Below are 57,671 nucleotides of genomic sequence, written 5' to 3'. Positions count from 1 at the left end.
CGATGGTTGACTGTGTACTTCTTTTGGTAGACTCACAAGAAGGTCCAATGCCACAAACTCGTTTCGTAACGCAAAAAGCGTTCGCACGTGGTTTAAAACCAATCGTAATTATCAACAAAGTTGACAAGCCTAATGCGCGTCCTGACTGGGTAATCGATCAAGTATTCGATTTATTTGATAACCTTGGTGGTACTGACGAACAGTTAGACTTCCCTGTGGTTTATGCTTCTGGTCTTCGTGGTGTAGCAGGTCCTTCACCAGAAGAATTGGCTGAAGACATGACTCCGTTGTTCCAAACAATCGTAGACATCGTTGAGCCGCCAGCAGTGGATGTTGATGGTCCATTCCAAATGCAAGTGTCTTCACTTGACTATAACAGCTTCGTTGGCGTTATTGGTGTTGGTCGTATCCAACGTGGTTCAGTGAAATTGAACACACCTGTAACGGTAATCGACAAAGATGGTAAAACACGTAACGGTCGTATCTTAAAAATCATGGGTTACCATGGTTTAGAGCGTATCGACGTTGAATCTGCTTCTGCAGGTGACATCGTATGTGTAACAGGTATGGACGAACTTCATATCTCTGACACGATTTGTGATCCTAAACATGTTGAAGCATTGCCACCGCTTTCTGTAGATGAGCCTACAGTATCGATGACATTCCAAGTTAACAACTCACCATTCGCCGGTAAAGAAGGTAAGTTTGTGACCTCACGTAACATCCGTGAACGTCTTGACCGCGAATTGATTCACAACGTAGCACTTCGTGTAGAAGATACTGACAGTCCTGACCGTTTTAAAGTGTCGGGCCGCGGTGAACTTCACCTTTCGGTATTGATCGAAAACATGCGTCGTGAAGGCTTCGAGATGGGTGTATCTCGTCCGCAAGTAATCTTGAAAGAGATTGACGGCGAAATGCAAGAGCCATACGAAAACGTAACATTTGACGTAGAAGAACAGCATCAAGGTGCTGTGATGGAACAAATGGGTAACCGTAAAGGTGAAATGACCAATATGGAAGTCGACGGTAAAGGTCGTATTCGTATTGAAGCAACTGTACCTTCACGTGGCTTGATTGGTTTCCGTTCAGAATTCATGACCATGACTTCAGGTACTGGTATCATGACCTCAAGTTTCTCGCACTATGGACCAATGAAACAAGGTTCTGTTGCAAAACGTCAAAACGGTGTGTTGATTTCTATGGTTCAAGGTACATGCTTGGGCTATGCATTGTTCAGTTTACAAGACCGTGGTCGTCTATTTGCTAAACCTCAGTTAGAAGTTTACGAAGGTATGATTATTGGTATTAACTCTCGTTCTGACGATATGGTTGTAAACCCAACTAAAGCGAAACAATTAACAAACGTTCGTGCATCAGGTACTGATGATGCATTAACACTTGTTCCTGCGATTGAATATACGTTAGAACAAGCACTTGAATTTATTCAAGATGATGAGCTTGTTGAAGTTACACCTAAATCAATTCGTATTCGTAAGCGTTGGTTGACTGAAAACGAACGTAAACGTAATAAATCTTAATTGATTTAAATAAAAAAACCGCTCAAAAGAGCGGTTTTTTTTATATCTTGACTACATCATTTAAGATATGAAATAAAAGTTGTTGAATTGTTGTAGTTGATTTGGACAAGATCTTGTTTATTTAAACAGAGATACTTATGATTTTGGTGGAAAACCAACGAGTTTAGACGGAAATATCATTAAGAATAATGTATATTATGTCACATTAATGCATAGAAAAATTTTGGAGAAAAAATGAGCATTATTAAAGAGTTTAAAGAATTTGCCGTGAAAGGCAATGTAATGGATCTGGCGGTCGGTGTGATCATTGGTGGGGCGTTTGGTAAAATCATCGATTCAATGGTGAAAGATGTCATCATGCCAATTATCAGTTGGATCTTAGGCGGTGATGTTGATTATTCAAACTGGTTTGTTGTATTAGGAGATAATCCAAATAACCTTACAACGCTTGCTGCCGCTCAAGAAGCGGGTTTAAATGTTTTGGCTTACGGTAATTTCTTGACGATTCTCATCAACTTCATCCTGCTTGCATGGGTGGTATTCTGGTTAGTGAAATTGATGAATAAAATGCGTCGTAAGCAAGAGGAGGAAGCTCCAACACCTGAAGCTACTCCAGAAGATATCGAATTACTTCGTGAAATTCGTGACGAATTAAAACGTAAAGGTTAATGCTTTTACAACGAAAACGGCGCTAAATGCGCCGTTTTTTATATCTCATCGTTTTTTAAATCGCCCGAAATCCCCCTTTGTCAAAGGGAGGCTGGGAGGGATTGATTCTTAGCTCTTTCTTGCGAAGCGATGCTTCTCATCTCCTAAAAGGAGAGGGAAATCCAGGAAGTTTAAAAATCCATACGAAATTTAATTTCGAGTAAATGCCAGCCGAATTGACTCTTAATTGGTCCATGTAATTCACGTTCAGCCAAACTAAAAACTGCCTTATCGATAGGACCAACCAATTGTCCTTTCTTAACCTCACCTAATTCCCCTCCTTTTTTTCCTGAGGGACAAGTTGAGTGTTGCTTAGCAATTTTAGCAAAATCAGCACCGTCTTTAAGCTTTTGTTTAAGTTGGATACACAGGTCTTGATCTTTGACTAAAATATGCCGAACAATTGCTGATTTCATTTGGATTTTACCTTTGATACAGGATTCTTTGAGGCTTGAGGTCGCTTAAGCGGTTGACACTCAGGGCAAAAAACAGAAGCACGTTGCCCGAGCTTAATATTTTCTAAAGTTGTTTCACAGTTGATGCACATTTCACCAGCGCGCCCATAAGCCAATAGCGTTTGTTGAAAGTAGCCATTTTCGCCCATGGCATTGGTGTAATCACGTAAAGTAGATCCGCCTAAATCAATTGCTTGTTTAAGGATTCGTTTGATTTCAATGACAAATTTTTCAATTTGTGACCGTGTAAGACTAGAGGCGGGTTGTGCAGGATGAATGCCCAAATTAAACAGACTTTCAGTTGCGTAAATATTTCCAACACCCACAACAATGTGGTTATCCATAATTGCAACTTTGACTGCAACACTCTTATTTTTAAATTTCTGCTCTAGATAGTCAGCATTGAAAGATTCACTTAAAGGTTCAGGTCCAAGCGTATCTAAAAGTTTGGATTGAGCATGATCATCCAGCCATAAAATGCAACCAAAACGACGAGGATCGTGGTAGCGTAATTGGATATCATCGAATTGAATGATGAAATGATCATGCTTTCTCAACGCATCACGTGAATCACTCAAACGAAAGCTTCCAGACATTCCCAAGTGCCATAACATGGTCACATTTTCAAATTGTGCCAAAATATATTTGGATCGACGTGTTAGCCCTATCAGTCGTTGACCGACCAATTGATTTACATCATTTGGTATAGGCCATCTCAGACTTGAATTATTGACTTGAACAGAAAGTACTTTTTGATTCAGCAAAGGGAGCAAGCTGGTTTTAGTGGTTTCAACTTCAGGTAATTCAGGCATGGAAACTCTGTTAAATGGGCGAGTAGAAAAATATTGGGTTAAATGAGGATATTGCAAGCAGCATCGAGTGAACTACAAGATATTACGCTTGAACAGAATATGATACACAATCCATCTAGTGCCTTCATGGTTAAGTTTTAAAATGTTTTTTAAAGCATTCAATGATGAAATGAACTTAGATGATTTATCACGTAAATGCGTTGTACACTGCTACAAATAAATCAATTTAAAATCAGGGAGATTCAGTGTGGCAAAATTATTTGAGCCAATTCAATTCGGAAATTTATCACTCAAAAATAGAATTATTATTGCTCCCATGTGTCAGTATTCTGCGAATGAAGCAGGGGAGCATAGTTTTTGGCATGAACAACAATGGGCGAGTTATGCATTGTCGGGTGCTGGATTATATATTATTGAAGCAACTGCGGTACAAGCTGTAGGTCGTATCAGTTTTGCAGATTTAGGGTTGTGGAATGATTTACAACGTGCACAATTAAAAGCATTGATTGATAAGGTAAAATCGATTGCTCCAACGCCAATCGCCATTCAGTTAGCGCACGCGGGACGTAAAGCTTCAACTGATAAACCATGGTTGGGACGTGGTCAATTCTCATCGAATCATGAACATGGCTGGCAAACGGTATCTGCAAGTGATTTACCATTTAATCCAGATGATCAGGCTCCTCATGAATTAAGTATCGAGGAAATCGAAAAAATTATCGATGACTTTGCAACTGCAGCAGTCAGATCTGTAGATGCAGGTTTTGATCTCATCGAAGTCCACGCGGCTCATGGTTATCTATTACATCAATTTATGTCCCCTTTATCTAATCGAAGAACAGATGAATATGGTGGAAGTTTTGAGAATCGCATTCGTCTAACTTTAGAGGTTTTTCAGGCGATCAAAAATGCTGTTCCAGACAACTATCCAATCGGTGTTCGTTTGTCTGCAACAGACTGGATGGAGCAAGAAAAGGGATGGAATATTGATGACTCAATTGGGTTATCAAAGGCATTAGAAAAACTTGGTGCAGTTTATATCCATGCATCATCTGGTGGATTACATGTCGATCAAAATATTCAGATTGGTCCTAATTACCAAGTTCCATTTGCGGAAGCAATCAAGAAACACGTAGACATTCCAGTGATTGCTGTTGGGCTGATCACTGAACCTCAACAGGCGGAAGATGTCTTACAACAAGGCAAAGCTGATGCAATCGGGCTCGCAAGGGCAATACTATTTAATCCAAGATGGCCATGGCATGCTGCTGCTCAATTAAAAGCAGAGGTTGAAATTAGTCCGCAATATTTACGATGCCAACCGCATGATGTGAAATCATTATTTAAGCCATATGCTGATAGATAAAATAGGCATAAAGGTATACTTAAAAAGTCATCCTAGGTAATTACGGCTGTTGTATGATAATTTGACTAACTCATACAATAGCTAGGGATGCTAAGTCATGGTTTTATCGGTCATTATTCCGATTTTTTTACTGCTTTTTTCGGGATATGCCTCGGTTAAACTGAATTTACTTAGCAAGGAACAAGTCTCTATTGTTGGTACATTCGTCATTCGAGTCGCTTTACCTGCTCTATTTTTACAAGCGCTTTCATCAAAAGATCTTGATGCGATATGGCAACCTGAACTTTTTTACAGTTATATTGTGGTGACTGCCTTTGTATTTGCAATCGCTTTATGGATTTTGGTAAAGCATTTTAAAAACAATTTCAGTGATGCTGCCATTCTCTCAATTGGAGCGTCAATGTCTAATACTGGACTACTTGGTACGGCCATTTTAAGTCTATTGATTGGTCATATCGCGCTTGCCTTTACTTCTTTAATCGTAATTATCGAAAGTGTTTTTCTTGTTCCAGCAGCTTTATTTATTGCGGGATTGCAAGCTCAAAATCAGCAAGCACTACTCAATACATTAAAAAATAACTTTATAATCCTATGTAAAAATCCATTGTTTATTGGTGTGGTAATCGGAATTGTGTGCGCTATTTTTCAGGTTAAACTGCCGCATTATATAGATCAAGTTTTCTTAATGATTGGTCAGACGGCATCTCCTTTGGCGTTATTTGTGATTGGCGGAAGCATCGCAGGTTTAACCCTAAAATATGTCAATCAGCAGAGTCTTTATATTGTTCTATCGTCCAACTTTATTTTTCCAATACTCATGTATTTGACTCTACGATTTATTGCTCAAGCACCGATGGATATCGTGTATGTAGGGACATTGATTGCAGCTTTACCTACACCTGCATTATTTGGAATGTTGGGACAAGCGTATGGGCTCAATGATCGTGCAATTACACCTTTATTGATGAGTACGGTGATTGGATTTATTGTGACTGCTGGATTAATTATTTTGTGGTGGTAATTGAATAAAACTTAGAATGTAATCATAAATCTCCTTTTCATATAAGAAAACCCTATCTTGCGATAGGGTTTTTGTATTTGAGCATCGGTTTAAAATTTAAATTAATGCTTAAGATTTAGCTTTCGTATTTGCTGCAGGTTTTTTTGCATTCTCAGCAATCAGTTTGTTCACGATCGCTAGATTTTCCTTGGCTTGAGGAATATTTTCATCTGCTAAAGCACTAAATATTTTTTTTGCCTCAGGTAAGTTTTGCGGAACGATATTTCCGTTTACGAACATGTTACCAATGGCCATAAGCGCAGGGATGTATCCTTTTTTACCTAAATCTTGAATGCTCGCTAAACCTTTTTTCACAGGCGCTTCAGTTTTGGTCTTAAAGCCTAATGAAATATCGTATAAAGCACGAGCATGAATGGCTGGATAACTTCCTTTCTTAATTAAAGGATCAAGTTTTTGTAACGCGAGCTTATCAGATTGTTCTTTGCCTTCAGAGAACAGTAGAACAGCAGATTCAACAATCGCATCTTCAAAACCTTGAGCTGCAGCTTTATCTAAGTATTCACGAGATTTTTTTTCATTTTTGGTCAGACCCAAGCCGCCAGTGGCATAGTTTTGCGCCAATACATAATTGGCTAAAGGATAGCCTGCAGTGCCAGCTTGTTCATAAAGTTGTACTGCTTTTTTGTTGTCTTGTTTGGTTCCTTGACCAGCTTGAGTGAGATATGCCAAGTTATAAGTCGCTTGAGGATTCCCTGCTTTTGATAAGCGTTCAAGTTCTTGGTAGGCCGCATTGTAATTCTTTGCTTGAATCAGTTCCTGTACTTTGCTGAATGCAGGATCGACTGGTGCGGCAGCGAAGCTAAATGAGGTGGCAACAGCGAGTAAAGCACCACATAATATTTTTTTCATAATTGTTTTATACCTATCTTAAAAGCAACCCTATTTATTTGATGTAAATAGAGTTTTACACCATTTCATCATAGTCCGAATTATGTGAATGTAAATATAGAATATGTATACATCCTTCAAATTTAGCTTCGCTTTGTGAATAAAGTATGTGTATTGCAGTATAAGCATATAAACGACACTGGATTTATGTTGTTCAGCCTTGAATATATGGATTTAACCAAAATTTTAATCCACTAGTAGTTCTTCGATGGTTTTGCTTAAATACGCATTGTGCAATGAGGTGGTCAACGATGTTTATAAAAGGCATTAAACGTAATTACGATAAAGTTTTTCAAGATGATTCAATCCCAGATGAACAAAAGATAGATGCGCTCTTATTAAAACTTGGCGAGCAGTATTTGGTGAGTCAGGAGAATCGAGTGTATGTATTCCAAAAAGGTGATTTAACCGTAAAGTTTGATGCTAAACACGCGAGAGCATTTCATTTTAAAGATTATGTGGTGAAGGATATGAATAAATTATTTCATGGCTTTTAGAATAAAACCTCCTAGCGATATAGGAGGTTTTTTTATGAGTCATCTCTCAATCGATTGAGAGTTAAAATCTATTCCATCTAACGCCTTGGTCTTATTTTCATATCTTTATCAATAAAAAAACTCTATTATAAAACGATACGAAACGTATCGTTTTATTTGTGAGAATTTCATGACAAGCGAAGACAAAAGTGCACGACGCCGATCATGTATTTTAGCTTCAGTCAAACAGGCTTTGAATGAAGTGGAATATCACCAACTGACAGTAGAAGACATTGCTTCACGTGCTGGGGTGGGAAAGTCGACTATTTATCGATGGTGGTCACATAAATCTGAATTGGTTCTAGACACGTTTAAGGAGCTCACACTCTCAATTTTTGAGTTTGAGCCAGAATTCGATCTTGAACAAAATCTTAATCAACAATTGCTTCGTTTGGCTAAGGCTTTAGATCATCCAGTGGGACGAGCGATGTTGGTGGTTATGGCGAATCATCGTGAATTGGCTGCAACATTCTTCAAGCAATATTTATTACCTAAACGAGTTCAACTGCACCAACTGATCCAACAGGCGATTGAGGCGGGGGAGCTGATTGAACATGATCACTATGATTTGGTACTTGATCGACTGTATGGTCCTATTCATTACCAAATTATTTTTTTTAATCATTTGCCTGATGAGCACTATATCCGTCAATTGGTCAAACTGAGTTTAGATCCATTACGTCCTCACGCCTAAACATTAATGCGACAAGAGTAGATTTTCATGAGTGTAACCACCGAACGACTTTGGAATCGTTCATTTATCTTGTGTGTATTAAATAATTTATTTGTTTTTATTTACTACTTTGCCATGTTGGCTGTCCTTCCGATTTACATTGTGAAGGATTTAGCGGGATCAGTTGAAGAAGCAGGATTAGCGTTAACGCTTTTTCTCGCCTCATCAATAGCAGTACGACCATTTTCAGGCATGATCATTCAAAAAATGGGTAAGCGACTCACTATGCGTGGATCGAGCACGTTTTTTGCGGTCTTTGCATTTGCTTATTTATTCATTGATAACATGTGGTCATTGTTGCTTATACGATTTTTACATGGGATATGGTTTAGTGTGTTGACCACTGTGGCTGTTCCAGTCGCGAATGACTTTATTCCTGAGCATCGTAAAGGTGAAGGCATGGGTTATTATGTGATGTCCACTAACCTAGGTGTGGTATTTGGACCATTAATTGCGCTTACCATGATTCAATTTTATAGCTTCCAAATTTTATTCGGTGCTCTCGCGGTGCTCATCAGTTTAGGTCTAATTTTTAGCTGGCTATTAAATATTCCAGCGAATCAGATACCTCAGCAAAATAAAATGAATAAAAAAGGTTTTAAGCTAGATGATTTTCTTGAGCCTAAAGTTTTTGCTGTAAGTGGTGTTGCTTTACTTACAGCTTTTGCTTACTCGAGTATTACCAGTTTTATTACGGTTTACAGTGAGAGCAAACAGCTGCTGACGTATACCAGTGTATTTTTTATATTGTTTGCGGTTTCGATGTTAATTGTAAGACCTTGGGTTGGTAAAATTTATGATCGTCAAGGTCCGCGTGCTGTTATCGTTCCTTCTTTTATATTTTTTGCGATTGGACTTGTGGTCGTAACACTAGTCAATAATCAGTGGATGTTGTGGTTATCTGCAATTTTTATTGGAATTGGATATGGTTCAGTATTTCCTTGTTTGCAAACGCTCACCATTCAAACCGTAGATAAACATCGGATGGGGCATGCAATATCAACATTCTTTATTTGTTTTGATATTGGTCTGGCAGTTGGTTCAGTTGTAATGGGATTGGTTATTGCACAATGGAGCTTTGAATTTATGTACTGGTGTTGTGCGGTATTGGTCATATTAAACCTGATCATTTACCGGAAATATGTTCCAAATCCTCAGCCTAATGGTTAATAAAAAACCTCCTAAATGGAGGTTTTTTTAGATTATTTTACTGTGGTCTAGCCACATCACCATTTAAATACTCAGGCAAATCTAAAACAGTCACGTCTAACTCTGCTAATGCTTCAGGGCGTGCCACCACCAAAGCGATATAACCATTTTCAAATGCAGCACTATTGACCACTTGTACGCTTTTATCGAGTTGTTCCGCTTCTGCAGGCACAGCACCTGTACCTTGAATCAGATGTAACCACGCTTTCGGTTTGGCTTTAAACCATAAGCGTGCAATGACTTCCTGACCCAAGTAACAACCTTTGTCATAGTGAACGCCTTCACGTTGATGCAAACGAAGTTCTTGGGGTTGGAACACATGTTCAATGGCTTGATCAATATACGCTTGACCTTGTTGAATGGCTTGAACTCGCCAAGCGGCAATGTCTGTTAGTGCTGCTGAGAATGTAGTGGTGTCACCTTGAAGCGTAGGATAGACCTGACCTGCTTCTTCAAGTTTCATTTTGGAAAAAGCACCAAATTTTTTAATGTGTTTAGAAAATTCTTCAGCCTGATCTTGAGTGGTGACAATGACAAAGCTTTCAGGATTTAGTTTTGTTAGCCATAGACCAAAGTGAATTCGACCTTTTAAATCACAAATTGCTGTGTAGCGCGTGATTTTTTCTTCAAGGCGTTCAACATGCAACGTCACTTGACCTTGTAAAAATTTTTGAGCATCCACGCCATTAAGCGTAAATGAGGAGAAAGATAAATTGTTCATTTTCTATGCTCGAATCTGAATCTAATACTAAAGAATTATCCCAATTTTCCACTATTTTTCAAAAAAAAGCACATAACTGCTAATTTAACTGCGTTATTTGAAACAAAATATTTCAAAAACCCTGTTTTTTATACCTAAGTACATGAAATATATAAGATTTGGGAAATGGACTTTCAGCAGTGTACTATGCCAACACAAATGATGAAGTCTCATCAACAACAAAATGTTTAGAAAGTTTAGAAAAAAGATGCTCAAGGCAAGGCAGGAACGCGATGAATAACAACTACCGTAAACCACTGCAAGGTACCCAGCTCGAATATTATGATGTGCGTCAAGCCGTTGAAGATATTCAGCCAGGCGCATACGCAAAACTCCCATATACTTCTAAAGTGCTTGCAGAGCAATTGGTACGCCGTTGCGATCCTGCAATTTTAGAGCAGTCTCTTAAAGAGTTAATCTTTAACAAACAAGACCATGATTTCCCTTGGTATCCAGCACGTGTGGTCTGCCACGATATTTTAGGTCAAACAGCATTGGTGGACCTTGCAGGTTTGCGTGATGCGATTGCCGATCAAGGTGGAGACCCATCTAAAGTCAATCCCGTGGTACCAACTCAGCTGATTGTCGATCACTCACTCGCAGTCGAGTACGGTGGTTTTGATCCTGATGCATTTGAGAAAAACCGTGCGGTGGAAGATCGTCGTAATGAAGACCGTTTCCATTTTATTGAGTGGACCAAAACTGCCTTTGAAAATGTTGATGTGATTCCTGCGGGTAATGGCATCATGCATCAAATCAACTTGGAGAAAATGTCTCCAGTGATTCAAAACCGTGGTGGCGTGGCTTTCCCTGACACGTGTGTGGGCACAGATTCACATACACCGCATACGGATGCTTTAGGTGTCATTTCAATTGGTGTCGGTGGCTTAGAAGCTGAAAACGTGATGCTTGGTCGTGCATCTTGGATGCGTTTACCTGACATTATTGGTGTAGAGCTTGTTGGTCAGCGTAAGCCGGGCATTACGGCAACTGATATCGTATTGGCTTTAACAGAGTTCTTGCGTAAAGAGCGTGTAGTCGGTGCTTATTTAGAGTTCTTTGGTGAAGGTGCAGACACCATGTCGATTGGTGACCGTGCGACCATCTCGAATATGACACCTGAATATGGTGCAACGGCTGCGATGTTCTATATTGACCAAAACACCATTGATTATTTAACGCTTACAGGTCGTGAGCCTGAGCAAGTGAAACTTGTAGAAAACTATGCCAAAGAAATTGGTCTTTGGGCAAGTGATATGACCAAAGCTGAGTACCCACGTGTACTTCGTTTTGATTTATCAACCGTAACTCGTAACATTGCAGGGCCATCAAACCCACATGCACGTGTATCTACAAGTGATTTAAAAGCGAAAGGCATTGCAGGCAATTTAGAAGCAGCACGTGCTCAAGAAGCAGAAGGCTTAATGCCTGATGGTGCAATCATCATCGCGGCAATTACATCATGTACCAATACATCAAACCCACGTAATACAGTGGCAGCAGGCTTGCTTGCTCGTAAAGCTAATGAGTTAGGCTTAGTGCGTAAGCCGTGGGTGAAATCATCTTTTGCACCGGGTTCTAAAGCCGCAGCATTGTATTTAGAAGAAGCAGGTGTACTCGGTGATTTAGAAAAACTCGGTTTTGGTATCGTGGCGTATGCATGTACCACATGTAACGGGATGTCAGGTGCGTTAGATCCAAAAATCCAGCAAGAAATTATCGACCGTGACCTCTACGCAACGGCTGTTTTATCAGGTAACCGTAACTTCGATGGTCGTATCCACCCGTATGCAAAACAAGCATTCTTGGCATCGCCTCCGCTCGTAGTTGCATATGCGATTGCAGGTACGATTCGTTTTGACATTGAAACGGATGCTTTAGGTCATGATAAAGATGGCAACCCAATTTACCTCAAAGACATTTGGCCATCTGATGAAGAAATTGATGCATTGGTGAAAGTTGCGGTAAAACCTGAGCAATTCAAAAAAGTGTATATCCCAATGTTTGATTTGGGTGAGAAGCTTCAAGCCGCAAGCCCACTGTATGACTGGCGTCCGCAAAGTACCTATATCCGCCGTCCGCCATATTGGGAAGGCGCACTTGCTGCACCACGTACTTTAGCCAATATGCGTCCGCTTGCGATTTTAGGCGATAACATCACCACAGACCATTTATCACCATCGAATGCGATTATGATGGATTCGGCAGCAGGTGAATATTTACATAAAATGGGCGTGCCTGAGGAAGACTTTAACTCATACGCAACGCACCGTGGTGACCATTTAACGGCACAACGTGCGACCTTTGCCAATCCGAAATTGTATAACGAAATGGTGGTACGTTCGGACGGTACGATTAAGCAAGGTTCAAAAGCGCGTGTAGAGCCTGAAGGCGAAGTGATGCGTATGTGGGAAGCCATTGAAACCTACATGAACCGTAAACAGCCTTTGATCATTGTGGCAGGTAAAGACTACGGTCAAGGTTCTAGCCGTGACTGGGCTGCGAAAGGTGTTCGCCTTGCAGGGGTTGAAGCGATTGTGGCAGAAGGTTTCGAGCGTATTCACCGTACCAACTTGGTCGGTATGGGTGTGTTACCGCTTGAGTTTAAGGCAGGAACTGACCGTAAAACTTTAGGTTTGGATGGTACTGAGCTGTATAGCGTGATTGGGAATATTGCGCCTCGTTCGACTTTGACGCTTGTGATTGAGCGTGCAACGGCTGATGGCAAAAATCAAACCATTGAAGTGCCTGTGACATGCCGTTTAGATACCGAAGAAGAAGTGTCTGTGTATGAAGCGGGTGGTGTATTACAACGCTTTGCACAGGATTTCTTGGAAGGTCAAGTAGCTTAATGCTTTAGCTAAAAGTAATTGATATTGTTTAAAAAAGAACCTATCTTGATGATGGGTTTTTTTTATAGAGAATAATAATGGAAAGATATTTAGATTTAGATGGTGATTCTGGAATCCTTGCATATGAAATTGGTGAAACTTATATAAGGGTAAAGTTTGATAGAACATTTAAAATTTATACTTATAGTTATCAAAGTGCTGGAGTTAATAATGTCGAAGAGATGAAAAGATTAGCTAGACATGGCGATGGTTTGAACTCTTATATTAAGTTAAGTGCAAATAACCTTTATGAAAAATAAAAAATTATGAAATTCAAAAGTAAAAATTTAAGAGAAATTGCTGAATGTATTATTGGTGATAAAAATTACTTTGATTATAAAAGTAGTCGATATATTTCAGAGTTTTTTGAAGATTGTGGCTTACCCTTTAAGCATGATGGTTCAACACGTTGGGCTTGGACATCAGACAGATTAGCAGAGCTGTTGGAAGAGTCTTGTCCTCCAAATGCATTGCCACCAACGTTTGTACATGTATTAAGAGCTTTAATGCAAAAATCTGATGCGACAGAAGATGATCCTGAACGTATAAATGCCTTAATTGAATTAAATAAGCCTTTAAGTAGAGAAGGGTATGAGGCTTTTTACGGTACAGACAATAATTTATATATTAAAAATTTACATAATAATCAGACTATAAAACCTGTTGAAAATCCACATAGAATATTTTCTGAAATTGAGATTAAAAAAAGAGAGCGATTAATAAGTTATTTGGACATGTGCTCTGAGGATCAACTTATAGAAAATGTGCTTCTTCCTTTGTTTCGTATTCTAGGATTTCAGCGAATAACGTTTGCAGGTCATAAAGATAAGGCATTGGAGTATGGCAAAGATATTTGGATGAAGTTTATTTTGCCAACACAGCATGTTCTTTATTTTGGTATTCAAGTAAAAAAAGGAAAGTTAGATTCATCAGGGGTATCTAAAGCAAGTAATCACAACATTGCTGAAATCTATAATCAAACAACGATGATGCTAGGACATGAAATTTTTGATCCTGAAACGAATAAAAGAGTATTAGTTGACCATGCATTTATTATTGCAGGGGGTGAAATAACAAAAGCTGCCAGAAATTGGCTAGGAAATAAGTTGGATGCGAATCGTAGAAGTCAAATAATTTTTATGGATAGAGATGATATCTTAAATTTATTTACGGTTAATTCTATTGACGTTCCAAATTTAGAAAATATAAGTTTAGATAGTTTTTAAATATTAGGCTTCGCCCAATCGCCACCATCATCCGTCGAAATGGACAATAAAAAGCCATTCATTCTCCGTTATAGTGATTCCACCATTTCTAAAATTATACGGAGAACAAAAATGGTTACAGCTGGCTCTAAACCAGGAACAGGTTTCTATTTTTGCGTTCAATGTGGGCATCGTGCTTACTTAGAAATTGGTACTGATCGATTACCACCGTGTACCAAATGCTTAAGCAATCAATTTAAAAAATAATTCGCTCAAGCAAACACACTAAAACAGACACCACTGTTTTAAACAAAAGCCCTATTACACCATAGGGCTTTTTTGTTACCTTAATAAAATTAAAAACATATTAATAAAAAGGTTCACTATGGAAACAATACTCGGTTTATGTCTTGGTATAGGATTGAGTGCTGCATGTGGCTTCCGCGTATTTGTTCCCTTATTGGTGATGAGTATTGCCGCTATTATGGGCATTTTTGAACCCATAAAAGGTTTTGAATGGTTGGCTATGCCATCAGTCTGTATTGCATTAGGCTTTGCCACACTGTGTGAAATAGGCGCTTATTACATCCCATGGGTAGACAACTTACTCGACACCATTGCAACACCTGCCGCGATGGTGGCTGGAACATTGACGACCATGGCGGTAAGCTCTGGTGAAATGTCGCAATTTGCAAGTTGGGCTGCCGCAATCATCGTCGGTGGTGGAACAGCAGGAGCAGTGCAACTTGGGACAGTGGCAGCACGGGGCGTATCGACCGCAACCACGGGTGGCGTAGCAAATCCTGTGGTATCGACAGGTGAGTGGGTCAGCGCATTAGTGATTTCCGTATTGTCATTCTTTATACCCGTATTGGTGGTGATCGTTTTACTAATTGGTGTGGTTTGGGCAGTACGCTGGATTCGTCAGAAAAGACGCATGGTAAAGAATGCCGAAAGTCCCCTGTAAAATCTCAATGGAACATCATAAAAATATGTTGAATCACGATTACCATTCCAATTCATCTAAAAATTATACTGGCTAAAAACATTATAAAAATCATAAAGGAGCTCAGCTGATGCCTGTGCTAAAAATATTAAAGCGTCATGGTATATCAGTCGCGATACTTATGGCATGTTCGATTGCCTCAGTACCGTTATGGGCGAACACTCCACAGCAGAAAACACTAAGCCCAAAAGAAATCAAACTTCAACAGCAGGCAAAAAAATTTAAGGCCTTTATTCCAGATAAATACTTTCTGTTCGATGCTGTAGAAGGTGATTTGAATCAGGATGGTCAAAAGGATGCCGTACTGATTGTAAAAAAAATTGATCCCAAAGGGTGGGTGAGCCATCTTGATCAGGGCAAGCTGGATCGTAACCGACGTGGCATTCTGGTGCTATTACAGAATCAATTCAAATATCAAAAACTGATGCAGAATCTGACTGCATTTTCATCGGAAAATGAAGAGGGTGGAGTTTATTTTCCGCCAGAACTCAGTGTAGATATCCGCAAGAATATTCTGGGGATCCATTATGGACACGGTCGTTATGGCTATTGGAGTTATAAGTTTCGTTTAGAGCAGCAGGATATGCGTTTGATTGGTTATGATCTTTCTAGTAATCATGGCCCATATACTGATTATAGAGTAAGTATTAATTTTCTCAGTCATCAAAAAAAGCATTCACAAAATATCAATTTGGCAGATCGGGATCTTCAGGAAAAATTTAAGCATACCTGGTCCAAAGTGAATTATTCACCAATCTATCTGTCCAAAATCAAGGACTTTGATGAGCTAAATTTTGAATAGTCTTTTTAATGAGGTTGGTGCGAACTTTGCATGATCATTTGCAGTTAAAATGATTGATAGAGGAGGAAACAGATGGAAATGAGCAGCATAACTGAAAATGAAAAAACGTCTTTAGGTGTTAAAGTTCATTTGATGGCATGCTGGCCAATTTTACTGTTACTCATTGGTGGCGCAGTAGGAGCGGTACTGGGCATCGTTGCATATGTGATTAACCTCAAAATTTACAAATCTGAATTATCTCAACTACAGAAAGTACTCGCTAATCTTATGTGTGGCATGTTTGCCATGATGTTGTGGTGGAGCATTGCATCTTGGATTCAAGCAACTCTCTAAAATGGAAGGTCAGCTTGAATTTTAATTGCAATATTTAGCTCAAAAACGCTAAAAAAAGTGTATCAATGAGCCTATTTGGGAAAAAATATTATATTTATAAGTTGACATGAAATATTTTTTTATTTGATGCTGAAATTCGTTAATCTTAGGAAATTAATCCCGACGCAGTCTCGCTATTATATCTCTCAAGGGTGTGACGGGATCGAAAAGAGTAGATTGCTACCAGTTGCGTACAACGTGCGTGTAGTACTTACCCAAAAGGTCTTGATTCGGCTTAGGACGCTATAAATCAGAAGTTTATAGGCAATAGGGTTATAACTTACAAAGTTATAATAGTTGAAGTAAACAACATGTTTTCCCTGACACCCTCAAAATTCTCTTAAAAAATTATAATTCTCAATTCTCAATTCTCAATTCTCAATTCTCAATTCTCAATTCTCAAATCGCTCATCTTATAAATTGACACTGTGTTGATCAGTTGCTATTTTTCCGCATCCCAAAGAAATGCTTTGTTCACATGCCTTTAGACGATAATTTTGTATATATGCCACCTCAAGGTCCGCTTAACATCGTCTATGAAGATGATGATTTGGTGGTCATTGATAAACCAGCAGGATTATTGTCTGTGCCAGGACGCTTGCCTGAACATCATGACAGTGCCTATTTAAGAGTGATAGCTCAATATCCAAATGCAAAAATTACCCATCGTTTAGATATGGCAACCTCTGGAATTTTGATGTTTGCAAAACATCGTGATGCTGAAGTGGCTGTGAGCAAAATGTTCCAAGCGCGCACCGTGAAAAAAAATTATGTGGCACTGGTGCAAGGTAAAATTCCACAACAGGGACAAGTAGACTTGCCTTTAATTACGGACTGGGAAAACAGACCGAGACAAATCGTTCATTTTGAACTTGGAAAATCAGCCTTAACACTGTTTGAATTGGTCGCTTATGATGCGCATTTAGATGCTAGTCGTGTCTTGTTGACGCCAATTACGGGGCGTTCACATCAATTACGCGTACATATGCAAGCCATAGGTCATCCGATCACAGGTGATAAACTCTATCATCCAAACCCTAAACTTAGTAATTTAGGGCGTATGGCTTTGCATGCAAGTTATTTAGAGTTTCAACAACCGTTGAGTGGTATTGAAATTAAAATTGTGAGTGAAGTTCCATTTTGAATGAAACGCTTCAAGCAGAATATGTAATGTGAGTGCCTAACTAAAATTTAACAATTACGATCATATAAGTTTAAGAACAATTTCTAATGAATTCTTCTCCAAAATGGAATAAATATAGGCTACTCTAGGATATTGTATACGCAATAACCACAATAAGGATGAACGTATGAGCCGTGATTTAGAACAATTTCCAAATGATGATAATGGCGATGTACTGTGGCAAATGTTCCAGGATGGAGATGATTTAAGCGAGCCGCATGAGATTGAGTACTCAATTGCTTTTAGCTCTAAAGAAAAAGCTGAAAAATGTGCCTTGTTCTTGCTTCAGGAAGAACAAAAGATCAGTTTATTTATTGATGAAGAGTCTGAATCCGCAGAATGGATTATCACGATTTACGTGTACATGGAGCCAGAATACTCAGATATTGTGGATTTAGAAGAGTGGTTTACCAAAATAGCCAATGACTATGACGGTGAGTATGATGGATGGGGATGTATGGCATATGTATATGATGATGAAGATATAGAAGATGAGTTTCAAAGCTAAACAAGGCCAGAGCCAATAAAAGAACCTAAGTGATTGAACTTAGGTTTTTTTTATTTAAACCTTATAAAATTTAAGGTTTTTTTCTATTCGCTAGATGAAAGTGGTATATTGAGCAAAATTTTTTTAATTTTTTGGATTTTTTTATGTCTTTGCCAAATTGCCCAAAATGTTCCTCTGAATATACTTATGAAGATGGGGACCTCTTGATCTGCCCAGAATGTTCACATGAATGGAAAGAAGGAGAGACACTCGAAGAAGTGGTTCAGATCAAAGATGCAAATGGCAATCTTCTTGCAGATGGTGATACCGTAACGGTTATCAAAGATTTAAAAATTAAAGGTTCATCATCCGTAATCAAAGTCGGTACTAAAGCAAAAAGTATTCGTTTGTTGCCAGATGCAACGGATGGTCATGATATTGATTGTAAAGTAGATGGTTTTGGCGCAATGAAACTTAAGTCCGAATATGTAAAGAAAGCATAAGCTTTTATAATGGCTTCAGTGAAACTGGGGCCAATTTTTTATGCGAAAATAACTCGTCATTGGTTTTCTGATCATAATGATAAGTTTTAATAAATAATGGTTGTTTTTTATCAATTTAAATTGAATTTTAGATACAAATTAGAATAAAAATTTCTTTGCTTGGCACAAAATAACATTACACTTTTTCTTTAAAAGTGTTAACTTCATCACACTAATAACAATAAGGTCACATCATGTCTATTCAGATTGAGGGTAATGTTGTTGCTGCTCATGAAGTATTAGCGCAATTAAAAGAATGGGATTCAGCATTAGTGGGTAATAATGTTGATGCGTTAATCGAAAAATGTGCACAAAATGTAAGTATGTTTGATGTCAGCACTCAACTTGAAGGGGCTGAAGCTTATCGAAAAGAATGGCAAAAATTTAGCCCATATTTCTTTGATGGGATGCAAATCACTCGCCGTGATGTAAAAGTACATGCGAGTGATCATTTGGTTGTATTACACTGTCACTCTAAAGTGGAACATAAAGCCTTAAAAGGTCAGCTGCAAATGCCTTGGTGTCGTACAACATTATGTCTACAAAAAACCAATGAACAATGGGTGATGGTACACCAACATATTTCTATGCCTGTAGACTTAGCAACGGGAAAGGCTATCATCTTGAAGGATAAATCAAAATTAAGGCTTGTGGTTTAGCTTATCTTGAGCATTTAGATGGGCTTAAACAGTGTTATCTTTCATGAATGAGTTAAATTCTGGAGACGTGTCATGGGATTTTATGATTTTTATCGTTTGAGTTCTCATGCGGTGATCACCAACCCAGAGGGACAAGTCTTATTACTGAAAGCAAACTATTCCAATTACAGTTGGGGGTTGCCAGGTGGTGGTTTAGATCAAGGTGAAACCATACATCAAGCTTTGCTCAGAGAGTGTAAAGAAGAAATAGGTTGTGATGTAAGCATCCAATATTTATCCGGGGTCTACTATCACGCACAGGTAAACTCACATACCTTTATCTTTAGATGCGTGATTGAAAATAATGCCCAAATTCAACTCTCTGAGGAACATACGGAATATGCATGGTTTAGTCCAGAGCAACTGTCTGAAGTTCAACGCACTCGCGTTCAAGACTGTCTGAATTTTCAAGGTGAAGTTCGGAGTTATTCATTCTAGAATTTAGAAATTAGACAGTTTGCATAATGTTTTGAAAATGATTGAGCTTAGCAATGATTTCATCTACTTGTTTCAGACGTTTCACCTCATCCCATAACAGTTTTGCTTCAGGATAATGTTTAGACATCATACCTAGCCATTGCTTATAACGTCCGACCATATTCATTTCTTTTTTATAAGAACCATTTAAGAAGCGAATTTGGAGTGTAATTAAATCGCTCCATTGTAATATCGCTTCGTCTTTATTTTGTCGGATGCATTGTGTGACATCGGGTGTTGTCACTGCTGCACGACCAATCATTAGATCTTCACAACCTGATTCTAGTAAACACTGGCGCGCATCTTGGTTATTCCAGATTTCACCATTGGCTATCACATTAATGCTAAGCGCATGACGAATGGGTTGAAGTTGATCCCAAAAGGCGGGTGGGGTGTAGCCATCTGCTTTTGTTCGTGCATGAACGGTAACCCAAGCGGCACCAGCATCTTCTATCGCATGTGCATTTTCTAGGGTGAAATTACGATCCATATAACCTAAACGCATTTTTGCTGAAACTGGTATTTCAGCAGGCACTGCATCACGTACAGCTTTAACCAGTTGATACACTGTTTCAGGTTCATCCAATAATACAGAACCACCTCGATGCCTGTTTACTGTTTTAGCTGGACAGCCAAAATTCATATCAATTGCAGGTGCACCTAACTCCACCGCTCGAACGGCATTTGCAGCCAACATGGTTGGATTATTCCCTAAAAATTGAACATGAACGGGTGTTCCTGCTGCTGTTTTGCCATCGTTCAATAATTCGGGACAGTAAGAATGATAGATGTGATCTGGAAGGACAGAATCAGTGACACGGATAAACTCAGTTACACACCAGTCGAAGCTGCCGACATGTGTGAGAACATCACGCATGATGGGATCAGTTAAACCTTCCATGGGTGCTAAAACGAGTTTCACTTGGTCACCTGAATATGGGAAAAACGGTGTTATACGGTGTTTTGTATAGCTTGTCTAGTCAGAAATTTCACACAAAAAAAAGCCCAAACTTATGTTTGGGCTTTTCGCTTCCAATTATTGATATTTAGCCCATTGTAGGTCTGCATTTTTAATGGCGATGAAATCATTGGCATTCACATCATCAACTTTATTTAAATTTTTATATTCATTTTTGGGAATATAAATATTTGTACCAGCACCCATTGTATTGTGTTGTTGAACACTAGTATACGGTGGGACACCTTGAGAGCTGATATTACCAAAGATTCCATTTTTTTCACCGATACCACATGCTGCACTACCTTCAACATTACTTCTTGCTAATACGTCACCATAAATTTGTGCACATGCACCAATACGCACAACTTGATTAGACATCAAGGCAACTAAACCAAGTTCTAACTTTGTTATTTCTTTATTATCAATAGTCACTGTATCAAGCGTACCGTTAGGTAATCTATTGGTATTTTTATACATCGTATTCGCATCTTGGCACAAATTCACTGGCGTCAAGAATTTGTTCGATAAAGTTGCAGGTGTTGTTGCAGGTGGACTAACACTAAACTTAGTATTAGACGTAGTGCCTAAGTTACGTGAACAAATTAAGGCATCTGTTGCATTTGGATTTCGCGTAATATTACGAGGCGAATAAATGCGAGGAGACATCGCAATCGCATCAATATCACCTTCAGCAAGGAAAGTATTGGTGAATACAGAATCAGTACTATCCGCCGCAAGATTCGCTTTACCAGAAATAATTAATTTACCTTCGAAATACAGAATACCTGGAGCAAAACTTGCGTTATCGAATGTAGATGTATCCATTGAACGAATATACCAAGTGTCTGGTAATGTATAGTCATAATCTTTAGGCCAGCCAAATATATAACGATCTTTACCATCAAGACCATTGAAGTCTAAGCTGACCCGTGGAAGATATCCAATAATTTGGCTCGTGCAATAACCGCTCTTATGCTCAGTACGTAGCCCTAAACTATTGGTCATGACCTGTTCTTCATGAATAGTTTCACAAATAGCACCGACATAATCTTTGCTATTCAAGGTGTATTTCCCTAAATAGAAACCTCGTGAGCCTGAGTTTGAGTTCTCAGGGTCAATTTTCATGATTTGAGTTTTATTTCCTGAAGTATCTACAGCAAACTGTTTGTGAATATTATTAGTAGCGTCATACTCATACATGTAAGTGATTTTAGAGCTCTCATTGCGAAGATGATTTAAATATACGCGAGCAGCGCCATATTCACGTACGAAAATATAGTTTGCATCATTTCGATATTGACGAACATCGACTCTGGTTTCAAACGTCATATTTTGAATTGCTTCTTGAATACTGGCTATGGTTTCAGAAATATCGTATTTAGGAATATCTGGAAAAGTACTGAGCTGAGGGATGCTTGTGAGTTTTTCATAAATTTTTCCACTAATTGCATTCTTAAATCCTTCAACTACACCATTCTGATTTGAAGTACTAAAGTTGGCAAGATAGACATCACCTTTTACGTCTTCAGCAATAAGACCATCTAATAAGCGTAATGGACCGTTAGAATACACATTTCCACCAATCCAACTTGTACTTAAGCGGACTCCAGCCTTGTACACGCCAATCCCTTGTTTCGACTGATTGTGAGCATAGGCCGATTGTTCAATTTTGGAGAAGGTATCAAGGTCAATAAATTCTTTGGCTCTTACACTGCCCTTAACGTCACTACTAGAAATATTAACTTTCCCGCCTGATGTAATATCACCCGTAACAACACTAGTTCCGATCATTGTTACGTTGCCACCTGCCATGACATTTCCGTTGACTTTACTAGAAACGGAAATATTGACATTCCCTTGGTGTGTGGTGATAGAAGACACTTCAACATTCGTGCGTAGTGTTACATCTTTATTGGTATGTAAGTTTGCAGCATAGCCACCTTCTGTAAGGCTAATATTTCCGTCAGTGGAAATATTTTGAGCTTTAGAACCAAGAGAAAGTGTGACATCACCAATTGCTTTAATATTTTCTGCTTTGACATTAGTTAACAGTTTAACCCACTCACCAGATGAAATATTGCCAAAATTTCCGCCGTTAATAATGTGAACATAGCCCTCAGCATTGATGTTAATTACAGCCCCATTTCTTGTACCACAGGCATCAATTAAACAATCAATATAGACATTTCCACCTTTACCATCTTTGTCTTTCTTAACGTTAATAGTTAAGTTTTTGATATTTTTGATTTTGAAACCAGCTTGTAAGGACAGGCTGCCACCATCGACATTCAGTTCGACATATTCATCTGGTTTAGTTGGATCTTCGCCGGAAATAGTAGTGCCAGACATAAATGTTTGACCAGTGAAATTAATAACACTCTTGTACTTAATCAGGTCTGCTGCAAGATCATAGATTGCTTGTATCGTAGTAGCTGATTGAGCTGACCCACTTTTCGACAGAATATTTGCGATGACAATACATTTGGTTCCAGTAGAACCATCTGGGTTATTGGTTAAACCATTGCAACCTTTTACATCTTTTACTTCAACCGTGACATAACGTTGGTTGGTATCATCATTTAAAAGCTGAATTTCACCTGTATTTAATAAGCTTTGGCGAAAGTCATTAATATCGGTATCCTTATATTTTTTTAATAAATATTCACGAAAGGCGCTAACACCTGACCATCCCATGAGTTGTACGTTGGTTTGTGCATGCGCAGCAACATTTGCTTCTTTGTTGGAGATCAGTGATTTTGCAACAGTCGATGTTATGATCATCACTGTAAGCCCGATGAGCAAGACCAAAAGAATAGTGGCCATGCCTTGCTGCTTTCTTAAACTATTCATCTTTAATCTCGCTCTTAAAGGTTAACAATGTTATTAAGACAAACGGTATTACTCACTGTTTGACCAATGTTTGAATTTTGCATTTCATCTGCGTATTGACGATTAGCAGTAATCGTCAGTTGGCGCGTACCTTTGGAGTTGTTTTTATCAATTCCAAAAGGTGTACAATTTCCCGGTGTTAATACAAAGTTAAAAACGGTGCCTGTTTCTAAGGTCTTAAAGGAAACAATATGCTGTTTTTCATCAGGTTGGCTAAAAGTTTCTATATTTAATACTGCTTCAGACCCACAGTTATTCTTTTTAAGAAAGATTAAGCGATATGTATCACCTTCTTTTTCTTGAGTTAATGCTTCACAGTTGTAATTAATCGTTGTATTTGCAGACATTAAGCTTGTTACAGGATCTGGATTCATTCGCCAGAAAACAGCAGGTAAATTTTGAGTGTCCACTCCTACAGCAATATCTGATGTTTTTCCTGAACCATAGCCTGCATTTTGAACGAGCTTCTGTGCAACTGATAATGCTGTTCGTATTTGAGCATCGTATTCCGAATCACGAGAAGAACTAATACCAATTTGAGTCGTCTGTTTAAAAAGCATGAGCATCATTAGCATGCATAACATTGCAATGACTAATCCAACCATCAACTCAACGAGCGTAAATCCTTTTTGACTCATGATTTATCTCCCGACTCGATAACAATCTAAGCCTTCCATACTGTCTTCAGCGCAGGTTTTGGCATTAGATTGATTTGTACTCGCAGCTAACACAGGCCATGTAATTTTTGTACCTGCGACACCGCTCGTTTCACTAATATTTTCAGAATTCAAATTGCAATAAATGTAGTAGGTATTACCATTTAATGTGAACGATTTACTTTCGGTAGATTGGTTATTGAATGAAGCACAAACATCAGTTGAGTCAGTTGATATAGTGATGGTTTGTAAGCGATTTTGCAGTTCGTTTATCACTATATTGTCAATGTTCATATATCGTTGCGTGTTCAACATTTTGCTGATTGCTAAACCGCTACCAAAAACAATAATCGAGAATATAAGTAAACCAACAAGAGACTCCAACAATGTGAAACCACGTTGATTAGTTGATTTGAATGTTTGCTGATTCATTATTCTTCTCAACTGTAACGGTTAAATTTAAATTTGAATTGCACGTTGCTGATGCTGAACTTGCAGCAACCAACATCCCATTCGAGTTAAAAGATAGACAATAAAACTCTGTATTGTTTACTTTGAAAAATACATTCGATGCATAGGGGATTTTTTGAAGGATATAGTTTTGGTCAGACGAGTTGCCGTCACTTGTTGAACACGCATCAGTATTGTCCTTAGCAACACGAATGACTCTAATTTCTTGATGGGTTTTATCTATACAAACAGATGCTGCTGCAAGTGAAGACTCTTGATTATTCGTGTTTCGAATTGCTGCAGAACGGGCTTGATAAGTCGCATTTTTAATACCTGCTAGCGCTCCATCAACATGACTTTGATCTACCCAAGCTCTGGTTAAAGAAGTACCTACAAATAACAAAATAGCCAGTACAACGATCGTAATCATTAGTTCGATCAGCGTGAAACCAAGTTGTTTTCTATAACCAGTATTTTGCATATTATTTCACCCAGTCAGTATATGAACCACAACCGGCCACGGTACGAGTTCCATCATTTTTGAGTGTTAATGTACAACCTAAAACTCTTGCTTCAGTTCCTATTGCCTGAACCGCATAATTCACACCATCTGATGAAGTGTACGTAAAATTAAATGAATCAGAACTTGGATTCCAAGTTGTAAATTTAGTTTTTACTGCGTTGGTATTTGATAAGGTTTCTTTAGGGTAGTTTAGTGTTCTTTGATATGCATTTTCAGCACCTAATGAAAGTGCGATTAAATTCGATTGAGCTTCTTTGATTTTTGCTTTGGTGACGTAGTTTTGATAACTAGGTACTGCAATTGCGGCCAAGATTGCAACAATAATGATGACGATCATTAATTCGATTAAGGTAAAACCTTTTTGCAATTTCATACATACCCCAAAATAATCATCAAAAATATCCATTTACTAACTGTAACATTAGTTACTAACCTAAATAATAACAACTTATAGGAGACTAATGGGGGGTATTAAGCGATGAACAGATTATTAATATTAATTAATTAAATAATTCAAATAATATTAACTATTATTTATTAAATCATCATAAAGGTTTAATGCGGTTTTTATTATAAGTAATTGATTTTAATTGTTATTTTTAATATAAAAAATTATTTATACTTAAAATTTATTTACCTATATTTTAAATGTATTTAAAGTATATAAAATTTAATAATGATGTGATATCTATTCAATTATTATTATTTATTGTGATTTAAATCACACAATGGTTATTTTCCTAAAATCATTTCTAATACAAATTTTGATCCAATAAAGCCTATTGCAAGTAAAATAAAACCAATAATGGTAAAGCGTCTCGCTTTTTGACCGCGCCAACCAAAACGATAATGTCCAAATAAAAGTGCGCCGTAAACAAACCAAGAGACAATACTAAACGCTGTTTTATGTGCCAAATGTTGTGCAAAAAAATCATCAATCGTAAAAAAGCCGAAGATAAGTGCAGTACTTAATAAAATGAAACCTGTAACAAGCATATCGAATAACAGAGATTCCATTGCTTGATAGGAGGGTAATAGATTTACCCAAACACGATGTTTCTGTTTATTTTTTAACTCACGATCTTGTAACCACAACAAAACTGCGTGAATTGTTGCCATTAATAGCACTGCATAAGCTGAGAGTGACAAAATAATATGGACATCAAGTCCAAGCGTATTCTGTTTAAGTGTAAGTATAGGCTGGCTCAAGGAATAGCCTAAAATTAAACCCAATGCAGCTACTGGTATTCCAATCAGATTTAGGGCAAGTACAGGTCGATAAGTGCTATAAAGCAGGCTCAATAACAGCATGAGTGCTGAAGTAAATGAAAGGAGATTAAAAACATTATAGTTAATGCCGAAAGGCGTTTTCATATCTATCAATAAGACGACAGCATGCAAGATCAAGCCTAATCCAGCTACGAGACTGATAAACCAATGATTAGGGACACGTTTAGTCATTAAATGGGTAAATAAATACCAAAAGGCAGTGGTATAGGCGATCAATGCTAAAATTGTGTAAACCAAAGGGAGGCTAATCATGTCAAACCTTTTTATGGATGCTGAATATTCATCTAATAAGATATAAATTCCAAACGAACTACAGTATCCTATAGCATCTTATGCATAAATTTTCTATTTTAAGAAAGATTTTTTTGCAACAACCATTTTAAGCGGATTTTGCAATGTTTGATACCTTAACAGAACGACTCACGCAGAGTTTAAGAAATGTTACTGGCTCTGGGCAACTGACCGAAGACAATATTAAAGATACGTTACGTGAAGTGCGTATGGCACTTCTTGAAGCCGATGTTGCACTTCCTGTAACTCGTGAATTTATCGCGAAAGTTAAGGAAGAGGCATTAGGTCAAGAGGTGATGTCACAGTTATCTCCAGGCCAAGCATTCGTCAAAATTGTTCATGATGAACTCACCAAAATGATGGGTGAGGCAAATGAAAGTCTTGATCTTGCTGCAAAGCCTCCCGTTGTTGTTTTATTGGCTGGTTTACAAGGTGCAGGTAAAACGACGACTGCTGCAAAATTAGCTCGTTTTTTACAAGAGCGACAAAAGAAAAAAGTCGCAATGGTTTCTGCCGACGTCTATCGTCCTGCAGCGATTAAGCAGCTCCAGACTGTAGCAGGTGAAGTCGGCGCGATTTTCTTTGAATCAAGTGCTGATGAAAAGCCAATTACGATTGCAAACCGAGCAATTGAACAAGCCAAAATTCAATTTGCGGATGTATTGATTGTCGATACTGCAGGTCGTTTACATATCGATGACGATATGATGGGCGAAATTAAAGAATTGCATGCAGCGATTAATCCTACAGAAACACTGTTCGTTGTAGATGCAATGACCGGTCAGGATGCTGCAAATACAGCAAAAGCATTCAATGATGCATTGCCTTTAACCGGTGTGATTCTTACAAAAACTGATGGTGATGCGCGTGGTGGTGCGGCACTTTCTGTTCGTGCAATTACTGGTAAGCCTATTAAATTCTTGGGGATGGGGGAGAAACTCGATGCCCTTGAACCATTCCATCCTGAGCGTGTAGCACAACGTATCTTAGGTATGGGTGATGTGCTTTCTTTGGTCGAAGAGCTTGAACGTAAAGTCGACAAAGAAAAAGCTGAAAAAATGGCGAAAAAACTGCAAAAAGGCGGCAGCTTCAACTTTGAAGATATGCTGATGCAGTTTGAACAAATGAATAAAATGGGCGGTATGATGGGCTTCTTAGACAAGTTGCCTGGCATGAGTAACTCAGGAATTCAGGATGCGATTGCTCAAGCAAATCCTGAAAAGCAAGTGAAGAAAATGGAAGCGATTATTCAATCGATGACCATCAAAGAGCGTCGCAATCCTGACTTGATGAATCCAAGCCGTAAAAAACGTATCGCAGCAGGTTGTGGTATGGATGTTGCTGAAGTCAATAAGCTGATCAAACAACATGCCCAAATGGCAAAAATGATGAAAAAATTTGCGAATCCATCGGGTATGGCGAAAATGATGAAATCATTAAGCGGTATGCAAAAGAAATTTGGTGGCGGCGGTGGCGTTGGTCCGTTATTTGGTGGCAAAGATCCAAAATAACTCCCATAATTTAAAAAGGCGCTTTGGCGCCTTTTTTCATGCTACATAATTTTGCAAACTTACTATTTAGTTTAAAAAATAATCAATTCATGATATTGAGAATACAGTCAAGAGTGCAAGAAAATGACACAGGTTTATGTTGTGCATGGATATACGGCAAGCCCTGAAGAAAATTGGTTTCCATGGATACAACAACAAGCTGATCAGTATGGTATTCCATTAAAAGTATTGAGATTAGATCCTTCTGAGACGCCACAATTAGGAACGTGGGAACAACAAATGAAAGAGCAAATAGCTCAAATTGATGATCAAACAATTTTTGTTGCTCACAGTCTCGGGTGTATTGCAACTTTACATTACTTAAGCCAAGTGCTTTTAAACCAAAAAATCAAAAAATTAATTCTAGTTGCTGGTTTCAATGGACGTTTAGGGCGTCTTGAGCAAGTCAATCCATTTATTGATGCTGCTGATATAGATTTTGAACTCATTCGTGACCAAGTTCATGATCGCGTGGTCATTTATTCTGAAGGTGATGAGCGCGTTCTGCCTAAATTTAGTTTCCAGCAAGCTGAAAGTATTGATGCACATGTCGTTGCTGCTGAACATCAAGGCCATTTTATTGATTCAGAAGGTTGTACGGCATTGCCTGAGGTCTGGGCTGAGATTATTCGAGATTAATTCAGAAGCTATAAGCTCTCACTGACGTGTTTAACGTGATGTCACCCACATATTGATTTCTGCTCTAAAGACAAGCGCTTGGTTTTGATCATGGACTTCGACACACGCTACAAATCTATTTGGTATGGATTGCCCCGCTTGAATTGGCGTCAGAGGATAAGCAACTGCTATTAAATTGGTCGTAGCTTTTTTAATATATTTGACTTGCATACCGTCGGGTATCCATCGATGACTTGGTGGAAGAGTAACTTCTGTCATTAGGCCACCAGTAAGCTCTGCCAAATTACACAATGCAATCGCATGTACAGTATTAAGGTGATTTAAAACCCTTTTTTCTTTAGACATCTGGACCTGACAAAAATCTGGTCTCAATTCAATAATTTTCGTGCGAATCGATTTGAAATAAGGTGCTTTGAGTTGAATCATTTGATTGAAAAGCACTTTACCTAAGGGAAGTTTCTTCGCAATATTCCAAGCATTTAACGTCTTGTTATTCATGTTGTTCAGCCTACTTTTTATATTTTGGGTGTGTGTACTGACACTGAGTGAATAATTTTTTGTTTTAAGAGACACTCAGTTCAGCAGACCTGATGACCAAGTTATGTTTTTTGTTGCGCAACAGCAAGATAGCGTTGTAAGCCTTTTAATAATAAATCGGTTTCAATTTTCGGGTCATAAGATTGTAAATATTGAGCAAAAAGTGCTGCATCTCCACCTGTAAGGATTAATTTTCTTGGAGATGTTGTTAAAACTTTTTCGATCATACTGACCAATCCCAATAAAATACCATGATGAACAGCATCCATTGTATTTTGCCCAGGACTTAACTCATCAAATGCAGCATCAGGGATTTTGATCCCTTTGGTATTTTGAATAAGTGAGTCTCGTTGTAGATAGAGATTAGGTACGATATATCCCCCTAAATGTGTAAATCCATCTGCTAAATCAATTGTTAAGGCCGTTCCACAACTGATCACGCAATATTTCTCTTGAGGATCGGTGACGACCGCTAGAACTTGTAGCCAACGATCGATACCCAATTGATTCGGTTCTGTATATCCACATTGGAGTCCTGCATATTCTTGATGAACTTTAGCAACGACAATTGGGATATCCAGCAGTTTTAAAATTTTGAGTATACGGTCGTTATTCTTCTTGTCTTGAACAGATGAGATACCGACTTCTGATAGGTTTTGAGATTTAAAGTGTTGGATGAGACCCAACATTAAGTCCGCAGGAGATTGTAGATGAAGCTCCGCCACATGCTCCAAGATTTGCTCACCTTCCGTGATCCAATATTTTAAACGCGTATTGCCTATATCTAACCAAAGACGTTTCATCATGTATTCGCTGACCTATCTTTTCTTTATTTTTTTAAGCGTAAACGCCCTTGATACAAACCGATTAAACCTTGTTCAGTCAAAATATTAATTCGACCATCATCTCCAATACCTTTAAAGATACCTTGTACTGTTTTATTCACTTGCTCAAACTCTACAGTCTGATTCATAAAAGTAGCATAGTGATTGAAACGTCCCGAGAGGTTATAACTTCCATGCTCAAACCATTGTCCAGCTTGCATGATTGCGAGATAAAGCTCTGAAATAATCTTAATTCGATTTGGATGAGCTAAACCCAATTGCATGATTGATGTGGTTTGCTGTTCGATTGCTGCATCAGAAACAGGCAATAAATTAATACCAACACCAACAATCGCCTGATGTGGGGTTACAGGCTCTACCAAAATGCCACCCCATTTGCCTTGCGCACTATAAAGGTCATTTGGCCATTTGATTTGTAAATGATCCAATGACTTAAATGAAGGAATTTGCAAAATATTAAGTGCGATCTCAAGGGATAGTCGACCATCTAAGGGTGTTTTGGTTTCTAGCAATGTGCTTAAATAAATATTCCCGACTGGGGAAACCCATTGTCGTTGATGTTGTCCACGTCCCTGAGTTTGAGTCTCACTGCATACAAGAATACCCTGTACACCTTTTTTGATGAGTGCGCGTACTTCATCATTGGTTGAAGTGGTGCTCTGTTTTAACAGTAAAACTTCTGGAAGTTGTTGAGCTTCAGTTAAAAGCTGACTGAGGTGGCGAGTCTCTAAATCCATGTTGAATCTGAGAAGAGTAAAAGATTTATGGAGTTAATCATATATTTAGCTATTGGTGCAATCGCTGGTTTTACTGCAGGGTTGTTTGGCGTGGGCGGTGGATTAATCATCGTACCCATTTTATTTATTGTATTTACCCAAATGGGTTATGACCCAACTGTCATTATGCACATGGCGCTTGGAACATCATTAGCTACGATTGTGGTCACATCGATTAGCTCAGTTATGGCACATCATAAAAAAGGTGCAGTGCTATGGTCAGTATTTAAAAATTTAGCGCCAGGTTTGGTACTGGGTTCATTTTTTGGTGCTGGATTGGCCAGTATTATCTCTGGACCAATGCTGCAATTGATTATCGGTTGTTTCGCAATTTGGGTTGCATACCGTATGTTCCGTGGTGCTAATGTGGTGGTCGATCAATCTAAGCAACTACCTTCTGTACCTGCTCAATTGGCTGCGGGAAGTGGAATTGGGGTGGCTTCAGCAATTTTTGGGATCGGTGGAGGAAGTTTAACCGTACCTTATTTAAATCATCATGGGGTGGTGATGCAAAAAGCTGTTGCAACATCTGCTGCATGTGGACTGCCGATTGCTTTAGCAGGTGCATTTGGATTTATGTTCTACGGACAAAAAGCACCTGCTGAAATCGAAAATGCCATTGGATATGTTCATGTTTATGCATTCATTGGCATTAGTGTAATGAGTTTTATCACCGCAAAAGTAGGAGCAAAAGTTGCACATAAACTGTCAGCAGCGATGTTGAAAAAATGTTTTGCAGCTTTGCTTACAACTGTAGGGATTTATTTTATTTATCAAGGCGTATTTTGAGAAAAATATGCCAAATCATTCTCGAAAATAATGATGTGTATTGACTTAAAAATTTGATAAATTGTCAGACAAAGACATAGTCAGTATGATGCTATTGGTATAAAAACAATAAAATAGCATCATGCTTGATGAAGTGTGAGTAAAAAAATAAATAGGAATATTATGCAATTGGAAGAAGTGGACAGCCTTTCAGAGCAAATAGCCAGACATATAAGTGAACAGATTATTAGTGGCGAATTGGTCGAAGGTGAACGTATACAAGAATTGCGTATCGCTAAAGAATTAGACGTGAGTCGAGGTTCGGTACGTGAAGCTTTGTTATTACTTGAACGCACGCATTTAATTGAAATTTATCCAAGACGCGGCGCAATTGTGTCAGAAATGTCTGCTCAACAAGTGCGAGCTTTATTTGATACAAGTGCACTTATGTTAGGGCAGATCGTCCAGCGTATGAGTGAAACTTGGCGTAATCATGAAGCTGAGGCGCTTCAGCAACTTATGCAATATTTAATTGAACAAGTTAAACAAAGTAATACTGAAAAATTTTACGATGGTGTATTTCAATTTTTAGCTAAGCAACAAGATATGGTAGCCAACCCATACTTAATGAAGTTTTATCGCGAACTGTTGCCATCTATACGTCGTAGTTATTTTTTAACCTTAAATACTTCGCGTAGAGAGCTTCAAGAAGCACTTGAATTAATTAAGCTTGTGATCGATGCAATTTTGATCCGAAAATCACAACAAGCTACTTTATTTATGGAAGATTTTTGCCGACACTTGCGCAATCTAGTGTTAGAGTCACTGACACGAATGAAACAAATTGAACTAGCTTGGGCGCGGAGATCGCGCAGATAATCAGGACACTATGCGATTAAGCAGCTTAAAACTCTCTGGCTTTAAATCTTTTGCGGATAGCAGCACCTTACAATTTAAAGCCAACCGTACCGCAGTCGTGGGACCAAATGGTTGTGGTAAATCCAACGTCATCGATGCAATCCGATGGGTGATGGGAGAGTCAAGCGCACGCCAGTTACGTGGTGGAAGTATGCAGGATGTCATTTTTACTGGGACAGCAAAACGTAAACCAGTGGGAATGGCGAGTGTAGAATTACGCTTCGAAAACACCTATGGAAAACTAGGTGGAGCATATAACGCTTATAGTGAGTTGGCGGTACGTCGCCAAGTCAATCGCGAGGGTAAATCTGAATATTTTCTTAATGGTACAAAATGCCGCCGCCGTGATATTACAGATATTTTTTTAGGAACAGGCTTAGGTCCTCGTTCGTATGCGATTATTGAACAAGGCATGATTAACCGTTTGGTCGATGCAAAACCAGATGAAATGCGCGTTTATATCGAAGAAGCTGCTGGAGTATCACGTTATCAAGCACGTCGTCGTGAGACGATGCAACATTTAGAACATACTCATCAAAATTTAAGTCGTCTAAATGACATTGCTGTTGAATTAAAATCCCAATTAAAGACACTAAAGCGTCAAGCAGAAGCTGCACTTCAATATAAAGCCTTAGAGACTGAAATTCGAACTTTGAAAGTTGAGATACTTTCATTTCAATGCCATCAAAGTGAACGAATTCAACAAGAATATACAACTGAAATGACTGAATTGGGTGAGCAATTTAAGCTTGTTCGTTCTGAACTCACCACTGTTGAGCATGATTTAACAGCAACAAATGAGTTATTTCAGCGATTAATGCAACAATCCACACCACTTCAGCAAGAATGGCAACAAGCTGAAAAAAAACTGGCTGAATTACAAGCCAATTTGGATCAAAAACAGCAATTGTTTGCTCAAAATACTTTAACTTTAAAGCAGCTTGAAGAGCAAAAAATACAAACCAAAGAGCGGATGCAACTGATTGATATTCAGTTGGAAGATTTGATCCTCCAGCAAGAACATCAAGCAACAACATTGAGTGATACTGAATCAAATGCACAGCTTGATTTACAACAATTCAATGAGCTGAAGGCAAAGCAACTTGAAGCGCAAAAATCATTTTCTGAAATAAAAGCATTGGTTGAAAAGCAACAACAGCAACGTGCACAAATGTTGGCGCAGAGTGATCAATTGGCTAAAAATGTGCTTCGAATTGAGCAGCAAAAGCAAACTTTGGTCGAACAAAAATCTCAAAATCAAGCACAGTATGAACAGGATGATATTGACAATCTCCTGCATGAAAAACATGATGTACAGATTGAAATCGTTCGTCTAGAAGAAAGAATTGAGCAATTAGAAACTCAATTGAAACGTGATCAAATCTCATTGACTGAGCAAAAAAGTAAATGCACAGATTTGAATTCACACATCCAGATTTTGAAATCTGAACAAAAACAATTACAACAGCTTGTGGTGAAAGTCAGTCGACATGCATCGAAGAGCAATGACCCTTTAATGCAAATTTTGAAGCTAAAAGATCAGGCGAAACCATTTACAGCATTGGTCGAAAAATTTCTGTCAAAGTGGCTGCATGCGAATACGTTAAAGAGTGAAGATTTATTTCAGACCGAATCAGCCCGTCAATTAAAAGTTATTCAGCAAGATGTATCTGGGACTGTACTTGGTTTACCCACATTAGCGAGCTGGATTGATTTCCCCCAAAACTCATTATGGTTAAACGTTGCGATAGCTCAAGATTTTGAGCAGGCGCTTCAATTACAGCCTCAATTAAAACAAGGTGAGTCTATTTTAAGTTTGGATGGCTATCATATTGGTCCTGACTGGATGATTGGTCTGTACTTTGATGAGTCGAGTCAAGATGCTCAAGGAGCACTTAGCCACCGAATTCGATTAGATGAAATTGATTCAGAGTTGACACAAATGGTGAAAGCGCATGAGTCAATGACGCTCGAACTCGCTGAGATGCAATTAAAGCTTGAACAAAAAAATAGTGAATGTACGGAGTTACAAAAAGCGTTAAAAAATCATCAAGCTCTTGCTCACCAATTTGAAGTGAAGATTGCAAAACAGCAAATGGCTCAGCAGGCTTTTGAATCGCAAAATCTACACATCGAGTCGCAAATTGCTCAACTTGATGCGCAGCTTGAAGAAGATGCGATGCAAAAAGATGATCTCGAAATCGATTTACATGCATTGATTCTCAAGATTGAGCACAATCTTCCACACTACAAAACTTTAGAGTTTCAAGTTGAAGAATTGAATAATCAGGTTGAGCATCTTCAGGACTTAGTTTACAAAAAACAACAAGAGTTAGAAAAAAACCGCCGTACTCATACGCAAAATCAGCAACAAATTGAGCTGTTGGAAAAAGATGCAAGTTTTCTAAAAACTCAATATAAGCAGATCATCACGCAAATTACACAAGCTAAAAATTTCGTGGATCCGATTCAATTAGAATTACCCACTTTGCAAAGCCAATATGAGGCTCAAAAGCAGCAGACTGAAAAGTTACAAAAGACTTGGTCCTCATGGCAAGTCGAGCTTAATGAAATACAGTCTAAGCAACAAAAATTGACGGAGCTACGGTTAAATCATCAGCAATGTGATGAGCACTTTAGAACCCAGTTAGAAGAGAAGCGTTTAGCATGGCAAGTGGCTAAATCTGATTTACAACATTATGCTGAACAATTAAAAGAGCTTAATGCAGAATTATTAGAAAATGTGAAAATTGATTTGAGTCAGCACCAACAGCAGTTAGAGCAGGCACAGCGTCAGTTTGACAAAATAGGCGCTGTGAACTTAGCAGCTTCAGAAGAGTATGAAGAAGTATCAAAGCGCTATGAAGATTTAAGCCATCAAATTGAAGATCTTGAAAAAACAGTCGCACAATTAAAAGATGCGATGAAAAGCATTGATCAAGAAACTAAAAAGCTATTCATGACTACCTTTGATCAAGTAAATGCGGAATTGCAAAACTTATTCCCAAAGGTGTTTAATGGTGGTGAAGCAAGTTTAAGTTTAGAAGATGATTGGCAATCTGGTGTAAAGCTAATGGCTCGACCACCAGGAAAGCGAAATAGTTCTTTAGCATTGTTATCAGGCGGTGAAAAAGCACTAACAGCACTAGCATTAGTTTTTGCTATATTTCGACTGAATCCAGCACCATTTTGTGTATTGGATGAGGTTGATGCACCGTTAGATGATGCAAATGTTGGACGTTTTTGTAATTTAGTAAAAGAGCTTTCTGAACAGGTCCAATTCATTTACATTACACACAATAAAGTTGCGATGACGATGGCTACTGACTTACTTGGTGTAACAATGCCTGAGCCAGGAACATCGAAGTTAGTCACTGTTGATCTAGAAGAAGCGAAAGAATACGGTTTAGCTGCGGAGTCTTAATATGGAAATCAGTACCATTATCGGAATTGTGATCGCAATCGTGATCTGTTGCATAGGGTTGTTTATGATCCTGCGCAAGCCGAGTGATGCAGCACCGTCATTAGATGCTGAATTACATATAAATGAACAATGTAATCAACCCGTCATTCCTCGTCATGTTCGTAGTCTTTTACAGGCGCAAGCCGCACCATTGGCTTCTTCTGAGCGTGTAGAACCAAGTTTGAAAGACATTGAAGCGAGTGATGTGGCTCGAGTGGATCAAACAGCTGATCAGCATGCTACAAAGACGCCTGAAAATATTCAAAAAACTGTAGAAGTGGTAGATACAGTGCAACTGAATACTTCGGTAGACCTTGCAGAGAAAGAAAGTAAATCTCTGCTCGACTCCAGTAAAAACTCGGACAGCACTGAGACTGACCCACTAGAAAAAAATACAGAAACAGTCGAGAGTAAAGCTCAGTCGATTGATGGTGTAACAGACACTCAAAGTGCAGATCTTATTTCGAAAGATTCAATCGTAGAAACTACAATTGAAGACTCGAAAAAAGTTGAGCCAAGTTTTGTATTAAATCCGAATATTCAAACTGCTGAAATCAAAGAATTTGAAGAAGAAAGCAGCATCTTGGATGTGCATTTACATGAACAGCAACGTTTTGATGATGAAAGTGCTTTAGCAAATGCCGAATACATTATTAGTTTGAATATGTATCCGAACCCTCGAAAAGCACTTTCTGGTGATAAAGCTTTGAAAGTGTTAATGAAATATGGATTGCGCTTTGGCGAAATGAACTGTTTCCATCGTTATGAAACTCCTGATGCAGTCAGCCCATTGCTGTTTTCCGTACTCAGAATCACAGATCAGGGTCCTGCAGGTTTTGATTTAGAAACATTATCTGGTGAACAAGTCCAAGGTTTAGCATTCTTCTTAGCATTACCGCATCATAATGTTCAAAAAGGCTATGACAGTATGGTTAGTATTGCAGGGCTTATTGCACGTGAAACAGATGGTACCGTCTATGATGAAAATAATCTTGAATTTACACCGCAGTTAAAAGAACACTGGCGCCATAAAGCGATCGACTATAGATCAGGTCAAGCTGTTTAATCACCTAGGTGACTTACTGAATTTGTGTAAAGTCATTTATACTGTTTAGGTTGAAATTATTGGGCGGAATTTTCCGCCCTTTTATATGGTGAAAATATGGATCAGAACGCTGTCGTTGCGCAAATGCGCCAACTCATTCAATTACTGGCTCGGCATAACCATGCTTATTATGTGATGGATCAGCCGACAATTGAAGACAGTGAATATGATCAATTGTTTTATCAACTAAAAAACTTAGAAGAACAATATCCTGATTTAGTACAGACGGATACACCGACCAATAAAGTCGGTGATAAACCTTTATCTAAGTTTGAAAATATTACACATACAGTGCCAATGCTGTCCTTAGGTAATGTGTTTAATCAGGATGAACTTTTTGCCTTTGCACGCAGAATTGAAGAGCGTTTACCTAACCAGAAAATCCAATACGACGTCGAACTTAAATTTGATGGGCTTGCGATCTCGCTATGGTATGAACATGGTGTGTTGATTCGAGCGGTTACACGTGGGGATGGTGAAACAGGAGAAGTCATAACCCAAAATGTAAAAACAATTCGTAATTTGCCTAAAGTACTCATGATGTCTCAAGGTGTACCACCAGCGTTGTTAGAAGTTCGTGGCGAAGTACTAATGCCTAAAGCTGGATTTGTAAAGTTAAATGCTGAAAATGAGGCCAAAGGTGAGAAAACTTTTGCTAACCCAAGAAATGCGGCAGCAGGGAGTTTGCGTCAACTTGATCCGACCATAGCAGCATCACGACCACTTGCATTCTATGCTTATGGAATTGCGCAATGCATGCCACATCATGGTCTGAGCACGATGTCAGAGAGCTTAAATTGGCTTGAACAGTTGGGCTTTGCTGTTGGGGAAAAACATTTTGTTTGTGACAGTATTGAAGAGGTTCAAGCGGCTTATGAATCTGTAAATCAGGAGCGTCCAAACCTGTCAGTTGAAATTGACGGGATGGTGATCAAAGTCAATGATTTGAAGCAACAACAACAATTAGGCTTTTTAAGTCGTGAACCTCGATGGGCAACAGCATATAAGTTCCCTGCAGTGGCTGCGCTAACCACAGTTGAAAATATTGATTGGCAGGTAGGGCGTACAGGTACTTTAACGCCTGTAGCGCGATTAAATCCTGTATCGGTTGGCGGAGTCACAGTATCAAACGTGACTTTACATAATATTGGTGAAATACATCGCTTGGACGTGCGCGTTGGAGATACGGTGAGTGTCTATCGTAGCGGAGATGTTATTCCTAAAGTTGAAAAGGTTTGGCCAGAATTTCGACCTCTAGAAACCACTGAAATTCAATTGCCAGAACAATGTCCTGTATGTGCTTCTCCAGTTGTGATGCCCGAAGGCGAAGCTTTAGCACGATGTTCAGGGGGGCTTTATTGTGCGGCACAGCGTATAGAGGCGATCCGTCATTTTGTATCACGTAAAGCAATGGACATCGAAGGTTTGGGTGATCGTTGGGTTGAGTCTTTATTACATCTTGAACTCCTCAAAGATGTTGCAGACATTTACCACTTGCACGAGCATCGTGAAAAGCTGCTGACTATTGAAAAAATGGGCGAGAAATCTGTACAAAATCTCATAGACTCAATAGAAAGTAGTAAAAAAACAACATTAGCGGCATTTATTTACGCACTAGGCATTCGAGGAGTAGGCGAGACTACGGCTCGAATGTTAGCCAATACCTTCCAGACTTTAGATGCGCTGAAATCTGCTGATTTAGAAGCATTAAAGAAAACCCCTGATGTAGGTGATATTACTGCAGAATGGATATTAGACTTTTTCAAAGCTGAACATAATATTGAAGTATTAAATCGATTAATTGAGGCTGGAATTCATTGGGATGCACCGATAGCACCGACTCGACAACCTTTAAATGGTGAGAGCTGGGTGGTGACTGGTACTTTAAGCAGTATGGGGCGAGATGAAGCGACTCAACTCTTACAGGCATTAGGTGCACGTGTGAGTGGTAGTGTATCCAGTAAAACGAAATGCTTGGTTGCTGGTGAAAAGGCAGGTTCCAAACTTGAAAAAGCAGAAAAATTAGGTATTCCGGTGATGAATGAAGCTGAGTTTATTGCATTTATGATCCAGCATGGTCAGCTCACTGAACCTGAGTCTTAAGTGTATCTTGCACATAACAAAGGGCATCAATAGATGCCCTTTTTTCTCGAGTAATTAGATATTAACCACGTTTTTTGATAATGCCATCGTCAAGTAGCTGTTGAAAATGTTCTACGATACTTGTCTCAACGTCACGATATTGCATGCCTAATTCTTGCTTACTACGCTCAGCATTGAAGTAAATGGGGTAACCCACATTCAAGTCAACGAATTTTCGCGTATAGCCAAACAGAGGAGCGAGTAATTTGAATAAAAACTTGGGAGCAATCATTCGTGGGAAAGGATAGCGTCCACCATAATGTTGTCGTAATGTTTTACCCATTTCGAGTAGGGTCATCGTTTTAGCATTAATAATATATCGTCCATGTGCTTTAGGGTGAAGTGCTGCTTGGATATGCGCATGAGCGACATCTCGAACATCGACTAAACCATTCCACATTGGAGGAACACCAAATAATGTCATGCCATTTCCAAATTGTTGAATGACTTCAACACTTCCAGATTGTGTAGAAGGTGTGAGTGATGGTCCAACAACCAATGAGGGATTGATACACACTAAATTCCATCGAGATTGTGCCTTTTGCATATCCCATGCTTTGCGTTCTGCTGCGACTTTAGAGTAAAAATAAGGTTGGTGTTCGGCACTACTGGTGGTATTCCAATGGCTTTCTTCAAACTGGTTCTGCTCAGTTTTCAAAATATCCACTGCATCGCCATAAGTTGAAGCAATACTAGATGTGACAACGACACGTTTTACTGTATCTGTACGATTGACACTGTTCAGTACATTGGTCGTACCTTTTAGTGCAGGGTCAATCAAGTCTGTGATTGGATCTTTAAAGTTAGTCACTAAAAAAGGTGACGCCATATGGATCACAATTTCACAGTCTTTCATTGCTTCATCAAACGAACCTTCTTCTAAGAGATTTGCTTGAAATAACTTTAAAGCGCCTGAAGTTTGAGATGCGATTTGTTCTAAATGTTGAAAACTTGAACTTTTAGTTAAGTCTCGTACAGTGGCGTGAACGGTGTATCCTTGTTCTAATAATTGTTTAATTACCCAACCAGCAATATAGCCAGTTGCACCTGTCACCAAAATCGGGGCAGTAGTCGTCATCATTGTTATTGCCTGATGGTCAAATAGATTCATTCTAAAATTAAAAAAAGGATTTGTCCTTGATCATTTTCAACATCAACTCAAATGTAATGATAGTCACTTCGATTGGTTACAAAATTAAATAGAGCTAAAATTTGTTTAAAACTGCTCTCGAATTTTTTTAACTGTATGCAAGGGGTTATTTTTTAAGTAAAAAATAAGTGATACAAACTGCAAATGCGTATGTTTCTCATTTTAATTATATAAAAATCATAAACTTACACATTATATTTTTTGCAAAATAAGCTCTGATTGTTCATAATGTTGCTATTAAAGAATGGAGTGATTGAAATGCGTGGCAATCCAGAAGTCGTAGATTACTTAAATATGTTGATCGGTGGTGAACTGGCTGCTCGTGATCAATATCTCATTCATTCACGTATGTATGAAGATTGGGGTCTCACTAAGATTTTTGAGCGTATCGATCATGAAATGCAAGAAGAAGCACAACATGCTGATGCTATTATTCGCCGTGTCTTATTCCTAGAAGGCACACCGAATATGAATCGTGATGATATTGAAGTAGGTGAAGACGTCGTTTCATGTTTAAAAGCAGATTTAAAGCTTGAGTACGAAGTGCGTGAAAAATTAGCGCAAGGTGTAAAGCTTTGCGAGGAAAAAGGCGATTACGTGACACGTGATATGTTGCGTCAACAAATGTCGGATACCGAAGAAGATCATACTTATTGGTTGGAAAAACAGCTTCGCTTAATTGAACTAATTGGTTTACAAAACTATATTCAGTCTCAAATGTAAGTTAAAACCCAGCAAGGCTGGGTTTTTTTATACCTGAGTTTTGTCTGAATTGACTCATTTTTAATAATTATCTAAAAATCAAAGTGAAATTGAATGATTTGCTCAATGAGTTATTGTGCTTGGCTTTATATACTGACCGAAAACGATCAGCTAAGGATTGGCAATCATGAGTAAAATCTTATTAATTACCGGTTGGGGACTCGGAACAAAACCACTTGAAAACTTAAAAACTACTTTGGATATGGCAGGATTTCAAATCGATCTGATTAATATCTTTAATGCACTCGATCCTGTGGAATTATCTAAACATGTAGAGTTAGCTAAAAAAGTCGATGTCATTATAGGGTGGTCTTTAGGCGGGCAATTAGCAACGTTGCTCACCCAAAAGGTTTTCGAGCTTTCAGGTCAGGCAAAAACGTTAATTACTTTAGCATCGAATCCTTGCTTTGTTGCCAATGAACGCTGGTCTACAGGTATGCCGCTTTCTACTTTTCAAAGTTTTAGAGAATCTTTTGAAAATGACCCCATGACCACTTTAAAGCGATTTTGTTATCTGGTCTCACAGGGCAGCCAAACTGCTAAACAAGATTGGCAATCTTTGCAAAATTCAATTACGAGTGAAGAGCTAGATTTAAAAAAGCAGGGCTTGGATTTACTATATCATCTTAATACTGTCGAGATATTGAAAAATTATGTCGGAAAACAATTACATGTATTTGCTGATGATGATGGATTAGTTAGTAACAAAGTTCTAGATAATATCCGAAAGATAGATGCAAAGTTTTTTAAATTCGAAATTATCCCAGGTTCTCACTGCTTTTCAATTTTTAGAGCTACACAACTAAGTGACAAAATCGTTCAATATCTAAGAAAGAATGAGAAATCCTGATGAATATTGTCTAATCAGGCAATTCATAACAAAAATAATTCGCGTTATGCTCTGTCTAGATTAATAAGGACACTCTTCCAGGATGGTTGACGAATTCGATTTATCACACTTATGGCACCCTTATACTTCGATGTTAAACCCACTGCCGACATATAAAGTGAAAAAGGCTACAGGGGTGATGATTGAACTTGAAGATGGTCGTCAACTCATTGATGGTATGTCATCTTGGTGGTGTGCCATTCACGGGTATAACCATCCTCAACTTAATCAAGCTGTGTCGGATCAATTGCAGCACATGTCACACATTATGTTTGGTGGGCTTACTCATGATCCTGCGATTGAATTAGGGAAAACGTTATTAAAAATTACCCCACCTCAATTAGATAAAATATTCTATGCGGACTCAGGTTCTGTCGCCGTTGAAGTCGCATTGAAAATGGCAGTTCAATATTGGACCGCACAAGATAAGAAAGATAAAACCAGTTTTATCACGACGCGTTCTGGTTATCATGGTGATACATGGAATGCAATGTCAGTTTGTGATCCCGTCACAGGGATGCATCAGGTCTTTGGTTCTAGCTTGCCTTCTCGTTATTTTGTTCCTGCACCGCAGACTCGATTTGATGAAGATTGGAATCCAGCAGATACTCTTGTATTGGCAGAAACTTTAAAAAACCATCATGCCACTATCGCTGCCATGATTATTGAGCCGATTGTGCAAGGTGCTGGAGGCATGCGTTTCTATCATCCTGAATATTTACGCGAAGCCAAGAGGCTATGCGATCAATATCAGGTGTTAATGATATTTGATGAAATTGCCACGGGGTTTGGACGAACAGGTAAATTATTTGCTTGGGAACACGCTCAAGTTGAACCAGACATCATGTGTATTGGTAAGGCGCTGACCGGTGGGTATATGACTTTATCTGCAACACTGACCACGCGACATGTCGCTGAAGTGATCAGCTCTGGTGAAGCTGGCGTATTTATGCATGGACCTACATTTATGGCGAATCCCTTGGCTTGTGCTGTCGCCTTAAAGAGTACTGAGCTTTTATTGTCACAAGATTGGCAGTCCAATATTCAAAGAATAGAGCAAATTCTAAAACATTATTTACATAGATTAGATGATCAAGCGCATATTCAAGATGTTCGTGTGCTCGGTGCTATCGGTGTTGTTGAACTTAAACAAAATGTTGATATGAAAACGCTGCAACAGCGTTTCGTAGAACGAGGCGTGTGGATTCGTCCTTTTGGAAAATTAGTTTATGTCATGCCGCCTTTTGTGATTTCAGATGTCGAACTCACTGAATTACTAACGCAGTTGGTGAGTGTTGTGATGGAGCTTGCAGAGGAAATGAGATGAATCTGTTGGATCACTACGCAGAGCAGTTAGACTCATTAAAACAAACTGGAAATTTTCGGCAGTTTAAATCCATCGTTCAGTATGGAAAATGGGTTGAGTTTCAGCAACAGAGAATGTTGAATCTTTCGAGTAATGATTATTTAGGGATTGCGTCAGATCTACAAATAAGAGAAGCATTTTTTGATTACTGTTCAGCAGATTCAAAAAGAATGAGCTCTTCATCTTCAAGGTTACTCACAGGAAATTATCCTGAATATGAGCAATTTGAATATGACATGAGTCAATCATTCAATCAAAGGGCAGTTCTGTTATTCAACAGTGGCTATCACATGAATATTGGTATTCTGCCTGCGATTGCTGATAGTCAAACTTTAATTCTTTCGGATAAATTGATTCACGCCAGCATGATTGATGGGATTCGCTTAAGTAAAGCGAAGCTGATACGTTATCGACATAATGATCTGCTTCATTTAAAGCAATTGATCGAGCAATATCATGATGATCCCTTGTATCAAAGAATCATTGTGGTAACTGAATCAATTTTTAGTATGGATGGTGATGAAACTGATTTAACTGCGTTGGTGAGTCTGAAATATCAGTTCAGTAAAATCATGTTATATGTAGATGAAGCACATGCTATTGGTGTTCGGGGGAAGCAAGGACTCGGTTGCGCTGAACAATATGCTGTCATAGATGATATCGATTTCTTGGTCGGAACATTTGGGAAAGCACTCGCATCTGTTGGTGGATACATTGTGTGTCATCCAATCTTAAAAGATTATTTAATCAACAAAATGCGCTCTTTGATTTTTAGTACCGCACAACCACCCATCAACATGGCTTGGACGCATTTTATTTGGAATAAAATGAAAAAAATGCAGGAGCAACGTGCTCATTTAAGTGATTTGAGTCTGCAACTGCGTCAATATATTCTTGAGCAAGGTTACGAATGTCCTTCAAGCTCGCAGATTATTCCTTTAATTTTAGGTGATTCTCAGCGTGCACTTGAGCGCGCACAACAATTACAACAATCTGGTTTTTATATTTTGCCGGTTCGGCCACCAACGGTTCCACAAGGAAGTTCACGCCTGAGAATTTGTATGAATTCTCAGCTGAATCAAGATGAATTGGAGCGGTTGAAAGAACAATTATGAATGACTCTATGTTGAACAAATTTATTCAAAAAGAAATGATTGCTACTCGATTTGCAAAATCGCATTGGACTTATGCAGATCAGGCACGTATTCAACAAAATGTAGCGAAGCATTTAAGCGAGCTGATGCGTCTTTATGTTTCATCTTCTGAGCTTGCTAAAGTATTTGAAATTGGATGTGGAACTGGAAATCTAACTCAAGAGATGTTTCATCATTTTAAAATGGATCAAGTCATTTTGAATGATTTATATGCTGATGTTGAGCATACCTTCAGTCATCATCAGCCTGTCGAGTGGCGTATTGGTGATGTCGAAAAAATTGAGTTACCCAAAGACCTTGATTTATGTGCCTCAAGCTCTGCATTACAGTGGATGTCTGAGTTTGAAAGATTGATACAGAAAATTTATTCGGCTTTAAAGCCCAATGGTTATTTTTGCTTTTCAACTTATGGGCCTCAGAACTTAAAAGAAATTAAATCCTTAACTGGACAAGGATTAAAATATTTTGATCAAAGCCAAATTAAAAGCTTACTAGAGCAGAACGGATTTGAAGTGATGCACTGTGAACAACAATTGGCTCAATTACACTTCGCGCACCCAAAATTGGTCCTAAAACATTTACAGGCCACAGGTGTGACGGCAACCTCACAGGGGTTTCGTTGGACGAAGCAAAGTTTGAATCAGTTTTATCTAGGTTACCGACAATTTATTGCGACTGATGAGCAAGAGAATCTTGTCTATCCTTTAACGTATCACCCTATATTTTTTATCGCACGGAGTAAGTCATGAGTGCTCAAATCTACTTTGTGAGCGGTATTGATACTGGAATTGGAAAAACATACGTCACTGGTTATTTAGCAAAAAATTGGCGTGAACAAGGGCGGAATGTCATTACTCAGAAATTAATTCAAACGGGTAATGTGGATGTTTCTGAAGATATTGAAAAACATCGTGAAATTATGGGATGTGGTTGGTTAGAGGAAGATACTCAAAAACTCACTATGCCTGAAATTTTCAGTTATCCTGCATCGCCTCACTTAGCGACACGTATAGATGGGCGAAGTATTGATTTCGCTAAAATTGAACAAGCGACTCAACAGTTGTCCTCTTCATATGAAGTTGTTTTGCTTGAAGGGGCGGGTGGCTTGATGGTCCCTCTAACAACACAATATTTAACCATTGATTATTTAGTGGATAAAAAATATCCCATAATTTTGGTGAGTTCGGGGCGTTTGGGAAGCATCAACCATACTTTGTTGAGCTTAGAGGCACTGAAGCATCGTGGGCTTGAGTTATATGCTCTAGCATATAATTTGAATGCTGAATCTGACGATGAGCTTATTTCACGTGATACATCTGCCTACTTAAAAAAGTATTTATCGCAACATTTTCCATCTGCTAAATGGATTGATATTCCTTTTATTGAATAAATGAAAAAAACCGCTCTATTGAGCGGTTTTTTTAGGGATTTAAAAAATTAGAACTTCTTAAAGCCTTTGTTAATACCAAAAGGTTTGCGTTGACCAAATTTATTTTCATTACGTGGTTTGTAATCAACAGAATTGCCGTTTACTTCACCTTTGTTTTCAGGACGCTTATTGCGGAAATCCTGATTTTCAGTGCGAGGGGCACGATTGTTGAATCGATTCTCAAAGCCTTCTTGACGTGGCGCACGTGCATTGAAACGGTTTTCTGAGCCTTCTTGACGCGGTGCGCGATTGTTAAATCGATTATCACTGCGGCTTTGATCAGCACCACCTTGACGGAAGTCACGGCGTGGTTCTTGATGCTCGCCTTCGTCACGGCGTTGTTGGCGTAAATAACCACCACGACGTGCTGCAAGTGGTTTCTCTTGCATACGTTCATTGCGGCGTTTCGCCATACCGTAAAGACCAGTACCTTGGCGTGGTTTGAGCTCAACAGACTTAGTTAAGTTATCAATGTCATTTTTATCAAGTTCAATCCAACGACCTGTACGTAATTCTCGTGGCAGAATGACTGTACCATAACGTGTACGTAATAGACGGCTGACTTTCAAGCCTTGTGATTCAAAGATGCGGCGTACTTCACGGTTACGTCCTTCTTTTACAACCACTTGATACCAACGGTTAATCCCTTCACCACCAATTTCAGAGAATGACTCAAATTTTGCTGGACCATCATCGAGCATGACACCATCTGTCATGTTCTTTTTCAGTTGAGGGGTCACTTCACCCATCACACGTACAGCGTATTCGCGTTCAATTTCACTAGATGGATGCATTAAGCGGTTTGCAAGCTCGCCATCGTTTGTGAAAAGTAATAATCCTGTTGAGTTGATATCTAAACGACCAACCATGACCCAACGATCACCCGGAATTGATGGTAATTGATCAAATACAGTTGGGCGATTTTCAGGGTCGTTACGTGAACAGATTTCACCTTCAGGTTTGTAGTAAATCAATACACGACGACGGATTTCATCTTCAATTTGGAACTGTACTTTACGACCATCGATACGAAGCTCATCGGTTGGTTCGATACGTTCACCTACTTGAGCAACTTGACCGTTGACACTAACACGACCGGCAGCAATGACTTCTTCCATATAGCGGCGAGAGCCCAAACCTACACGTGCCAATACCTTTTGCAATTTTTCACTCATAACAGCATAACCTTAGAAATAATCATCAACAGTTCACCTATTTACGACTTGGGTGCGTGAGCATCCAATGCCATAAAAGCTTCCTTGGCATCCTGTAGGGGAGGCAGTTGATTTAAATCACTTAAACCAAAAGCATTTAAAAATTGTGGCGTTGTAACCAACAACGCGGGTCTTCCTGGAAGTTCCCGGAAACCAGACTCTTTAATCCAGTTCCAATCGAATAACGTTCTGAGTTGCTGACTGTTATTCGTGACTCCTCGAATTTGCTCAATATCGGCTCGGGTAACGGGCTGATGATAAGCAATCACTGCTAGAGTTTCTAACAATGATGGTGATAATTTAGTTGGACGTTCTGGCCAAGTTTGTGCAATCACTTGTCGATACTTAGCACGAACTTGAAAGCGAAAACCTTGAGCTGTTTCAGTCAGCTCAATTGAACGACCGTGTTGTAACACTGCAAGCTGTTGTAAATAGGCGCGCAGTTGTTGTTTGGAAAATTGGTTTTGAAATGCCTCTTTTAAGCGTGCAATAGAAACAGGCGCTTCACTGGCAAAAATAATAGCTTCGAGCTGCATGAGCACTTCGTGGTGTAACTCATCAACTTGAAAGGAGTTTGATTGATCAATGGTCATATCATTACCCCTTGAATTGCCAGCGGGGCTTCAATACCTGATGCAATAATTTGAACTTTTTGCTGACGTGTTAGCTCTAATATTGCCATAAACGTCACCACTAACCCCATGCGACCTTGACTTGGTTTTAAAAGTTGATCAAATTTCAAAACCTCACCTGATTTTGTCATCTGTTCAATATAGGCAATACGTTCTTCAAGCAAAACAGGTTCTTGAGTAATCTGGTGTGTAACAGGCTCTGGGCGATTAAAAATACAAAACATAGCATCGCGCAGAAGAGAGGCTTCATAACCTTCATTTACTGTATTAATTTGTCCAAGGCTAACGTTGGGTAGAAAAGTATCACGGTCCAAAATAGGCATTTGACCGAGACGCTCAGCAGCTTGCTTGATCCTTAAATATGTCTCTAAACGATCTATTAATTCTTGTTTTGGATCTTTTTCAATTTGAATTGATTTAGGTTTAGGCAGCAGTAAGCGTGATTTTAAATCTGCTAATAAAGCCGCCATCACCATATAATCTGCGGTCAACTCAATATTGAGTGACTTCATACTGTCAATATATGACAAATATTGCGTTGCAATCGGAGCTATATCGAGCTGAAGTAGATCGAAACCGTTTTTTTGGATGAGGTAAATTAAAAAGTCGAGTGGTCCTTCGAAATGTTCTAATAGAATTTCGAATGCTGCAGGCGGTATATATAAATCTTCAGGAATCGTATCTTGCCACTCATCTAAAACACGGATGTGTGGAAGTGCGTCCATGGGATTATGGATAGCTTGAGTCATTACAATTATTAGCCACGCGAATTTTCAAAAGCATGTTGGGCGATTCAGGAGATCACATATCGAAATCAGTAAAAGGACAGTGATTCGAATAGCATAAAAACAATATGGGTATTCTAAATTAAATCGAGTGCTGAATATATCTTTATCCGCAGTTTTACGATAAAAAATTTGAAATAAATAGGTAGTATTTTTTAAGGTTATATAGATATATTTAGTGTTTTAACTAATAAATGTAAACTGGTATTCATTGTTAGCGTGTATTCGACGAGAAGTAAAAGAGTATGAATAATTTTCAAAAAGTAGAACAAAATGTATATGAACAAAGTGTAGGTATAAAAGTTCACTCATATACTCACCCTATAGACTCATTCAAAGCGTTGAGTGGAACGTATGTAAATTTATATCCCTTAAATTTAATTCAAAATATTGAAGAGCTTGCAAGAGATCTATTCCCACTCAAGATTACAGATGAGTTTATTTCAAGCTTTACCTATTTGCCTTACGATGCGCCAACTTCGATTGAAGATTTGTCATATAAACTCTCATCGTAATTTGGTACACAAGGGAATATTTATTATGTTATTCGCATAGCGAAAAAACCAGTGGGGTGGATCGCATTGATGAATATCGGGTTGGATGATGGAGTGGTTGAAATTGGGAATGTATACTTCTCAGCAGATTTAAAACGGTCTAGAGCTGCTACAGAAGTATTATTTTTACTGTTGAATGAGTGTTTTACTTTAGGATTTAGGCGTATAGAGTGGAAGTGTCATGAGTTGAACTTAGCTTCCAAAAAAGCCGCGCTACGATTCGGTTTTCAATATGAAGGAATGTTTAGACAACATAAAGTGGTCAAGGGAAGAAACCGAAACACGCTTTGGTTTTCAATGTTGGATGAAGAGTGGCTGACTTTAAAAGAAAGTTATTTAGCTTGGCTTGAACCAAGCAACTTTACGCAAGAGGGTCAACAAATAAAGACCCTCCAAGTAATTTATAAAGAAAAATCAGCGTAAATTAAATAAAGCGAGATGAATGGTGAGGCATTTTACTCAAAAGCACTCACATCACCCACGCCACGGCGGATAATTTCAGGTTGACTTCCTGAGAGATCAACAATACTTGTTGTTGTTAATGTGCCAAGTCCACTATCAATAAAAACATCAATTCTTTTACTTAATTGTTGTTCTATTTCATATGGATCATCCAAAGGCTCAGTTTGACCTGGAAGAATCAGGGTGCTGGTGAGTAAAGGCTCACCCAGCTCTTTAAGAAGCATTTGACAGACTGGGTTGCTCGGTACACGTAAACCAATGGTTTTCTTTTTGGGGTGCATCAAGCGACGAGGGACTTCACTTGTCGCTTGCAAAATAAAGGTGGTAATCGCAGGTGTATTATTTTTAAGCAGACGATAAGTTGCATTATCCACTTTTGCATACGTTGCAATATCTGAGAGATCCGCACATAAGATCGCATATTGATGCTTAGCACCAAGATCACGGATTTGAGCAATTCGTTCCATTGCTTGCTTATTACCAATTTGGCATCCGATGGCATAGGCCGCATCTGTTGGATAAACCACGACATCGCCTGCACGTATTCTTTCTACTGCTTGAGTAATAAGTCGAGATTGTGGATTGTCAGGATGTACTCTTAAATGAAGCATTTTATTTTCTCCTGATTATTTTTTCGTATTATTGCGTGCATAGACATTCACTTCAATGTCATGAATATATATTTACTAGACTTAATCTAGCGATGCACGAGAAAATTCATCCAAATGTAATGTTTTGCCACTTCTGAGACACTTACAGATGCACTGAATAAAGTGTTGAGCATCTCTTGGAAGCTGAGCGTCACCTGAAAAATAGCGCTGTACTTGAGCATAAACATTGTCTTTAAAAGACTGTCCATCACCACCTTCACCCGTTAAATTGTCCAGAGAAACGCGGAATTTTCGACCAAAGGCTGTGGCAAACATCCATTCTATTGCTTGAGGTTTAATTTCGACTTGTTCAAATAGGGCTTGTTGTTCAGCGGTTCGACCATCTGGTGCATACCAGTAGCCAAGATCAGGAAGAGTGCGACGATGATCTCCTGCGATTGTCCAATGACTTATTTCATGTAAAGCACTATTGAAAAATCCATGTGCGAATTGGATGCGAGCGGGTTGTTGGTCTGAGGCAGGGAAGTATTCAGGTTCAAAGTCGCCTTTGACTAATGTGACATTTAAGTGGGAAAACCAATGATTAAAGTGTAAGATAAGCCAGTCTACCTGTTGAGCTTCTGTTTGCAGATTTACCCAAGGTGCGAGTTGCACGCGGTCTAAGTGATCGGTCAAATTTGAGGTCGAAGGATAGTGTAACTGTAATGAAGTTGTGACTTCAGGTTGCGGCTGCAACTGATGCATGACTTGATTAACCCAAATGATCTGTCTGAATAAGTGCAAAATTGTATCTTAATCTTTGACAGAGTACTTATGAATTTGTAGAATTGCCGCCTTAATTATGTCAGCAAATACCTTTCCGGCACAGATTGAGCCGTTTAAATGGGCTGAACAGGGCTTCACATGGTCAGGTACACTGCCATTGTCGCGCTTTGTTCGTATATCCCGTGAAGCTGTTGGGTCAATTGATAATCAATTGATCAACATAGACTGTAAGCTATCAATGGATGCGTATCATCGTATCGTTTGGCTTGATGGTAGTGTTGAAACGAAGGTTCCAATGGAATGCCAACGTTGTTTGGATACTGTTGAATTACCTCTCGAATTGGACTTTCATCTGGCTTTAGTCGATGATGAGTCACTGATAGAGCGCTTGGATGAGGATGCTGATTTCATCGTCTTAGGTGAGAGTGAAGCAACGACAAAAGGTTCATTTGATGCACCTGCAACCGCTGATTTACTTTCTCTCATAGAAGATGAATTGTTATTGTTGATTCCTTTGTCGCCAAGACATGAGTCTTGTGAGCATAAGCATCAACCTGCCCAAGAAGAAGTTGTTGAAGAAAAACGAGATAATCCGTTTGGTGTTTTGGCAGCTTTGAAGGGTAAACTTAACTAATTTTTGTGTTATACTCTTAGGTATAAGACAATCGAATTTGTTCTGATCCATTTTTTCGATCTTTGTAAGGAGCCATCATGGCCGTTCAGCAAAACCGTAAAAGTCGCTCTCGCCGTGACATGCGCCGTTCACATGACGCTTTAACCGAGAATGCATTAACAGTAGACCAAACGACTGGTGAAACTCACCGTCGTCACCACGTAACTAAAGATGGTGTCTACCGTGGTCGCCAATTATTCGCTAAAGCAGCTGATGCTGAATAATTGGTGATGTATTAAGCGTCAAGCTTAGTAGAAAAAATGGGAGCGTAAGCTCCCTTTTTTTATTTCTATTTTTTGTTGTATTTGGCAATTACCAAAGCTTTTTTTTAATGATAAATTTCGCTCCATCAAATCAGTTAAGACTTGAGTTTGATGTTCAAGATGATCGAAATTAATCAAAATTGAATAGTCAAGCTCTGAATAAAGGATTTTTATATGTCTGCTAAACGCCTCGAGCAAGCCGTTCTTGCGACCAAAACTGCATTTGTTTTTCCTGGACAGGGTTCTCAAAAAGCAGGAATGTTAGCGGAGCTTGCAGAACAGTTTAGTAGTGTGCAAGAAACGTTTGCTGAAGCTTCTGAAGCACTCGGCTTTGATTTATGGCACATTGCGCAAAGTGGTGAAGGGTTAAACCAAACTGAATTTACACAACCAGTACTGCTCACAGCAAGCATTGCTTTATGGCGTGTATGGTTAGAGCTTGGTGGTGTCGTTCCTAAATATTTAGCGGGACATTCACTGGGTGAATACAGTGCATTGGTTGCTGCAGAATCTTTAAGCTTAAAAGATGCAGTTAAATTGGTGAACTTACGAGGTAAGTTGATGCAAGATGCTGTCCCTCAGGGGCAAGGTGCTATGGCTGCGATTCTTGGTCTTGATGATGCTAAGGTTGTAGAACTGTGTGCTCAAGTCACCGCTCAAGGTGAGGGTTCGGTGGAGGCTGCAAACTATAATGCACAGGGTCAAGTTGTGGTGGCAGGTGATACTTCACGAGTTGAAGCGTTAATAGCTTTGGTAAAAGAGCAAGGTGCAAAAGCAATTGCGTTACCAGTATCAGTACCATCACATTGTTCATTAATGAAGCCAGCGGCAGCAGAGTTTGCCAAAGCTTTAGCAGATGTTGATATTCAATTACCTCGCATTCCAGTGATTCAAAATGTCAATGCACAAGTGGCTGACAGTGTTGATGAATTGCGTACAGCGTTGACATCACAACTTTATCAGTCTGTCCAATGGACTAAAACACTTCAAGTATTGGCTGATCAAGATGTGAGCTATGTTGTTGAATGTGGTCCTGGGAATGTATTAACAAATTTAGCAAAACGTCTAGCACATGTTGAAAAAGCATTGCCTTTAGATACTAAATCTCGTTTAGAAGATGCTTTAAATACTGTATTAGTTGCAGAAGGGAAAATTGCATGACGCAGGAACGTAAAGTCGCGTTAGTGACAGGTGCAAGCCGTGGTATTGGTGCTGCGATTGCACAACAGCTGATCGAAGATGGCTTTTTTGTTGTAGGTACGGCTACATCTGATTCTGGTGCTGAAAAATTATCTACACAATTTGCTGAACATGGTGCAGGAAAAGTACTCGATGTTCGTGATGGAGCTGCAATTGATGCACTCATTACAGATATTGAACAAAGTTTTGGTCCTGTACTTGTTCTTGTGAATAATGCAGGTATCACAAAAGATAATCTACTGCTTCGTATGTCTGAAGATGATTGGGATGATATCCAAAATATTCATCTTAAAGCAGTGTTCCGTCTCTCTAAACGTGTATTGAAAGGTATGACGAAAGCGAGATTTGGACGAATTATCAATATTAGTTCTGTCGTTGCGCATTTTGCAAATCCAGGTCAAGCAAATTATTCAGCTGCGAAGGCTGGGATTGAAGCTTTTAGCCGCAGTTTGGCTAAAGAAATGGGCAGTCGTCAAATTACTGTCAATAGTATCGCGCCTGGCTTTATTGCAACTGAGATGACTGAACAGTTAAGTGATGAAATTCAGAAAAAAATGAGTGATCAAGTGGCATTGAACCGTTTTGGTCAGCCTCAAGATATCGCAAATGCAGTAAGTTTCCTTGCTTCTGATAAAGCAAGTTACATTACTGGTACGGTATTACACGTGAATGGCGGTTTATACATGGCGTAATGCGATGTATAAACTTTCAAATATATCAAGATTCAATTAAACTATAGGCATTATACGCCGCCACAAGCAATGAGGAGAATTCCTGTGAGCGATATCGAACAACGTATCAAACAAGCAGTAGCTGAACAACTTGGCTTAAAAGCTGAAGAGATTAAAAACGAAGCATCTTTCATGGATGACTTAGGTGCTGACTCTCTAGATCTAGTTGAGCTTGTAATGTCTTTCGAAAATGATTTCGACATTACTATTCCTGATGAAGACTCTAACGAAATTACAACTGTTCAATCTGCTATCGATTATGTAACTAAGAAATTAGCTTAATCATCAGATTCAGTTCTTTTCGAACTTAAAAGCTACCTTTATGGTGGCTTTTTTTTATTAAGGATTAAATTGCAATATTACATTAAGTTACCTTAAGTTTAAGAAAGATAACGGCGTTAGGTATAGTTCTTCTGTATAAAAATTAAGGGATCTAAATTATTTGATCACCAAACTGAAATAACAATAGGAGAATAACAATGGGTCTTTTTGATTTTGTGAAAGGTATTGGGAAAAAGAATACCGCACCAGCTGAGCAACAAGCTACACCAGCAACGCCAGCAGAGCCATCTGCTCAAGAAGTTGCGAATAAATTATTGGGGCATATTAAATCACTTGGCTTACCAGTAACAGGACTGTCTGTGACTTATAATGCAAGCAGTGATTTAGCGACTGTAAAAGGACAAGTGCAAACTCAAGCAGATCGTGAAAAGATCATCTTGGCTGTGGGAAATATTGATCATGTTGCTCAAGTCGATGACCAACTTACTGTTTCATCTCCAGAGCCTGAAAGTAAATTCTATACAGTAAAATCAGGGGATAATCTTTCAAAAATTTCTAAAGAGTTTTATGGTGATGCAAATCAGTACAACAAAATTTTTGAAGCAAACCGACCATTACTTAAAAATGCCGATGATATTTTCCCGGGACAGGTTCTAAGAATTCCAAACTAAAATATCAATGAATCTAAAAGACCGAGATTTAAATCTCGGTTTTTGATTTTAAAGTAACTTAATAACTTAAAACTGATTTTTAAATTATCAATATAAAACAATATTTTAACGGCTGGAAAATTTCTATAAATATATTTTAACTTCCACATTGCAATGGTGTTTTTGGCCATTTTTTAAGTTATTTCGAAGTAATAAGAATAAAAAAATTGAAATAAACTATTAATTCCAACCTTATGTTTTATATAGGAAAAATAAATTAGTAAAAATAAGTGTTTGAAAATAAATAAAATTTAATTTGTTTCAAGAGATAAAATATTGTTTCATTGGGTTTTATTATGTAACTTTAATTAATTAATAGTGTAATTTTGTTTCTGGTATTTTTTTGCAATATTTAAAAATTTTGTGTCTAATTTATATAAAAAGATAAATATTGATATTTTTTTCACAATTAATTTATAAATAGTGATTTTTTTCAAAAATTAATATTTTCAATAAAAACATTGCTTTAAGAATCTCGAATGGGGTGTAAAAATTTTTTTTTAACTATGAATTTTTGTTGATTTTCAACTGACTTTTTATGACGTTTACATTGATTCTCAATCTGATAAAAAAATAGAGGGTTAAAGAATATCTTAATAATACTGGGTGACGTCATGAAAAATTTAGAAATACTATCAAAAAACGATGGGGCGGTTTTAGAAAAGACTACTGCTAATAAAATCGTATTAAACCAGAACTCAATTGTGAAAATTGATGCATCAATCGAAGAGGTCTTAAACTTTCAGAAAGAAGGAAATTCTTTAGTTATTAATTTTAAAAATGGCGAACAATTAGTTGTAGAAAGTTATTTTGACGATCCCTTAAATAGTCATAATATTTTATTTAATGACAATGGTCAGCTTTATTGGGTTGAGTTCACAGATGCTGCCAATGAAATAGCTTCGACTATTAAATATTATCCAATTGATGATATTTCAGCACTTATCGCTGGAAACTCAAGTACAGCTTTGACAGGGTTAACTCCATGGTTAATTGCAGGGGGATTAGCTGCTGGAGTAGTTGCTATTGCAGATAATATGAGTGATTCTGATAAAAAATCTAATTCTGTATCGCCGGAACCAGAACCACCAATTAACGATGAATTAGAAGAAGCAAAACAGCTCGTTAATGATGCAGAGAAAGCTTATCAAGATCTTAAAGATTTGATTGAAGATAAATTAAATGATGGGTTAATTACTCCCGAGGAAAAAGCTGAATTAGAGGAAGCATTACAAGATGCGAAGGATGCTAAAGATGCTGCTCAAGATAAAGTCGATAACTTGGTAGATGGCGAGGCAAAATCTGATTTACAAGATCGACTAGATGATTTGGTTGATGAAGAGTTGCCAGCAATTAATGATCAAAATGGTGATGGTGTACCAGATGATCTCGAGCAAGCTTTACTAGATGCTGAAGAAGCTGTAGCCAATGCTGAACAAGCGTACGAAGCATTAAAAGATTTAATTTTAGAGAAGAATGAAAACGGCCTGATTACACCTGCTGAAAGAGCGGAATTAGATCAAGCTAAAGAGGCTTTCGAGAGTGCCAAAGCCTTAGCAGAAACTAAAACAAATTTATTACCAGAATCAGTTCAATCTCAAAAAGATGCTTTGCAGGAACGTCTTGAAGATTTAGTGGATATCATCCTACCTGAAATTAATGATGAAAATGATGATGGTATCGTAGATGATATCGCTGAAGCACTCATTGAAGCAGAGTTGGCTGTTGCGGAGGCAGAAGCAAAGTATGCAGCTGCTGAAAATGCTTTAACTGTTGCAAATCGTGATGGATTAATTAATCCAACAGAGCTTAATGCTTTACAGAATGCTTTAGAGCAGGCACAAATTGCTAAGTCAACTGCTCAAAGTAAAGTAAATGCTCTACCTGAATCTGTTCAGGAACAGAAAGATGCCTTTCAAAATCGATTAGATGATCTGACTGACATAAGTTTGCCTGCAGTAAATGACGCAGATGGTGATGGCATTGTAGATGGCTTACCAGAAGCGATTCAGGAAGCGCAGTCAGCTGTAGAAGAAGCTGAAGCTAAATATGCTGAAGCTCTTAATAATTTAGCTTTGGCTCAAAAAGATGGCTTAATTAACCCGCTTGAACTCAGTATTCTTGAACAGAAAGTACAGGCTGCACTTGATGCAAAAGAAGTTGCTCAAGATAAGGTAAATGTATTGCCAAATGGAGCGATTAAAGATGGTTTACAAGATCGTCTAGATGCTCTTGTAAATATTGACTTACCTGAAGTCAATGATGCAGATGGTGATGGCGTACCAGACGGCGAAGATATTACACTTGAAGAAGCAACAGAGGCAGTAGAGGCGGCTGAAGCAGCATATGCTGAGGCAGAGCAAGCACTAGCAGATGCGGAATCAGATGGTTTAATCACCCCAACAGAACTTACTGCACTGACTCAAGTACGTGATGATGCACTTGCTGCGAAAACAGAAGCACAAACAAAAGTGACAGCATTAC

At 38.5% G+C, this 57,671-nt stretch carries 61 protein-coding genes (1 of these 61 running past the window's edge); 41 read left to right on the top strand and 20 right to left on the bottom strand.

The window, feature by feature from the left end; all coding sequences use genetic code 11:
* Positions 1 to 1,541 carry the 3' portion of a translational GTPase TypA gene (gene typA, locus AC1M9A_RS10305; RefSeq protein ID WP_035270590.1) on the top strand. It extends 292 nt beyond the left edge of the window, so 1,541 of the gene's 1,833 nt are visible here — the last part of the coding sequence; the start codon falls outside the window, past its left edge; it ends in the stop codon at positions 1,539 to 1,541.
* 234 nt (positions 1,542 to 1,775) lie between these two features.
* Positions 1,776 to 2,210, top strand: coding sequence for a large conductance mechanosensitive channel protein MscL (mscL, locus tag AC1M9A_RS10300; RefSeq protein ID WP_481610142.1), 435 nt, complete (start codon positions 1,776 to 1,778; stop codon positions 2,208 to 2,210).
* 170 nt (positions 2,211 to 2,380) lie between these two features.
* Here mscL and AC1M9A_RS10295 read toward each other — a convergent pair whose 3' ends face one another.
* Both AC1M9A_RS10295 and mutM read right to left on the bottom strand, forming a co-directional pair.
* Positions 2,381 to 2,665: a peptidylprolyl isomerase gene (locus tag AC1M9A_RS10295; RefSeq protein WP_481596053.1), complete on the bottom strand. Its 285-nt coding sequence runs from the start codon at positions 2,663 to 2,665 to the stop codon at positions 2,381 to 2,383.
* Positions 2,662 to 3,516 (bottom strand): bifunctional DNA-formamidopyrimidine glycosylase/DNA-(apurinic or apyrimidinic site) lyase, encoded by an 855-nt coding sequence (gene mutM / locus AC1M9A_RS10290; RefSeq protein ID WP_481610141.1) that lies wholly within the window; start codon positions 3,514 to 3,516, stop codon positions 2,662 to 2,664. Before mutM ends, AC1M9A_RS10295 begins: the two co-directional genes overlap by 4 nt.
* 247 nt (positions 3,517 to 3,763) lie before the next feature.
* Here mutM and AC1M9A_RS10285 point away from each other — a divergent pair, with 247 nt between their 5' ends.
* Positions 3,764 to 4,882 (top strand): NADH:flavin oxidoreductase/NADH oxidase, encoded by a 1,119-nt coding sequence (locus AC1M9A_RS10285; protein WP_481610140.1) that lies wholly within the window; start codon positions 3,764 to 3,766, stop codon positions 4,880 to 4,882.
* A gap of 97 nt (positions 4,883 to 4,979) precedes the next feature.
* Positions 4,980 to 5,903, top strand: coding sequence for an AEC family transporter (locus AC1M9A_RS10280; protein WP_481610139.1), 924 nt, complete (start codon positions 4,980 to 4,982; stop codon positions 5,901 to 5,903).
* Between the two features lie 108 nt (positions 5,904 to 6,011).
* Here AC1M9A_RS10280 and AC1M9A_RS10275 read toward each other — a convergent pair whose 3' ends face one another.
* Positions 6,012 to 6,812 carry a tetratricopeptide repeat protein gene (locus tag AC1M9A_RS10275; RefSeq protein ID WP_092767509.1) on the bottom strand — a complete coding sequence of 267 codons (801 nt, stop codon included), beginning with the start codon at positions 6,810 to 6,812 and terminating at the stop codon, positions 6,012 to 6,014.
* A 290-nt stretch (positions 6,813 to 7,102) separates the two neighbouring features.
* On the opposite strand from AC1M9A_RS10275, the gene AC1M9A_RS10270 reads away from it, so the two are divergent.
* The 3 genes from AC1M9A_RS10270 (at position 7,103) to AC1M9A_RS10260 (ending at position 9,290) form a co-directional block, all read left to right on the top strand.
* Complete coding sequence (locus tag AC1M9A_RS10270; protein WP_092767507.1) at positions 7,103 to 7,348, top strand: hypothetical protein; 246 nt, start codon at positions 7,103 to 7,105, stop codon at positions 7,346 to 7,348.
* A gap of 169 nt (positions 7,349 to 7,517) precedes the next feature.
* Positions 7,518 to 8,081, top strand: coding sequence for a TetR/AcrR family transcriptional regulator (locus AC1M9A_RS10265; protein ID WP_481610138.1), 564 nt, complete (start codon positions 7,518 to 7,520; stop codon positions 8,079 to 8,081).
* A 27-nt stretch (positions 8,082 to 8,108) separates the two neighbouring features.
* Entirely contained in the window at positions 8,109 to 9,290 is a 1,182-nt protein-coding gene (locus AC1M9A_RS10260) for an MFS transporter (protein WP_481610137.1), read from the top strand.
* 37 nt (positions 9,291 to 9,327) lie between these two features.
* Here the strand turns inward: AC1M9A_RS10260 and ygfZ are convergent, their stop codons facing one another.
* On the bottom strand, positions 9,328 to 10,050 hold the full coding sequence (gene ygfZ / locus AC1M9A_RS10255; protein ID WP_481610136.1) for a CAF17-like 4Fe-4S cluster assembly/insertion protein YgfZ: 723 nt from the start codon (positions 10,048 to 10,050) through the stop codon (positions 9,328 to 9,330).
* Positions 10,051 to 10,322: 272 nt separating this feature from the next.
* Between ygfZ and acnD the strand changes: the two genes are divergently transcribed.
* The 12 genes from acnD (at position 10,323) to AC1M9A_RS10195 (ending at position 19,713) form a co-directional block, all read left to right on the top strand.
* On the top strand, positions 10,323 to 12,941 hold the full coding sequence (gene acnD, locus AC1M9A_RS10250; protein WP_481610135.1) for a Fe/S-dependent 2-methylisocitrate dehydratase AcnD: 2,619 nt from the start codon (positions 10,323 to 10,325) through the stop codon (positions 12,939 to 12,941).
* A 77-nt stretch (positions 12,942 to 13,018) separates the two neighbouring features.
* On the top strand, positions 13,019 to 13,240 hold the full coding sequence (locus AC1M9A_RS10245) for a hypothetical protein (RefSeq protein WP_481610134.1): 222 nt from the start codon (positions 13,019 to 13,021) through the stop codon (positions 13,238 to 13,240).
* Between the two features lie 6 nt (positions 13,241 to 13,246).
* On the top strand, positions 13,247 to 14,206 hold the full coding sequence (locus AC1M9A_RS10240; protein WP_481610133.1) for a hypothetical protein: 960 nt from the start codon (positions 13,247 to 13,249) through the stop codon (positions 14,204 to 14,206).
* A 39-nt stretch (positions 14,207 to 14,245) separates the two neighbouring features.
* Positions 14,246 to 14,452, top strand: a complete 207-nt coding sequence (locus AC1M9A_RS10235; RefSeq protein ID WP_257227605.1) for a zinc ribbon-containing protein — start codon at positions 14,246 to 14,248, stop codon at positions 14,450 to 14,452.
* Between the two features lie 118 nt (positions 14,453 to 14,570).
* A complete protein-coding gene (locus AC1M9A_RS10230; RefSeq protein ID WP_481591733.1) occupies positions 14,571 to 15,152 on the top strand; it encodes a DUF4126 domain-containing protein in 582 nt (193 codons plus the stop codon).
* Between the two features lie 109 nt (positions 15,153 to 15,261).
* Complete coding sequence (locus AC1M9A_RS10225; RefSeq protein ID WP_481610132.1) at positions 15,262 to 15,993, top strand: hypothetical protein; 732 nt, start codon at positions 15,262 to 15,264, stop codon at positions 15,991 to 15,993.
* 78 nt (positions 15,994 to 16,071) lie between these two features.
* Positions 16,072 to 16,326: a hypothetical protein gene (locus AC1M9A_RS10220; RefSeq protein ID WP_481610131.1), complete on the top strand. Its 255-nt coding sequence runs from the start codon at positions 16,072 to 16,074 to the stop codon at positions 16,324 to 16,326.
* 517 nt (positions 16,327 to 16,843) lie between these two features.
* Complete coding sequence (locus AC1M9A_RS10215; protein ID WP_481610130.1) at positions 16,844 to 17,509, top strand: RluA family pseudouridine synthase; 666 nt, start codon at positions 16,844 to 16,846, stop codon at positions 17,507 to 17,509.
* 166 nt (positions 17,510 to 17,675) lie between these two features.
* Positions 17,676 to 18,056 (top strand): ribonuclease E inhibitor RraB, encoded by a 381-nt coding sequence (locus AC1M9A_RS10210; RefSeq protein ID WP_179998992.1) that lies wholly within the window; start codon positions 17,676 to 17,678, stop codon positions 18,054 to 18,056.
* Between the two features lie 143 nt (positions 18,057 to 18,199).
* A complete protein-coding gene (locus tag AC1M9A_RS10205; RefSeq protein WP_035269853.1) occupies positions 18,200 to 18,538 on the top strand; it encodes a zinc ribbon domain-containing protein YjdM in 339 nt (112 codons plus the stop codon).
* A gap of 233 nt (positions 18,539 to 18,771) precedes the next feature.
* On the top strand, positions 18,772 to 19,236 hold the full coding sequence (locus AC1M9A_RS10200) for a YybH family protein (protein ID WP_179998993.1): 465 nt from the start codon (positions 18,772 to 18,774) through the stop codon (positions 19,234 to 19,236).
* 72 nt (positions 19,237 to 19,308) lie between these two features.
* Complete coding sequence (locus AC1M9A_RS10195) at positions 19,309 to 19,713, top strand: NUDIX hydrolase (RefSeq protein ID WP_481609089.1); 405 nt, start codon at positions 19,309 to 19,311, stop codon at positions 19,711 to 19,713.
* Between the two features lie 10 nt (positions 19,714 to 19,723).
* Here the strand turns inward: AC1M9A_RS10195 and AC1M9A_RS10190 are convergent, their stop codons facing one another.
* The 7 genes from AC1M9A_RS10190 to AC1M9A_RS10160 form a co-directional block, all read right to left on the bottom strand.
* Positions 19,724 to 20,674, bottom strand: coding sequence for a tRNA dihydrouridine synthase (locus AC1M9A_RS10190; RefSeq protein WP_035269844.1), 951 nt, complete (start codon positions 20,672 to 20,674; stop codon positions 19,724 to 19,726).
* A 114-nt stretch (positions 20,675 to 20,788) separates the two neighbouring features.
* Positions 20,789 to 23,536: a bactofilin family protein gene (locus AC1M9A_RS10185; protein ID WP_481589219.1), complete on the bottom strand. Its 2,748-nt coding sequence runs from the start codon at positions 23,534 to 23,536 to the stop codon at positions 20,789 to 20,791.
* Positions 23,537 to 23,577: 41 nt separating this feature from the next.
* Positions 23,578 to 24,240: a PilW family protein gene (locus AC1M9A_RS10180; RefSeq protein ID WP_092767483.1), complete on the bottom strand. Its 663-nt coding sequence runs from the start codon at positions 24,238 to 24,240 to the stop codon at positions 23,578 to 23,580.
* A gap of 3 nt (positions 24,241 to 24,243) precedes the next feature.
* Positions 24,244 to 24,690 carry a PulJ/GspJ family protein gene (locus AC1M9A_RS10175; protein WP_092767481.1) on the bottom strand — a complete coding sequence of 149 codons (447 nt, stop codon included), beginning with the start codon at positions 24,688 to 24,690 and terminating at the stop codon, positions 24,244 to 24,246.
* Entirely contained in the window at positions 24,662 to 25,189 is a 528-nt protein-coding gene (locus AC1M9A_RS10170; RefSeq protein ID WP_481610129.1) for a pilus assembly FimT family protein, read from the bottom strand. The genes AC1M9A_RS10175 and AC1M9A_RS10170 overlap by 29 nt, the downstream gene beginning before the upstream one ends.
* Position 25,190: 1 nt before the next feature.
* Positions 25,191 to 25,604 carry a type IV pilin protein gene (locus AC1M9A_RS10165; RefSeq protein WP_143047410.1) on the bottom strand — a complete coding sequence of 138 codons (414 nt, stop codon included), beginning with the start codon at positions 25,602 to 25,604 and terminating at the stop codon, positions 25,191 to 25,193.
* Positions 25,605 to 25,963: 359 nt separating this feature from the next.
* Complete coding sequence (locus tag AC1M9A_RS10160) at positions 25,964 to 26,773, bottom strand: cytochrome C assembly family protein (protein ID WP_179999001.1); 810 nt, start codon at positions 26,771 to 26,773, stop codon at positions 25,964 to 25,966.
* A 143-nt stretch (positions 26,774 to 26,916) separates the two neighbouring features.
* Here AC1M9A_RS10160 and ffh point away from each other — a divergent pair, with 143 nt between their 5' ends.
* The gene (gene ffh / locus AC1M9A_RS10155) at positions 26,917 to 28,323 is read left to right on the top strand and encodes a signal recognition particle protein (protein ID WP_035269264.1); all 1,407 of its coding nucleotides are present in this window, start codon (positions 26,917 to 26,919) and stop codon (positions 28,321 to 28,323) included.
* Between the two features lie 123 nt (positions 28,324 to 28,446).
* Entirely contained in the window at positions 28,447 to 29,001 is a 555-nt protein-coding gene (locus AC1M9A_RS10150) for an RBBP9/YdeN family alpha/beta hydrolase (RefSeq protein WP_179999002.1), read from the top strand.
* A gap of 30 nt (positions 29,002 to 29,031) precedes the next feature.
* Here the strand turns inward: AC1M9A_RS10150 and AC1M9A_RS10145 are convergent, their stop codons facing one another.
* From AC1M9A_RS10145 to AC1M9A_RS10135, 3 genes are all read right to left on the bottom strand, one after another.
* A complete protein-coding gene (locus AC1M9A_RS10145; protein WP_481609092.1) occupies positions 29,032 to 29,499 on the bottom strand; it encodes a hotdog fold domain-containing protein in 468 nt (155 codons plus the stop codon).
* Positions 29,500 to 29,600: 101 nt separating this feature from the next.
* Positions 29,601 to 30,341 carry a type III pantothenate kinase gene (locus AC1M9A_RS10140; RefSeq protein ID WP_481609098.1) on the bottom strand — a complete coding sequence of 247 codons (741 nt, stop codon included), beginning with the start codon at positions 30,339 to 30,341 and terminating at the stop codon, positions 29,601 to 29,603.
* A gap of 26 nt (positions 30,342 to 30,367) precedes the next feature.
* A complete protein-coding gene (locus AC1M9A_RS10135; RefSeq protein WP_481609093.1) occupies positions 30,368 to 31,120 on the bottom strand; it encodes a biotin--[acetyl-CoA-carboxylase] ligase in 753 nt (250 codons plus the stop codon).
* Positions 31,121 to 31,147: 27 nt separating this feature from the next.
* Between AC1M9A_RS10135 and AC1M9A_RS10130 the strand changes: the two genes are divergently transcribed.
* The 5 genes from AC1M9A_RS10130 to ligA all read left to right on the top strand — a co-directional run bounded on the left by AC1M9A_RS10130 (position 31,148) and on the right by ligA (position 39,516).
* Positions 31,148 to 31,948, top strand: coding sequence for a sulfite exporter TauE/SafE family protein (locus AC1M9A_RS10130; protein ID WP_035269256.1), 801 nt, complete (start codon positions 31,148 to 31,150; stop codon positions 31,946 to 31,948).
* A gap of 162 nt (positions 31,949 to 32,110) precedes the next feature.
* Complete coding sequence (locus AC1M9A_RS10125; RefSeq protein ID WP_481587219.1) at positions 32,111 to 32,806, top strand: GntR family transcriptional regulator; 696 nt, start codon at positions 32,111 to 32,113, stop codon at positions 32,804 to 32,806.
* Between the two features lie 10 nt (positions 32,807 to 32,816).
* Complete coding sequence (gene smc / locus AC1M9A_RS10120; RefSeq protein ID WP_481609094.1) at positions 32,817 to 36,269, top strand: chromosome segregation protein SMC; 3,453 nt, start codon at positions 32,817 to 32,819, stop codon at positions 36,267 to 36,269.
* A 1-nt stretch (position 36,270) separates the two neighbouring features.
* On the top strand, positions 36,271 to 37,374 hold the full coding sequence (locus AC1M9A_RS10115) for a cell division protein ZipA C-terminal FtsZ-binding domain-containing protein (protein WP_035269249.1): 1,104 nt from the start codon (positions 36,271 to 36,273) through the stop codon (positions 37,372 to 37,374).
* Between the two features lie 96 nt (positions 37,375 to 37,470).
* Entirely contained in the window at positions 37,471 to 39,516 is a 2,046-nt protein-coding gene (gene ligA / locus AC1M9A_RS10110; protein ID WP_035269246.1) for an NAD-dependent DNA ligase LigA, read from the top strand.
* A gap of 61 nt (positions 39,517 to 39,577) precedes the next feature.
* Here the strand turns inward: ligA and AC1M9A_RS10105 are convergent, their stop codons facing one another.
* Complete coding sequence (locus AC1M9A_RS10105; protein ID WP_481587240.1) at positions 39,578 to 40,642, bottom strand: SDR family oxidoreductase; 1,065 nt, start codon at positions 40,640 to 40,642, stop codon at positions 39,578 to 39,580.
* Positions 40,643 to 40,963: 321 nt separating this feature from the next.
* Between AC1M9A_RS10105 and ftn the strand changes: the two genes are divergently transcribed.
* The 6 genes from ftn (at position 40,964) to bioD (ending at position 46,266) form a co-directional block, all read left to right on the top strand.
* Complete coding sequence (ftn, locus tag AC1M9A_RS10100) at positions 40,964 to 41,428, top strand: heteropolymeric bacterioferritin subunit Ftn (RefSeq protein ID WP_481587223.1); 465 nt, start codon at positions 40,964 to 40,966, stop codon at positions 41,426 to 41,428.
* 163 nt (positions 41,429 to 41,591) lie between these two features.
* Positions 41,592 to 42,317 carry an alpha/beta hydrolase family protein gene (locus AC1M9A_RS10095; RefSeq protein ID WP_481597917.1) on the top strand — a complete coding sequence of 242 codons (726 nt, stop codon included), beginning with the start codon at positions 41,592 to 41,594 and terminating at the stop codon, positions 42,315 to 42,317.
* Positions 42,318 to 42,399: 82 nt separating this feature from the next.
* Positions 42,400 to 43,683: an adenosylmethionine--8-amino-7-oxononanoate transaminase gene (bioA, locus tag AC1M9A_RS10090; protein WP_481609095.1), complete on the top strand. Its 1,284-nt coding sequence runs from the start codon at positions 42,400 to 42,402 to the stop codon at positions 43,681 to 43,683.
* Positions 43,680 to 44,837 (top strand): 8-amino-7-oxononanoate synthase, encoded by a 1,158-nt coding sequence (locus tag AC1M9A_RS10085; protein ID WP_481587226.1) that lies wholly within the window; start codon positions 43,680 to 43,682, stop codon positions 44,835 to 44,837. Before bioA ends, AC1M9A_RS10085 begins: the two co-directional genes overlap by 4 nt.
* Positions 44,834 to 45,625 carry a malonyl-ACP O-methyltransferase BioC gene (bioC, locus tag AC1M9A_RS10080; protein ID WP_481610128.1) on the top strand — a complete coding sequence of 264 codons (792 nt, stop codon included), beginning with the start codon at positions 44,834 to 44,836 and terminating at the stop codon, positions 45,623 to 45,625. The genes AC1M9A_RS10085 and bioC overlap by 4 nt, the downstream gene beginning before the upstream one ends.
* Positions 45,622 to 46,266 carry a dethiobiotin synthase gene (bioD, locus tag AC1M9A_RS10075; RefSeq protein WP_481591751.1) on the top strand — a complete coding sequence of 215 codons (645 nt, stop codon included), beginning with the start codon at positions 45,622 to 45,624 and terminating at the stop codon, positions 46,264 to 46,266. Before bioC ends, bioD begins: the two co-directional genes overlap by 4 nt.
* A 47-nt stretch (positions 46,267 to 46,313) precedes the next feature.
* Here bioD and rluB read toward each other — a convergent pair whose 3' ends face one another.
* From rluB to AC1M9A_RS10060, 3 genes are read right to left on the bottom strand one after another with little or no spacing between them, the layout of a single operon-like run.
* On the bottom strand, positions 46,314 to 47,480 hold the full coding sequence (gene rluB / locus AC1M9A_RS10070) for a 23S rRNA pseudouridine(2605) synthase RluB (RefSeq protein WP_081403293.1): 1,167 nt from the start codon (positions 47,478 to 47,480) through the stop codon (positions 46,314 to 46,316).
* A gap of 41 nt (positions 47,481 to 47,521) precedes the next feature.
* A complete protein-coding gene (gene scpB, locus AC1M9A_RS10065; protein WP_035269219.1) occupies positions 47,522 to 48,112 on the bottom strand; it encodes an SMC-Scp complex subunit ScpB in 591 nt (196 codons plus the stop codon).
* On the bottom strand, positions 48,109 to 48,900 hold the full coding sequence (locus AC1M9A_RS10060; protein ID WP_035269217.1) for a segregation and condensation protein A: 792 nt from the start codon (positions 48,898 to 48,900) through the stop codon (positions 48,109 to 48,111). Before AC1M9A_RS10060 ends, scpB begins: the two co-directional genes overlap by 4 nt.
* Positions 48,901 to 49,181: 281 nt before the next feature.
* On the opposite strand from AC1M9A_RS10060, the gene AC1M9A_RS10055 reads away from it, so the two are divergent.
* Both AC1M9A_RS10055 and AC1M9A_RS10050 read left to right on the top strand, forming a co-directional pair.
* Entirely contained in the window at positions 49,182 to 49,451 is a 270-nt protein-coding gene (locus tag AC1M9A_RS10055) for a hypothetical protein (RefSeq protein ID WP_481607899.1), read from the top strand.
* Between the two features lie 18 nt (positions 49,452 to 49,469).
* Positions 49,470 to 49,913, top strand: a complete 444-nt coding sequence (locus tag AC1M9A_RS10050; RefSeq protein ID WP_481610176.1) for a GNAT family N-acetyltransferase — start codon at positions 49,470 to 49,472, stop codon at positions 49,911 to 49,913.
* A gap of 32 nt (positions 49,914 to 49,945) precedes the next feature.
* Here AC1M9A_RS10050 and AC1M9A_RS10045 read toward each other — a convergent pair whose 3' ends face one another.
* Positions 49,946 to 50,563 carry an L-threonylcarbamoyladenylate synthase gene (locus AC1M9A_RS10045; RefSeq protein WP_035269212.1) on the bottom strand — a complete coding sequence of 206 codons (618 nt, stop codon included), beginning with the start codon at positions 50,561 to 50,563 and terminating at the stop codon, positions 49,946 to 49,948.
* A gap of 81 nt (positions 50,564 to 50,644) precedes the next feature.
* Positions 50,645 to 51,307, bottom strand: a complete 663-nt coding sequence (locus AC1M9A_RS10040) for an elongation factor P hydroxylase (protein ID WP_180028321.1) — start codon at positions 51,305 to 51,307, stop codon at positions 50,645 to 50,647.
* A 97-nt stretch (positions 51,308 to 51,404) separates the two neighbouring features.
* Here AC1M9A_RS10040 and AC1M9A_RS10035 point away from each other — a divergent pair, with 97 nt between their 5' ends.
* From AC1M9A_RS10035 to AC1M9A_RS10005, 7 genes are all read left to right on the top strand, one after another.
* The gene (locus AC1M9A_RS10035; RefSeq protein ID WP_179999015.1) at positions 51,405 to 51,962 is read left to right on the top strand and encodes a YceD family protein; all 558 of its coding nucleotides are present in this window, start codon (positions 51,405 to 51,407) and stop codon (positions 51,960 to 51,962) included.
* A 77-nt stretch (positions 51,963 to 52,039) separates the two neighbouring features.
* On the top strand, positions 52,040 to 52,225 hold the full coding sequence (gene rpmF, locus AC1M9A_RS10030) for a 50S ribosomal protein L32 (RefSeq protein WP_035269206.1): 186 nt from the start codon (positions 52,040 to 52,042) through the stop codon (positions 52,223 to 52,225).
* A gap of 213 nt (positions 52,226 to 52,438) precedes the next feature.
* Positions 52,439 to 53,425: an ACP S-malonyltransferase gene (fabD, locus tag AC1M9A_RS10025; RefSeq protein ID WP_481587231.1), complete on the top strand. Its 987-nt coding sequence runs from the start codon at positions 52,439 to 52,441 to the stop codon at positions 53,423 to 53,425.
* Positions 53,422 to 54,156, top strand: a complete 735-nt coding sequence (fabG, locus tag AC1M9A_RS10020) for a 3-oxoacyl-ACP reductase FabG (protein ID WP_481589204.1) — start codon at positions 53,422 to 53,424, stop codon at positions 54,154 to 54,156. Before fabD ends, fabG begins: the two co-directional genes overlap by 4 nt.
* 84 nt (positions 54,157 to 54,240) lie before the next feature.
* Entirely contained in the window at positions 54,241 to 54,477 is a 237-nt protein-coding gene (gene acpP / locus AC1M9A_RS10015) for an acyl carrier protein (RefSeq protein ID WP_035269198.1), read from the top strand.
* A 197-nt stretch (positions 54,478 to 54,674) separates the two neighbouring features.
* On the top strand, positions 54,675 to 55,148 hold the full coding sequence (gene lysM, locus AC1M9A_RS10010) for a peptidoglycan-binding protein LysM (RefSeq protein WP_481590517.1): 474 nt from the start codon (positions 54,675 to 54,677) through the stop codon (positions 55,146 to 55,148).
* A 653-nt stretch (positions 55,149 to 55,801) separates the two neighbouring features.
* A partial coding sequence (locus AC1M9A_RS10005; protein WP_481610127.1) for a GA-like domain-containing protein occupies positions 55,802 to 57,671 on the top strand: 1,870 nt, incomplete at its 3' end.

The organism is Acinetobacter sp. ANC_7634 (assembly GCF_056779875.1).
Note: the sequence above shows the minus strand (reverse complement) of the source record. Positions and strands in the feature narration are given on the sequence as shown.

Bases quoted from the DNA above. Each gene is read 5' to 3' on its own strand.
- mscL (WP_481610142.1), top strand. From the start codon at position 1,776: ATGAGCATTATTAAAGAGTTTAAAGAATTTGCCGTGAAAGGCAATGTA.
- AC1M9A_RS10295 (WP_481596053.1), bottom strand. From the start codon at position 2,665: ATGAAATCAGCAATTGTTCGGCATATTTTAGTCAAAGATCAAGACCTG.
- mutM (WP_481610141.1), bottom strand. From the start codon at position 3,516: ATGCCTGAATTACCTGAAGTTGAAACCACTAAAACCAGCTTGCTCCCT.
- AC1M9A_RS10280 (WP_481610139.1), top strand. From the start codon at position 4,980: ATGGTTTTATCGGTCATTATTCCGATTTTTTTACTGCTTTTTTCGGGA.
- AC1M9A_RS10275 (WP_092767509.1), bottom strand. From the start codon at position 6,812: ATGAAAAAAATATTATGTGGTGCTTTACTCGCTGTTGCCACCTCATTT.
- AC1M9A_RS10270 (WP_092767507.1), top strand. From the start codon at position 7,103: ATGTTTATAAAAGGCATTAAACGTAATTACGATAAAGTTTTTCAAGAT.
- AC1M9A_RS10265 (WP_481610138.1), top strand. From the start codon at position 7,518: ATGACAAGCGAAGACAAAAGTGCACGACGCCGATCATGTATTTTAGCT.
- AC1M9A_RS10260 (WP_481610137.1), top strand. From the start codon at position 8,109: ATGAGTGTAACCACCGAACGACTTTGGAATCGTTCATTTATCTTGTGT.
- ygfZ (WP_481610136.1), bottom strand. From the start codon at position 10,050: ATGAACAATTTATCTTTCTCCTCATTTACGCTTAATGGCGTGGATGCT.
- acnD (WP_481610135.1), top strand. From the start codon at position 10,323: ATGAATAACAACTACCGTAAACCACTGCAAGGTACCCAGCTCGAATAT.
- AC1M9A_RS10245 (WP_481610134.1), top strand. From the start codon at position 13,019: ATGGAAAGATATTTAGATTTAGATGGTGATTCTGGAATCCTTGCATAT.
- AC1M9A_RS10240 (WP_481610133.1), top strand. From the start codon at position 13,247: ATGAAATTCAAAAGTAAAAATTTAAGAGAAATTGCTGAATGTATTATT.
- AC1M9A_RS10235 (WP_257227605.1), top strand. From the start codon at position 14,246: ATGGACAATAAAAAGCCATTCATTCTCCGTTATAGTGATTCCACCATT.
- AC1M9A_RS10230 (WP_481591733.1), top strand. From the start codon at position 14,571: ATGGAAACAATACTCGGTTTATGTCTTGGTATAGGATTGAGTGCTGCA.
- AC1M9A_RS10225 (WP_481610132.1), top strand. From the start codon at position 15,262: ATGCCTGTGCTAAAAATATTAAAGCGTCATGGTATATCAGTCGCGATA.
- AC1M9A_RS10220 (WP_481610131.1), top strand. From the start codon at position 16,072: ATGAGCAGCATAACTGAAAATGAAAAAACGTCTTTAGGTGTTAAAGTT.
- AC1M9A_RS10215 (WP_481610130.1), top strand. From the start codon at position 16,844: ATGCCTTTAGACGATAATTTTGTATATATGCCACCTCAAGGTCCGCTT.
- AC1M9A_RS10210 (WP_179998992.1), top strand. From the start codon at position 17,676: ATGAGCCGTGATTTAGAACAATTTCCAAATGATGATAATGGCGATGTA.
- AC1M9A_RS10205 (WP_035269853.1), top strand. From the start codon at position 18,200: ATGTCTTTGCCAAATTGCCCAAAATGTTCCTCTGAATATACTTATGAA.
- AC1M9A_RS10200 (WP_179998993.1), top strand. From the start codon at position 18,772: ATGTCTATTCAGATTGAGGGTAATGTTGTTGCTGCTCATGAAGTATTA.
- AC1M9A_RS10195 (WP_481609089.1), top strand. From the start codon at position 19,309: ATGGGATTTTATGATTTTTATCGTTTGAGTTCTCATGCGGTGATCACC.
- AC1M9A_RS10185 (WP_481589219.1), bottom strand. From the start codon at position 23,536: ATGGCCACTATTCTTTTGGTCTTGCTCATCGGGCTTACAGTGATGATC.
- AC1M9A_RS10180 (WP_092767483.1), bottom strand. From the start codon at position 24,240: ATGAGTCAAAAAGGATTTACGCTCGTTGAGTTGATGGTTGGATTAGTC.
- AC1M9A_RS10175 (WP_092767481.1), bottom strand. From the start codon at position 24,690: ATGAATCAGCAAACATTCAAATCAACTAATCAACGTGGTTTCACATTG.
- AC1M9A_RS10170 (WP_481610129.1), bottom strand. From the start codon at position 25,189: ATGCAAAATACTGGTTATAGAAAACAACTTGGTTTCACGCTGATCGAA.
- AC1M9A_RS10165 (WP_143047410.1), bottom strand. From the start codon at position 25,604: ATGAAATTGCAAAAAGGTTTTACCTTAATCGAATTAATGATCGTCATC.
- AC1M9A_RS10160 (WP_179999001.1), bottom strand. From the start codon at position 26,773: ATGATTAGCCTCCCTTTGGTTTACACAATTTTAGCATTGATCGCCTAT.
- ffh (WP_035269264.1), top strand. From the start codon at position 26,917: ATGTTTGATACCTTAACAGAACGACTCACGCAGAGTTTAAGAAATGTT.
- AC1M9A_RS10150 (WP_179999002.1), top strand. From the start codon at position 28,447: ATGACACAGGTTTATGTTGTGCATGGATATACGGCAAGCCCTGAAGAA.
- AC1M9A_RS10145 (WP_481609092.1), bottom strand. From the start codon at position 29,499: ATGAATAACAAGACGTTAAATGCTTGGAATATTGCGAAGAAACTTCCC.
- AC1M9A_RS10140 (WP_481609098.1), bottom strand. From the start codon at position 30,341: ATGAAACGTCTTTGGTTAGATATAGGCAATACGCGTTTAAAATATTGG.
- AC1M9A_RS10135 (WP_481609093.1), bottom strand. From the start codon at position 31,120: ATGGATTTAGAGACTCGCCACCTCAGTCAGCTTTTAACTGAAGCTCAA.
- AC1M9A_RS10130 (WP_035269256.1), top strand. From the start codon at position 31,148: ATGGAGTTAATCATATATTTAGCTATTGGTGCAATCGCTGGTTTTACT.
- AC1M9A_RS10125 (WP_481587219.1), top strand. From the start codon at position 32,111: ATGCAATTGGAAGAAGTGGACAGCCTTTCAGAGCAAATAGCCAGACAT.
- smc (WP_481609094.1), top strand. From the start codon at position 32,817: ATGCGATTAAGCAGCTTAAAACTCTCTGGCTTTAAATCTTTTGCGGAT.
- AC1M9A_RS10115 (WP_035269249.1), top strand. From the start codon at position 36,271: ATGGAAATCAGTACCATTATCGGAATTGTGATCGCAATCGTGATCTGT.
- ligA (WP_035269246.1), top strand. From the start codon at position 37,471: ATGGATCAGAACGCTGTCGTTGCGCAAATGCGCCAACTCATTCAATTA.
- ftn (WP_481587223.1), top strand. From the start codon at position 40,964: ATGCGTGGCAATCCAGAAGTCGTAGATTACTTAAATATGTTGATCGGT.
- bioA (WP_481609095.1), top strand. From the start codon at position 42,400: ATGGTTGACGAATTCGATTTATCACACTTATGGCACCCTTATACTTCG.
- AC1M9A_RS10085 (WP_481587226.1), top strand. From the start codon at position 43,680: ATGAATCTGTTGGATCACTACGCAGAGCAGTTAGACTCATTAAAACAA.
- bioC (WP_481610128.1), top strand. From the start codon at position 44,834: ATGAATGACTCTATGTTGAACAAATTTATTCAAAAAGAAATGATTGCT.
- bioD (WP_481591751.1), top strand. From the start codon at position 45,622: ATGAGTGCTCAAATCTACTTTGTGAGCGGTATTGATACTGGAATTGGA.
- rluB (WP_081403293.1), bottom strand. From the start codon at position 47,480: ATGAGTGAAAAATTGCAAAAGGTATTGGCACGTGTAGGTTTGGGCTCT.
- scpB (WP_035269219.1), bottom strand. From the start codon at position 48,112: ATGACCATTGATCAATCAAACTCCTTTCAAGTTGATGAGTTACACCAC.
- AC1M9A_RS10060 (WP_035269217.1), bottom strand. From the start codon at position 48,900: ATGACTCAAGCTATCCATAATCCCATGGACGCACTTCCACACATCCGT.
- AC1M9A_RS10055 (WP_481607899.1), top strand. From the start codon at position 49,182: ATGAATAATTTTCAAAAAGTAGAACAAAATGTATATGAACAAAGTGTA.
- AC1M9A_RS10045 (WP_035269212.1), bottom strand. From the start codon at position 50,563: ATGCTTCATTTAAGAGTACATCCTGACAATCCACAATCTCGACTTATT.
- AC1M9A_RS10040 (WP_180028321.1), bottom strand. From the start codon at position 51,307: ATGCATCAGTTGCAGCCGCAACCTGAAGTCACAACTTCATTACAGTTA.
- AC1M9A_RS10035 (WP_179999015.1), top strand. From the start codon at position 51,405: ATGTCAGCAAATACCTTTCCGGCACAGATTGAGCCGTTTAAATGGGCT.
- rpmF (WP_035269206.1), top strand. From the start codon at position 52,040: ATGGCCGTTCAGCAAAACCGTAAAAGTCGCTCTCGCCGTGACATGCGC.
- fabD (WP_481587231.1), top strand. From the start codon at position 52,439: ATGTCTGCTAAACGCCTCGAGCAAGCCGTTCTTGCGACCAAAACTGCA.
- fabG (WP_481589204.1), top strand. From the start codon at position 53,422: ATGACGCAGGAACGTAAAGTCGCGTTAGTGACAGGTGCAAGCCGTGGT.
- lysM (WP_481590517.1), top strand. From the start codon at position 54,675: ATGGGTCTTTTTGATTTTGTGAAAGGTATTGGGAAAAAGAATACCGCA.